The following is a 56,727-nucleotide window of genomic DNA, read 5'->3' as shown; positions in this document are numbered from 1 at the left end:
ACATAGCGTCGTTGACGACTTCACCGTTGCCGTCCAGCACTTGCCCGCTGATTGCCACGCGTTCGCCGAGGGTGGCGGCGGTGGTCAGGTCTTCGCGGTTCAGCCAGGTCAGGCCGATGTGGTAATACGGCCCGACGGTGTGGGACGTGGTCGCGTTGAGTGTCATCTCATTTCTCCATCGGCGTGGCGTCGCGGCCGCGCAGGACGATGTCCCAGCGGTAGCCGAGGGCATAGGAAGGAATGGTTTTTTCCAGGTCGAAACGGGCGATCAAGCGTTCCTTGGCGCGGGTGTCCGGCACGCAGTTGTAGATCGGGTCGTATTCCAGCAGCGGGTCGCCGGGGAAGTACATCTGCGTGACCAGGCGCGTCAGCACGCTGGGACCGAACAGCGAAAAGTGGATATGCGCCGGGCGCCACGCGTTGTGGTGGTTGCCCCACGGGTAGGCGCCGGGCTTGATGGTCTGGAACTGATACCAGCCATCGGCATCGGTGACGGTACGGCCGGTGCCGGTGAAATTCGGGTCCAGCGGCGCGTCATGCAGGTCGCGCTTATGGTTGTAGCGCCCGGCGGCGTTGGCCTGCCAGATTTCCACCAGAATGCCCGGCACAGGCAGGCCGTTTTCGTCGAGCACGCGGCCGTGAATGATGATGCGTTCGCCCTGGGGCTCGCCGTCATGCTGGGCGGTCAGGTCGTTGTCCTTCTCGTTGATCCGCTCGGCGCCGATGGTCGGGCCGGTGATTTCCGACAAGGAATGGGGCAGAAACACCAACGGCTGGGACGGCGAACGGACGTTCGTCGACTGGTAGGCCGGGTGCAGGTAATCAGGTTGAGTGCCCGCTTGCGGGCGCCGGTATCCAGGCTTGTCACTCATGGTGCAGTCCTCTTTTATTAGATGCGTTCAATCGCCAGGGCCAAGCCTTGGCCGACGCCCACGCACATGGTCGCCAGGCCTTTGCGGCCGCCGGTTTTTTCCAATTGATGCAAAGCCGTCAGTACCAGGCGCGCGCCGCTCATGCCCAGGGGATGGCCGAGGGCGATGGCGCCGCCATTCGGGTTGACCTGCGGCGCATCGTCGGCAATGCCCAGTTCACGCAGTACCGCCAAGCCTTGGCTGGCGAAAGCTTCGTTGAGTTCGATGACATCAAAGTCGGTGACCGCCAAACCGAGGCGCGCCACCAACTTGCGTACCGCTGGCACCGGGCCGATCCCCATTACACGCGGCGCGACACCGGCGCTGGCCATGCCCAGGACGCGGGCGCGGGCAGTCAGGCCGTGTTTTTGCACGGCCTCGGCGCTGGCCAGGACCAAGGCGGCGGCACCGTCATTCACACCGGAAGCATTGCCGGCGGTGACGGTTTTGTCCGGGCCGTTCACGGGTTTGAGTTTGGCCAGGGCTTCCAGGGTGGTGTCCCGTGGATGCTCATCGTGTTCTACCAGCGTCTCGCCTTTTTTATGGGCGACCCGTACCGGCACGATTTCTTCGGCGAAGAACCCGGCGGCTTGTGCGGCGGCGGTGCGTTGCTGGCTGCGCAGGGCGAAGGCGTCCTGGTCGGCGCGGGAAACCTGGTAGTCATCGGCAACGTTGTCGGCAGTCTGCGGCATCGCATCCACGCCATACTTGGCCTTCATCAGCGGGTTGATAAAACGCCAGCCGATGGTGGTGTCTTCCAGTTTCATCGTGCGTGAGAACGCCGCGTCGGCCTTGCCCATCACGAACGGCGCCCGGGACATCGACTCGACGCCGCCGGCAATCGCCAGCTCCATTTCGCCACTGGCGATCGCACGGAACGCGGTGCCGATGGCGTCCATGCCCGAGGCGCACAATCGGTTGAGGGTCACGCCGGGAATACTCTCCGGCAGGCCCGCGAGCAACAGCGCCATGCGCGCGACGTTGCGGTTGTCTTCACCGGCCTGGTTGGCGCAGCCGAGAAATACTTCGTCGACGGCATTCCAATCCACCGACGGGTTGCGCTCGATCAGCGCCTTGATCGGCAACGCCGCCAGGTCATCGGCGCGTACCGTGGCCAGGCCACCGCCGAACCGGCCGATGGGCGTGCGGATCGCGTCACAGATAAATACGTCACGCATCAGGCTTCTCCAGGCGCTTGGCCGTGGGCGGCCGCCGTGCGCGCTTCGAGGTCACGCAGGGCGCTCAGTTCCAGGTCGGTCGGTGCGGCGGTGGTGCTGACCTGGTCGGCAAACCGAATTGCCCAACCAGTGGCAGCCACTACTTGCTCGCGGGTCACGCCGGGGTGCAGCGCGGTGACCACAAACTCATGGGTGCCCGCTTCCGGTTCCATGATGCACAGGTCGGTAATAATCCCGACAGGACCGGCGCCCGGCAGGCCCAGACGCTTGCGCGAATCGCCGCCCTCGCCGTGGCCGACCGAGGTGATGAAGTCCAGCTTGTCGACAAACGAACGCGCCGATTGTTTGAGGATGATCAGCACGCTCTTGGCCGAGCCGGCAATTTCCGGTGCGCCACCGGCACCCGGCAGGCGCACTTTGGGCTGGTGGTAGTCACCGACCACGGTGGTGTTGATGTTGCCGAAGCGGTCAACCTGCGCTGCGCCGAGAAAGCCGACGTCGATGCGCCCGCCTTGCAGCCAGTAGCGAAAGATCTCACCCGTGGGCACGACGGTGTCGGCGGTTTCCGCCAGCTCGCCATCACCGATGGACAGCGGCAACACGCTCGGCTTGGCGCCAATCGGGCCGGACTCGTAGATCAGCACCACGTCCGGCGAGGAGGTCAGGCGCGCCAGGTTGGCAGCCTTGGACGGCAAGCCGATGCCGACGAAACACACGGAGCCGTTCTGGAGACGGCGCGCGGCAGCGACGGTCATCATTTCATTGGTCGAGTAAGCCATTACTGGGCCTCCTGCTGTGTGGTCAGCTTGGCCTGGAATTCACTGAAGTCGGCAGTGCCGTGGATGTATTCATCGATCCAGGCGGTAAAGGTCTCGCGGTCACGGGCGATGGGGTCCCACGCCTGGTAGAAACGGTTGTCGCGCTCGTTGTAGCCGTGGGCGTAGGACGGATGCGCGCCACCGGGTACATGGCACACGGCCGTCAGGGCCCAGGTCGGCAATACGCAGCTGTTCATCGGTGCATTCAGGTCATCGACGATTTCTTCCACGGTGACGATGCAGCGCTGGGCCGCCAGGGCCGCCTCCTTCTGCACACCGAGAATGCCCCAGAGCAGCACGTTGCCCTTGCGGTCGGCCTTTTGCGCGTGGATCACGGTCACGTCCGGGCGCACCGACGGCACGGCCGCCAGCACTTCGCCGGTGAACGGGCACGTCACGCTCTTGATCAGCGGGTTGACCTTGGGCAGGTCGGAACCGGCGTAGGCACGCAGCACCGCGAACGGCAGGCCGGAAGCACCGGCGACGTAGGCATTGGCCAGGTCGGCGTGACTGTGTTCTTCGATCTCCAGCGGTTGCGGCCATTGCTTCTCGACCGCGTCGCGCAGGCGGTGCAGGGAACCCACGCCCGGGTTGCCGCCCCAGGAGAAAATCAGCTTGCGGGCGCAACCGGCACCGATCAATTGGTCGTAGACCAAGTCAGGGGTCATACGCACCAGCGTCAGGTCTTTCTTGCCCTGACGAATGATTTCATGACCCGCTGCCGTAGGGATCAGGTGGGTAAAACCTTCGAGTGCAACGGTATCGCCGTCGTTCACGAAGCGCTTTACCGCGTCGGTCAGGGTGAGCATTTCAGCCATGGGTTGGGCTCCCGGTGTGGATCAAAAAAGGCGCGGAGGTGGCGCCGAAGTGCTTTGAAGGTTAAGTCGGGGGAATGCGCCAAACAATCCGATAATCGACTCAGTGTTCGATTATCGAACCGATTGTTGTCTAGCTAATCTTTTCTCCATGCAGGCCTAAAGTGGGCACGGCCCCCTGTGGGAGCGGGCTTGCTCGCGAATGCGGTGTATCAGTCAACTCATGTATTCACTGACCCACCGCATTCGCGAGCGAGCCCGCTCCCACATAAACCCGATCGGCATAGCATCAGCGCCAAGCGCTAGGTCGCATCCGCATGACTGACCATGCCTTTGATCACCACCGCAGCCGTGGCCAGCGCAGCCGGAATCACCAGTGCCGTCAGCACTTGCTCGAAATTCCAGTCCAGCCCCAGCAACGTCGCGCCCATCCACGCGCCGAGGATCGCGCCGAAGCGACCGATGCCGAGCATCCACGACACGCCCGTGGCACGGCCCTGGGTCGGGTAGAAACGTGCGGCCAGCGATGGCATCGCCGATTGCGCACCGTTGACGCACATCCCGGCGATCAACACCAAGGTTGCCAGCAGCGTGATGTTGCCCAGGCTCTGGCCGACCGCGTAGGCAAACACCCCGGCCAACAGGTAGAAAGTGCCGATGACCTTGTGCGGATTGAACCGGTCCATCGCCCACCCCACACCGACCGCACTGAGCACGCCACCAAACTGGAACAGTGCTCCGATAAACGCGGCCTGTTCCATGCTGGCGCCGCTGTCGCGCATCAGGGTCGGCAACCAACTGGTCAGCAGGTACACGATCACCAGGCCCATGAAGTAGGTCAGCCACAACAGCAAGGTGCCGGCGCTGTAGGTGCCGGAGAAGATCACCGCGAAGACGTTGCGCGCCTTGACGGTTTTTTGCTCGGGCACGCTGAACGCAGTGGCTTGGGCGACGATATTCGGTTCGATGGGCGCCAGGGTCTTGCGCACCTTGTCGGTGCCGCGATTGCGCACCACCAGGTAACGCGCCGACTCCGGCAGCCAGAGCATCAGCACCACCACCAGGATCAAGGGCAGAATGCCGCCGATCATCAACAGGGCATGCCAGCCGAACGCCGGGATCAGCTTGGCCGAGATAAACCCGCCACCGGCCATGCCCAGGTTGAAACCGCAGAACATGCTGGTCACCAGCAGCGACTTGTGGCGCTCGGGGGTGTATTCGGAGAGCAGCGTGGTGGCATTCGGCATGCCCGCCCCCAGGCCGAGCCCGGTGAGAAAGCGCAGCACCAGCAACTGGTCGACGTTACTGCTGTAGGCCGACGCCAGGCTGAACGCACCAAACACCAGCACCGCGCCGACCAACACCACTTTGCGCCCGAAGCGGTCGGCCAGCGGGCCCGAGCCGAGGGCGCCGAAGACCATGCCGATCAACGCGGCGCTCATCACCGGGCCGAGGCTGGCGCGGTCGATGCCCCAGTCCTGGGACAAGGCCGGCGCGATAAAGCCCATGGCCGCCGTGTCGAGGCCATCGAGGAAGACAATCAGGAAACACAGGATCACCACACGCCACTGGTAGCGTGACAGCGGCTGGGCGTTGATGAAGGACTGGACGTCCAGGGTAGTACCGACAGAAGGCTGATTCATTATTGTTATTTCCACACCGATGGGCGGGCTGACAACCTTTGGTCGTCATTATTATTGGGGCGCGCCCTAGAGCGCTGCCGCACATTAATAAGCCAGGGGAAACATCGTCAATTGACCGAGCCGGGATCTGTGCGGTCACCGAACACCTTAGGTAAACAGCTGCGCGCTCAGTTCGCGACTGGCGCTGAGCATACTCGGCAGGAAACGCTGCTCCAGCTCGTTGCGGCTGACGCGTCCGGCGTGGGTGCTGACGTTGAGCGCGGCCAACACCTGGCCAGACGCGTCATACACCGGCACGGCGATGGAACGCAGGCCCTGCTCCAGTTCCTGATCGACGATGCACCAGCCTTGCTGACGTACTTGTTGCAGGCAGTCGAGCAAGGCCGTCGGCGTGGTCAGGGTGCGGCTGGTCTTGGTTTGCAGGTCGGCGTGGTCGAGGTAGTCCTGTAAAGAGGCGTCGTCCAGTGCGGCAAGGAGGATGCGGCCCATCGAGGTGCAATACGCCGGCAGGCGCCCGCCTACCGACAGGTCGACCGAGATCAGCCGCTGGGTCGTGGCGGAGCGGGCGATGTAGAGGATGTCATCACCCTCGAGGGTGGCCATGTTGCAGGCTTCGTGGAGTTGCTCGCTCATGCGGTCCAGATAAGGCTGCGCCGACACTGCCAGCGGCGTGGACGATAAGTACGCATGGCCGAGGGTCAGCACTTTGGGCAGCAGCGAATAGGTGCGCCCATCGGTGGTGGCGTAGCCGAGCTTGATCAGCGTGTAGAGGCAACGGCGCACGGCGGCGCGGGGGATTTCGGTGCGGTGGCTGATTTGCGCAATGGTCAGGTGCCGCTTGCGCTCCTGGAACGCCTGCACCACGGCCAGGCCACGGGCCAGGGAGGTCATGAAATCCGGATCGCCGGTAAACGCCTGAATCCGCTTGGCCGGTGAAGCCACGATCGGTGGCGCCACTGATGCGAAAGAGTTGCGCAGTTGATCGTTCATCTCAGGGATCCTTTTTCTTGTTTTCAACCACAAAAGGTTTGGCCTCTATTACAAGCCGCGCGGGTCGCCAGACACAATGTCCGCCCCGTAACGATGGGCGATTATCGAACACATATCCGATTATCGCAATTCACCCCGCCCGGATCATAAAGCTGGGTGGCGCCTCGCAACAGCATGAAGAGGAGATATTTCTTGACGCCAGATTTTCAGCAATTACGCACGCGCTCAAGTAACAGAACGCTCACACAAAGTTGTCGATTTTTAACTTTATGGTGATAGTGTTATTCAAATGCGCCGCTATACTGCAAGCTGTGCAGAGGTCAGCCCGGTTTGATAATCGGGACCAGAGCTCGCCAGGCGGCACACTCAGTGTGTGACGTCGGTCACAAGTACCGGTTTATTGAATGGACTCCAGGCACGACTTTCAAACTTGAAGGGTTCAACTTGGAATTGCCTGAGCACGACTGTCCAATACACCCCTGTACGGCAATTAAACTCAACTCACTTCAATCAGGTATTCAATAAAGTGACAAAAGATGAACTGCGCGCGGAACTTGAGCGCCAGGAACAACGTTACAAGGACGTTTACGGCGGGGAAGTCACCACCTACGCCGCCCAGCCAGAACCTGAACGCAAACCTTGGCGTAAACGCGCCAGCCTGCTTGACCAGGCCTTTGCCCAGGAAATCCAAAAGATTGAACAGGAACTCAAAGCCGAAGAGCCATAAGCACTTCGGCCCGAGCGCCAGGATTTGCCACCTCGGCTGGCTTATTGCCAGCTGAGGGCAGCCACTGCTCTAACAAGCGACCTACAGTCGCAGACGAAATTTCATACAAATGTTTCAGGCATGCCATTTTCATGGCAATTCCCTGCCCTGCAAGCCTTGTGCTTTATAAATCAAAGACTTGTCAAAGCCCCGAAAACCCTGGGATAGGCGCCTTTCCCCCAGGCTTTTTCAATGAAGATTGTTACCGATGAGCAGCTAATGCATCGATTACTGAGGTTTTCTGGCATAATCGCGCCCCCTTACGACCGGGTCAGAAAACCTTCATGATCGATTTATTCAGCGGACTGGATGCTTGGGTTCTAGTGAGCCTGTTGCTCGCCCTGGCCTTTGTCCTCGCCTTCGAGTTCATCAATGGCTTTCATGACACCGCAAACGCGGTGGCCACAGTCATCTATACCAAAGCCATGCCGCCACACCTGGCCGTGTTCTTCTCCGGGGTGTTCAACTTCCTCGGCGTTTTGCTCGGTGGTGTCGGTGTCGCCTACGCCATCGTGCACTTGCTGCCGGTGGAGTTGCTGATCAATGTGAACACCGGCCACGGCTTGGCCATGGTCTTCTCCTTGTTGGCGGCGGCGATCACCTGGAACCTGGGCACCTGGTACTTCGGTATCCCGGCGTCCAGCTCCCACACCCTGATCGGCTCGATCCTCGGTGTCGGCCTGGCCAACGCCCTGATCAACGACATCCCGTTGGCCGATGGTGTGAACTGGCAGAAAGCGATAGATATCGGCGCCTCCCTGGTGTTCTCGCCGATGGCCGGCTTCCTGGTCGCAGCCCTGGTGCTGATCGGCCTGAAGTGGTGGCGCCCGCTGTCGAAGATGCACAAGACGCCGGACCAGCGCCGCAAGCTCGACGACAAAAAGCACCCGCCCTTCTGGAACCGCCTGGTCCTGGTGATCTCCGCCATGGCCGTGAGCTTCGTGCACGGTTCCAACGATGGCCAGAAAGGTATCGGCCTGATCATGCTGGTACTCATCGGTATCGTGCCGGCGCAGTTCGTACTCGACCTGGGCAGCACCACCTACCAGATCGAACGCACCCGCGACGCCACGGTGCATTTGAGCCAGTTCTACCAGCGCAACAGTGCCACCCTTGGCGAGTTCCTGGCCCTGGGCAAAAGCGTGAAGGATGACCTGCCGGGCAAGTTCCAGTGCAACCCGCAGCAGACCGAACCCACTATCAGTGCGCTGATGGAGACATTAAAAGGTGTGTCCGACTACCACTCGTTGACCGCTGATCACCGTATCGAAGTACGTCGCTACCTGCTCTGCCTGGACGATACCGCGAAGAAAGTCGGCAAGCTGCCGGGCCTGGAAGCCCGTGAGAAGGCCGACCTGGACAAGCTGCGCAAAGACCTGACCGCCACCACCGAGTACGCACCGTTCTGGGTGATCCTCGCGGTTGCACTGGCCCTGGGCCTGGGCACCATGGTGGGCTGGAAGCGTGTGGTACTGACCATCGGTGAGAAAATCGGCAAGCAGGGCATGACCTATGCCCAGGGCATGTCGGCACAGATCACCACGGCGAGCATGATTGGCCTGGCCAACATCTTCAGCCTGCCGGTGTCGACCACCCACGTGCTGTCGTCGGGCGTCGCCGGCACCATGGTCGCCAACAAGAGCGGCCTGCAAGGCGGTACGGTCAAGACCATCCTGATGGCGTGGGTATTGACCCTGCCGGCAACCGTGGGCCTGTCGGCCGGGCTGTTCTGGCTGGCGTCCAAGGCGCTGGGCAACTGATAGTCTGCTTGCAATAAAAAAGGTGCGATCCGCGAGGGTCGCACCTTTTTTTATGCCTATAGCCAAGCTCAATAAAAATGTCTTGTTGATTAAATTGCAGGCAAAAAAAAGGGCGACCGAAGTCGCCCAAAATGCCTTGCGTGCTCATGTAACCTGGAAAGCCCTATGGTTTTTTACGCTTGTTCGCGTCTTTCCAGATAAAAATTCCAAACCCTACAAAAAACAACACCATGAGGCTGACGGTCAGCACTCCGGCAAATACCACATTGTCGATAAACATGACCGGCCTCCTGCACTTGCCCTGTTGCGATAGGGCTAAGTTAATCGAGAAGGCGGATTGGAAAATTGACGGGGATCAATGTCGCCCACGACGGGGCGTAAAGAAGGGCAATAACTGACCTGCATCAACAGATGCAGGTTGTTTCAACGCTTTTTCGGTTTGTTCTTTGGTTTTTTCTTAACTTTGCCCAACGGCATCGCTTGTTCGAATGCCTGGCGCACTTCATTCAGGCGTTTGTCATTGAGGTCATGCACACGCTTGGCACGTTCGGCATTCAGGTCAATCAGCTTATCGTCATCACTCATGGCTTGGCTTACGTCGTGGCGGAAATGCCTCAATAATGCGGCCTGCCCCGCCCGACGGCAAATCAGCGGGCGACAAAAGGCAGGTCATCGCCCAAAATCGGCACTTCCCATTAGTACTGGAGCGCACGCGAGTGGCACTGCACAAGGACCTTCCGCCGTTGCTGGCCCTGCGCGCCTTCGAAGCCGTGGCGCGGCACTTGAGCTTTATCAAGGCGGCGCAAGAGCTGTCGGTGACCCAGAGTGCGTTGAGCCATCAAGTACAGAAACTTGAACAGCATCTGGGCAAACCGCTGTTTATCCGACGCACCCGTGCGATCGATCTGACTGCCGACGGCCAACGCTACTACGATGAAATCCGCCCTGCCCTCGATGCAATTGCCACCGCCACCCGCACCCAGCGGGCGACACCCAGCGCCACGGTGTTGCGCATCGGCCTGCTCGCCTCCTTCGCTACCCTGTGGCTGGCGCCGCGCCTGGCCGGGTTTCTCAACCGTTACCCGCATATCCAGGTCGAGCTGCTGCCAGCCATCCAACTGGCCGACGTCGCCGGTGCCGAAGTCGACCTGGCGATCCGCTACGGCAAGGGCGATTGGCCCGACGTGCAGGCCACCCGACTGATGGCGGAAGTGATCTCCCCCGTATGCAGCCCGGCATTCAAGGTCCGTCATGACGGCCCGTTGCTGATGGCTACATCGCACAAACCCTTCGAATGGACGGATTGGTCTGCGCATTACCAGGTCGACCTCAGCCGTCACCCCCGCGTGATGCTGCACGACTACAACATCGTGGTCGAAGCCGCCGTGGCCGGCCAAGGCATCGCCATGGGCCGCCATCGCCTTATCGAGCGTCGGCTCCAAGACGGCAGCCTGGTGCAAGCCTTCGACTGGCCGCCCTACCACAGTGACATCGGCTACTGGCTGATCGCCCCCCAAGGCCGCCTCAGCGCAGCGGCCGAGTGTTTCAGCCAGTGGTTGAAGGAAACCTGCAGCGACGCGTGAGTTATTTCGATACGTCGTGTGAGATCTATCCGTTTGTCGCCAATTCGACCGAGCAACATGATCAGTCCTCCCTAACCCTTGAGGATGGATCATGAGCGACTCCCTGCGCCAACGCGTACACACCCTCGGCCTCACGCTGCCAACGCCCAGCCTGCCGGCGGCCAACTACATCAGCCATGTCATCAGCGGCAACCAGCTGTTGATCTCCGGGCAAATTCCCCTGATCGATGGCCAACCTGCCTATGTCGGCCGCCTCGGGGAATCCCTCAGCGATGAAGAAGGCGCCCACGCCGCAGAACTGGCGGCGTTGAGCCTGCTCGCGCAATTGGGCGATGCACTGGAGGATGACCTGTCACAGCTGGTTCGTACGCTGCGCCTGGGCGTTTACATCGCCAGCAGCGGCGACTTCCAGCGCCAGAGCCTGGTCGCCAACGGCGCGTCGAACCTGTTGGTCAACGCCCTCGGTGAAAAAGGCCGCCATGTGCGCACCGCCGTGGGTGTCTCCAGCCTGCCCGCCGGTGTGGCGGTGGAGATTGACGCCATTTTCGAGCTACGCCCGTGAGCCCGCTCAACATCCAGGCGCTGCGCGACGCCACCCCCGGCTGCCAGTCCGGCATCGCGCACTTCAATCACGCAGGGGCATCGCTACCGAGCCAGGCCACCCTCGATGCCATCATCGAACAACTGCACCGCGAGGCCCGCGACGGGCCGATGGAGGCTGGCGAGTACGGCGCGCAACTGCTGGATAACGCCCGTCACGCCGCCGGGCAATTGCTCAATGCGCCCACCGCATCCATCGCCTTCGCCGGCAGCGGCTCGGCCGCCTGGAACATGGCGTTCCAGGCCCTGGCCCCATGGCAGCCGGGCGACCGTATCCTGGTGGGGCGTCATGAATGGGGCGGCAACCTGGCGAGCATGCAACTGGCAGTGCAAGCCGGTGCCCGCATAGAAGTCATCCCCTGCGACGCAACCGGCGCGGTCTGTCCGCTGGCGCTGGAAGCAATGATCGATGCCAAGGTCAGGCTGATCGACCTCACCTGGCTGCCCGCCAACGGCGGCCTGATCAACCCCGCCCAGGCCATCGGCGAAGTGGCCAGAAGGCACGGTATCCCTTACTTCATCGATGCCGGCCAAGCCGTCGGCCAAGTGCCGGTGGATGTGCAGGCGCTGCACTGCGACGTGCTCAAGTCGGCCGGGCGCAAACACCTGCGCGGGCCACGCGGCACGGCACTGTTGTATGTGCGACCAGACTTTCTCAAGCAACTGAACCCGGCCCAGCGCGATGTATTTTCTGCACCGTGGACAACCGAAGGGTTCGACTTGCGCAACGACGCCCGTCGCTTTGAAACCAGCGAAGCGTCCTACGCCTTATTGGCGGGATTGGGCAATGCGTTGCAGGAGATCAATCAGTTGGGGATTGCGCGGGTATGGGAAACGGTCTCACAGGTCAGCGAGCGAATCCGCGAAGGGCTGCGTCAGATTCCAGGAATTACCCTGCACGACCTGGGCACCTGCCAATCCGGGCTGATCGCCTTCAACCTCGCCGGCTGGGACGCCTTCGAACTCAAGCGGCAATTGGGCCTCAAGCGCATCAATATCGGCGCCAATGACGTGGCGTACACCCCGCTGGACATGCAGGCGCGCGGCCAGGCCAGCATTGCGCGGGTTTCCGTCAGCCCGCTCAATAACACACACGACGTCGAACGGTTGCTGGTAGCCCTGGAGCAATTGCGCGGCTAAACCTCGACGTCCACCCACAAGCCCTGGCGCGGCGCGTCTTCGATCAGCGGCACCACCGGCACGGTGTTGTCGGCGTTGAGCAGGTCGCCCGGAATGGCCAGGTGCTGCTCCGGATCTTCATCGGCTTCGCGGCGGCGTTTTTGCTGCTCTTGCTGGCGGCGTTGTTCTTCGCGCAGCAGAAAGGTCGACTGCTCGGCATCGCCCTTCTTCAGGTCGATGGTGCTTTCGTTGGAGCCCGCCTGAACTGGCACCACGGGCGGAATATCCGGTTTCTGGCGTACCGGATCGAGTTGTGACGTGACCGGCACAACGCTGACGGGCAGCATGGGTGGCAGCATAAGGTTTGTTCTCCTGATCAACAGGCTGTCGGCGCGCCTGCGGGCGACTTGAGCCTACACTCGCCAAGCTGTGACCCAGTCGACACTCCCAAGTGCCCGCCACCCGTCGATCCGACTTCCGGGCAGCCACTCAAACGGAGTAGTTTTTGTCAGGAGTTCTTTGGCTGAGGGCCGTGTTCCGTTAAGATAGTCGGCTTTTTCACGGCGGGAGTCAGGCAGCATGGCGCAGCAGTATCAACCGGGGCAACGCTGGATTAGTGACAGCGAAGCAGAGCTGGGGTTAGGCACCGTTCTGGCACAGGACGGCCGCTTGTTGACCGTGCTCTATCCGGCCACTGGCGACACCCGCCAGTATGCGCTACGGAATGCGCCCCTCACTCGCGTGCGGTTCTCGCCGGGTGACACCATCACCCATTTCGAAGGCTGGAAAATGACCGTGCAGGAAGTCGACGACGTCGACGGCCTGCTGGTGTACCACGGCCTCAATGGGCAGAACGAGCAGGTCACCCTGCCGGAAACCCAACTCTCCAATTTCATCCAGTTCCGCCTGGCCAGCGACCGTCTGTTCGCCGGGCAGATCGACCCGCTGGCCTGGTTCTCGCTGCGCTACCACACCCTGGAACACACCAGCCGCCAATTGCAGTCTTCGCTGTGGGGCCTGGGTGGCGTGCGTGCGCAACCGATTGCCCACCAATTGCACATCGCCCGTGAAGTCGCCGACCGTATCGCGCCGCGGGTATTGCTGGCCGACGAAGTAGGCCTGGGCAAGACCATCGAAGCCGGCCTGGTGATCCATCGCCAACTGCTGTCGGGCCGCGCCAACCGCGTGCTGATCCTGGTCCCGGAAAACCTGCAACACCAATGGCTGGTGGAAATGCGCCGCCGCTTCAACCTGCAGGTTGCGCTGTTTGACGAAGAACGCTTCATTGAAAGCGATGCCGCCAACCCATTCGAAGACACCCAGCTTGCCCTGGTGGCACTGGAATGGCTGGTGGACGATGAGAAGGCCCAGGACGCGCTGTTCGCCGCCGGCTGGGACCTGCTGGTGGTCGACGAAGCTCACCACCTGGTCTGGCACGAAGAAAAGGCCAGCGCCGAATACGCCCTGGTCGAGCAACTGGCCGAAGTGATTCCTGGCGTGCTGCTGCTGACCGCCACCCCGGAACAATTGGGCCAGGACAGCCACTTCGCCCGCCTGCGCCTGCTGGACCCGAACCGCTTCCACGACCTGGCCGCCTTCCGCGCCGAGAGCGAGAACTATCGCCCGGTGGCCGAAGCCGTGCAGGAACTGATGGACAAGGGCCGCCTGTCGCCAGCCGCCCACAAGACCATCCAGGGTTTCCTCGGTGACGAAGGCGAAGCCCTGCTCACCGCCGTCAACGATGGTGACACCGAAGCCAGCGCACGCCTGGTGCGCGAGTTGCTCGACCGCCACGGCACCGGCCGCGTGCTGTTCCGCAACACCCGCGCCGCCGTGCAGGGTTTCCCGGAGCGCAAGCTGCACGCCTACCCGCTGGCGAACCCGGACGAATACCTCGAATTGCCGCTGGGCGAGCACGCCGAGTTGTACCCGGAAGTCAGCTTCCAGGCGCAACCGGACATTGAGGAAGAAAACCGCTGGTGGCGCTTCGACCCACGGGTCGAATGGCTGATCGACCAGCTGAAAATGCTCAAGCGCACCAAGGTCCTGGTGATCTGCGCCCACGCCGAAACCGCCATGGACCTGGAAGACGCCCTGCGCGTGCGCTCCGGCATTCCGGCCACGGTATTCCACGAGGGCATGAACATCCTCGAGCGTGACCGCGCCGCCGCCTACTTCGCCGATGAAGAGTTCGGCGCCCAGGTGCTGATCTGCTCCGAGATCGGCAGCGAAGGCCGCAACTTCCAGTTCTCCCACCACTTGGTGCTGTTCGACCTGCCGTCTCACCCGGACCTGCTGGAACAGCGGATCGGCCGTCTGGACCGGATCGGCCAGAAACACGTGATCGAACTGCACGTGCCGTACCTGGAGACCAGCCCGCAAGAGCGCCTGTTCCAGTGGTACAACGAGGCGCTGAATGCATTCCTCAACACCTGCCCGACCGGCAACGCCTTGCAGCATCAGTTCGGCCCACGCCTGCTGCCGCTGCTGGAAGCAGCCGACGACGGCGAGTGGCAAGCCCTGATCGACGAAGCCCGCACCGAGCGCGAGCGCCTGGAGCAAGAGCTGCACACCGGTCGCGACCGCTTGCTGGAACTCAACTCCGGCGGTGCCGGGGAAGGCGACGCGCTGGTCGAGGACATCCTGGAGCAAGACGATCAGTTCGCCCTGCCGATCTACATGGAAACCCTGTTCGATGCGTTCGGCATCGACAGCGAAGACCATTCGGAAAACGCCCTGATCCTGAAGCCGAGCGAAAAAATGCTCGACGCCAGCTTCCCCCTCGGCGACGACGAAGGCGTGACCATCACCTACGACCGCAACCAGGCACTGTCACGTGAAGACATGCAGTTCATCACCTGGGAACACCCGATGGTGCAGGGCGGCATGGACTTGGTGCTGTCCGGTTCGATGGGCAACACCGCCGTGGCCCTGATCAAGAACAAGGCGCTGAAACCGGGCACCGTGTTGCTGGAACTGCTCTACGTCAGCGAAGTGGTCGCACCGCGCGCCCTGCAACTGGGCCGCTACCTGCCGCCGGCCGCCTTGCGCTGCTTGCTGGATGCCAATGGCAATGACCTGTCGAGCCGTGTGTCGTTCGTGACGCTCAACGACCAGTTGGAAAGCGTGCCACGGGCCAGCGCCAACAAGTTTATCCAGGCCCAGCGCGACCAGCTGACGCCACGGATCAACGCCGGCGAAGAGAAGATCACCCCGCAGCACGCCGAGCGTGTGGCCGAGGCCAAGCGTCGCCTGGCAGCGGACACCGACGAAGAACTGGCACGCCTGACCGCGTTGCAAGCGGTCAACCCAACCGTGCGTGACAGTGAGTTGGTGGCGTTGCGCAATCAGCGCGAGCAAGGTTTGGCGATGCTGGACAAAGCCGCGCTGCGGTTGGAAGCGATTCGAGTCCTGGTCGCAGGCTAGTAATAAAGAAGGCCCGCGCAATGCGGGCCTTCTTTATATGCCTTGAGGGCCTCATCGCGGGCAAACCCGCTCCCACAGTTGACCGAGTTCCAATGTTGGAATGCAGCCAAATGTGGGAGCTGGCTTGCCTGCGATGAAGTCACCTCGGTCTCAAGCTGTAACCGCCGAAGCCGGCACCTCAATAACCCCCAGCCCCTCCTTCATCTTCTTGGCATCACGCACAAAACACCGCGACGCCTGGAACAGAAACAGCATGGTCAGCAACAGCGCCACCGGGATCAGATACATGGCGTCATGCAACCCCACTGCCTTGTACGCCTCGGTCATCTGCTCCGCCCCCGCCGCATACATCGCCGAATGGGCGAAATGATCGGACAAGCCCCCCACCACGATCGGCCCCATGCCGCCGCCCAGCAAGTACAACCCGGCAAAAAACAGCGCCATCGCCGTGGCCCGCAGACGCGGCTCGACCACGTCTTGAATCGCCGTGTACACGCAGGTGTAGAAGTTATAGGCAAACAGCCAGCCCACACTGAACAACGCCACGAACACCCCGATCTCGATACGCCCGGCGTGCAACGCCCAGGCCGTGGTGACGGTGGAAATGATCAGGCTGAACGCCGCGAACAGCAGGCGGCCGTTGGCAACCCGCTGATGAATCTTGTCGGCCACCCAACCGCCCAGGGTCAGGCCCACCAAGCCGGTCAGGCCGACAATCACGCCCGTGGCGACCGCTGCATCCTGCAATGGCATCAGGAAGTAGCGCTGTAGCATCGGCACCAGGAACGAGTTGCAGGCATAGGTAGCGAAGTTGAAACACAGCCCGGCCAGCACCAGCCAAAGGAACGTCGGCACCGCCAGCACGCGACGGATCGGGCGGTCGACGCGCGCCTGGGAGACTTGCACGGTTTCAGCGGCGCCGCGCTTGGGCTCCTTGATATAGAACATGAACACCGCAAGGATCATCCCCGGCACGGCGGCGATAAAGAACGGCGCGCGCCAGCTGTCGAACGCCTTGACCATCCAACCGATAGTGAAGAAGGCCAACAACAGGCCCAGGGGCAAGCCGAGCATGAAAATGCCCATCGCCCGGGCACGGCGATGGGCAGGAAACAGGTCGCCGATCAGCGAGTTGGCCGCCGGGGCGTAGCTGGCTTCGCCGATACCGATGCCCATGCGCACCAGCAAAAAGCTCCAGAAACTGCCGACCAGGCCATTGACCGCCGTCAGCCCACTCCAGGCGAACAGGCCCCAGCCCATCAATTTGCTGCGCGAACCGGTATCGGCCAGGCGCCCGAGGGGCAGGCCGGCGATGGCATAGACGATGGTGAAGGCGGTACCGATGATGCCGAGCTGGAAGTCGCTCAGGTGCCATTCCATGCGGATCGGCTCGATGATGATCGCGGGAATGGTGCGATCGAAGAAGTTGAACAAATTGGCGAGGAACAGCAGGAACAGAATGCGCCAGGCATTCGCCGCTTGGGTCGAGTTCTGCATGGGTCCGTCTCTTTTATTGTTATGAGAGCTGCGATGCCCGATGCATCCTGCCCGGTCCCTGCAACATAGTGGGGCTGGCAGCGCTTGTCTGTAATGATTCGTAAAGCTGATAGGGCATGATTTCCCCCGGTTTCATGGGACTTTCCCTACGAAAATATATATCTGCTCCCCTCTTCCCAACGGCCATGGCGCAGATAGAATGGCAAGCCTTCCTGTAGTCCCCCTCTTACTTTCTTATCGATGACGCCCATGTCCGAAGCCAGTCCGTGCCTGAGTTGCGGTGCCTGCTGTTCACACTTTCGCGTGTCTTTTTTCTGGGGTGAGTGCGCCTCGTCCGGAGGGACGGTACCCGACGATCTGGTGGTACAGATCAACCCGACCCGCGTGGCGATGATCGGCACCGACCAGAAACCCGTACGCTGCTGCAGCCTTGAAGGTGAAGTGGGCAAGGGCACCAGTTGCTCGATCTACACGCAACGCTCGAGTACCTGCCGCGAATTTGAAGCGTCCTGGCACGAGGGCGTGCACAACGCCGATTGCGATGCAGCCCGCGCCGCCTTCGGCCTGCCGCCCCTGGAAGCGCCCTTCGAGCTGGATCTGCCCATCAGCGCTTAGCATCAAACGCTATGGCCGGCATGCCAAAATCATTCAGAGCAAAGTGCCATTATTCATGGCGAATCCTGCGAGGCTTCTATACTCGACTGCATAGGTCATCGCCGTAGGCAGTGACGAGACTCTATGATGGGGCACGCTATGGAATGGCTTGGTCTGAATTTTTTTACCGAGCTTCCAGCGAACGGGCATTTATTACTCAATTGCAGTCATAACCCCTTCCTGGTGCTACTGGCCTACCTGGTCGCCTGTGCGGCCGGTTTCGGTACGCTCGATATGGCCGAGCGCGTCGGCCACGTCGAAGACCCTACTGCACGTCGCCGCTGGCGCTGGCTCGGTGCCGGTTGCCTGGCCGGTGGTATCTGGTCCACACACTTCATCAGCATGCTGGCCTTCCAGGCGCCCATCGCGATTCACCACGAATTGTTCATGACCTTCATTTCGCTGCTGATCGCCATGATCGCCTCGCTGTTCGCCATGCAAACCCTCAGTCATCCCCGGCTGCGCTTGCACCAGTATCTGCTGGCATCGGTATGGATGGGCCTGGGCATCGCCCTGATGCACTACGTCGGCATATCCGCCATGCGCTCCCAGGCCCAGGCGTACTTCGAGTCAGCACTGTTCATGGCCTCGATTGGCATCGCCATCGGTGCCAGCCTTGCGGCGCTGCTGCTGTCGAGCTACCTGCGCAACGGCGCCGGGGTGTTTCACCAACTGCTCAAATACGCGGCCAGCCTGGTGCTGGGCGCCGGCATCCTCAGCATGCACTTCACCGGCATGGCGGCCATGCGCCTGATCGTGCCCACCGGCGCAGACCTCTCACTGCCGCTGAACAACAACCCCATCCAACTCGGCCTGTCGGTCGCCGTCATCACCTTGCTGGTGATCGGCAGCAGCGTCAGCGCGGCGCTGGCGGACAAGAAGCTGCAACACAAGGAGCGCGACCTGCGCCGAGTCAACGCCCTGCTCAGCGAGTTGGACCAGGCCCGTGCCTCGCTGCAGCAAGTAGCGCATTTTGACGCCCTGACCAGCCTGCTCAACCGGCGCGGCTTCAACCAGATCTTTGCGGAAAAAGTCGCTGAAAAAACCGCATCAAACGGCATGTTGGCGGTTATTTTCCTTGATATCGACCATTTCAAGCGCATCAACGACAGCCTCGGCCACGACGCCGGCGACCAATTGCTCAGCGTCCTCGCCGGGCATATCAAAGGGTCGGTGCGCAGCCATGAAGACGTGGTTGCGCGGTTTGGCGGCGACGAGTTCTGCATCCTGATCAACATCCACCACCGTGACGAAGCGCGGCACATGGCCCAGCGCATCATGCAGAAGATGAAAGACCCGATAGAGTTGGCCGGGCGGCGCATGGTGATGACCACCAGCATCGGCATCAGCCTGTTCCCGGACGATGGACAGACCTGCGAAGAGCTGCTGAAAACCGCTGACCTGGCGCTGTACCAATCCAAAGACAGCGGCCGCAATACCCTGAACTTCTTCAGCTCCAACCTGAAAACCCGCGCCTTTCTCGAACTGCAACTGGAAGAAGAGCTGCGTGGCGCACTGCGGGCCAGAAACCAGCTGGTGTTGTTCTACCAACCGATCTTCGACATGAAACTGGGCAAAGTCTCGCGCCTGGAGGCCTTGGTGCGCTGGCAACACCCGACACACGGCCTGTTGGCTCCGGACCGGTTTATCGGGATCGCCGAAAGCAACGGCCTGATTGCCGAACTGGACCACTGGGTGTTGCGCCAGGCCTGTCACGATCTGAGCCTGTTGTCTGACCGGGGCTACTACGAACTGACCATGGCGGTGAACTGCTCGGCCTTGAACATGGCCCGCGACGAACTGGCCGATGAAATCGAAGACGCACTGCGTTTCGCCGGTGTGGCGGCCCACCGCCTGGAACTGGAAGTCACCGAAAACGCGCTGATGGGCAATATCAGCAGCACCCTGGCGTTGCTGCGCCAGATCCGTGCACTGGGTGTTTCACTGGCCATCGATGATTTCGGCACCGGCTATTCCTCCCTCGCCTACCTTAAACGCCTGCCGCTCAATACCTTGAAGATTGATCGTTCGTTTATCCAGGACATCCCCAAATCCACTGCCGACATCGAGATCGTCCAGGCGATTATCGGCATGGCCCACACCCTGCACCTGCAGGTGGTCACCGAAGGCGTGGAAACCCAGGCGCAGTTCGAGTTGCTGCTCAAGCATGGCTGCGATTTCGTCCAGGGCTACCTGCTCAGCCCGGCGGTGTGCGCCGCCGACATCATCGGCGTGATCCAAGGCATTGAAAGGCACAACCCGCTGCATGCGTTGAGCGCGGCGGGCGCGACGGACATTTGCGCCCCCAAGGCGCCCTCCCCCGGCCGTGCCGGTTCCACCTCGGTGGTGCGGCCAATCCGCTGACGTCGAAACTTTGGCATTTCGCCATCATTTGCTTAAAGAAACCCGACCAACGGCCGATTCATCAGAGTCCGGCTACGTTTTCCCTTGAGAACGCAGGGTTAATTTTCACATCCCGGACGAAGACGCGCTGCAAAGTCGCGAACTCCCATTCAGTGATGGCTCCTTGAAATTCTCCAGCCATCCGTCCAGGTACATGGCGCCCAATGACTTCCAAAAATAACTCTGCCACCGTGGTCCCCGACGTGTTGCCGACAGCACCTGTGGAAAAATCCCCAGGTTCAAAGTCATTGAGCAGCGCCCGCCCGCTGGCCACCCAGCAATACCTGTACTTCACCGAAACCAACACCGACCGCATCCTCGACAACCTCGACGGCCTGCGCGACATGGTGTTCCCACGCCTGCCCCAGCAGGAAGGCGACGGCGACCCGCGCAACGAGCAAGAATTTCCTTCGGTCTGCCTGATCGGCCTGGGGCGCTGCGGTTCGAACATCGCGCTGGACGTGGCCGAGCTGGTGTACAACGCGCGCAAGTTCTACCTGAATGAGTTCAGTAACGAAGACAAATCGGCGGACAAGGGCTACAGCCCGGCGCAGTGGATCCGCAACAACCTGCGCCTGGGCGGCGGCAAGGCCAGCAAGCCGGTGTTCCTGGTGGAACCGCTGGTGATGCTCGGCGACCTGGACAAGGACATCGCCGGGCGCATCCGCTTCTCGCGCAAGGGTGAAAAAAGCGGGTTCCTGCGCGACTACAGCAAAATGAAAATCATGGACCTGTCGGAGGTGCATGCCGGTGGCGCGGGTAACGCGCCGATCCTCGGCCAGTACCTGGCCAAGATCATCCTCAACAAAGATACCCAGCGCTTTTCCAGCCCCGACTGGAAAATGATCCACTCGTACCTGATCGACTCCTGCGGCATCAAGGCCAACCAATCGCGCCTGTACTTCTCGATCTTCAGCGCCGGCGGCGGCACAGGTTCAGGCATGGCCTCGGAATTCGGCCTGGCCCAGCAACACTCGTACATGAACAAGACCTTCGACACCAAGCCCGCCGACGAGCACGACAGCAAGAGCGGCCACGCGTTTGTGTTCGAGCCGATCTTCACCAGCGGCATCTGCGTGCTGCCGAACATCTCCGACCACCGCAGCGAAATGTCCGAGGCACTGCATATCAACGCCGGGCGTTTGCTCTGCAAGTATCTGTCGGAAGAATGGGATTTCTCATACAACTTCGCCAATGAAGACAGCAGCGAGGCCAGCGTGAAGGGGCGAATCCGCCCATGGAACGCGATGATGCTGATCTCCAACGACATCATGCGCTACGCCGAAGAGAGCGATGACGGCAACATCCAGAACATTGACGTCAATGCCATGGAAAAACACGCCAACCAGTATATTTCCCAGCAGATCTTCAACATCCTCACCGCCCAGGCGGTGACCACCGACTACGACCAGAACTACTTCCGCCGCGCCGGTATCGACATCGGCGAGACCATCCGCCTGGATGCCAACGACCTGTTTATGAGTCTGGCCGGGCCGGTGGCGATTGCCTACGCCGAGTCGGTGGTGCCGGAAACCCCGGCGCCGTCCAACGACAAGTTCAAGGTGTTCGACAAAGAACCGCAGCGCCTGAACATCGATGACCTGTTCTTCCGCTCCATCGACCTGCCGCACTTCAACAAGGTCACCCAGGCCATCGAAGGCATCAGCTTGCTGCCGATTGAATCCAAGCGCTACAGAGCGTCCCTGGAGCAGTACAAGAACTCCGGCTACGACGCTGCGGCGTTGCACGACCTGCACTTCTTCAAGAACTGCTCGTCGGTGGTGTCGATCGTCTCGCTGCCCAAGGACTACAAACTGTCCTACATGGACCTCAACCGGCTCAAGACCCACCTCAACAGCCTGTTCCCCAATACCACGCTCAAGCGCTATGCCCTGGTGATCGGCGCCTCGGCCAACCTGTCGCTGACCACCTTGATCGCCAAGAGCCCATGCCTGTCGGACGACTTCCTGACCTTGATCGTGGCGTTTATCAAACGCTGCTTTGCGCGCAACCCATACCGCTTCGACGAGACGCTGGACAACTCGATCCTGGACTTCATCATCCACGAGGACTTCGACGAAGACCGCATCGACGAGTTGCTCAACGAGTTTGAAAACCCGGCGAAGATCCTCGATACCAACTGGTACGCGATCAAGCCGATGTATGAGAAGAAGTACCGCGAACTGATCAACGACAAAGAGAAATTCGTGTCGATCAATGACATCCGTCTGTCGCGGGACTGTGTGAAGAAGGCGATCAAGTACCTGCGCGAGATCTACCGTCACCGCATCGGCAAGACCAAGGTTATTTCGTTGAATAACCACACAGGTAAAACGGCCTGAGGCCTTGAGACGGCGCCCATCGGCGCCGTCGTTGTTTCAGAGTGCCATGCGCTGGCGCTGCCAGGCCTATGGCATGGGTTTGACGCGCTCTACCGTGCCGGCTGAAAAAGTACGCCGGCATGGCGTGGAAGAAACGTTTTGCCGCGTAGAAGTGGTGCACGAACTTCCTTGCTTCACCGCTTCACACAGATTTATCTGATAGATACCCGCCGTTTATTCACACCAAGAAACAATTCACCCGCGCTTTTGGCCGCGAGAAAACTGTTCCCATGACGTGCACGTCACCCTGCGCTGTGACCTTTCTCTACGGCAACATGCCATCACGGCGTCAGCGGTTACTCCGCTACACACTTCCTTCGGCGAAAAACACGCACCTTTTTGGTGCCTAGCTTTCTTGTGCTGCCCTTTCCTGGATCAGAATCCACGGCGAAACCACCACCGCCCATAGGCTTGGATCACGTTCCACCAGGTCCAATGCCCGCGTCGCAGACACTTCGCCCAGGCTCCCCGAGGCCAGCCAGGAGGCGACTTTGTCACGGTTATCTTCGGCCATTCCTTCGGCGGCCTCGATCAAATCCAGGCCGGCGTCGACCCACAATAGGGCACCCTTGGCAAAGAACGGTTCAAGCTCCTTCCAGGAAATTTCGGCGGTTTCACCGAGCAGCTTGGCATAGAGGGTGCTAGGTTCTTGCGTCATGGGAATTCACCTGAGTAAAAAATCGGCGCAATCATAACGTCGAGGCTTTCGCATAAAAAGCCAGGCAGAAAAACCCAGTTGCAAATGAGTCATCGATAGAAAGTGTCAGAAAAGCCAAGGATTGCCCGAAACTCTGGCATCAACCCGCCGCGATTCTGTCTTTTTCTTTCATTTAAGCGACATGCCCGGGTTTTGCCCCCAGCAGCCAGCTTTTCAAGCGATCAACCGGCGCTCTACACTGTACCGGTACAGTTGCCAGGCCGCTGCCGGGGGGATGTCCGAGATATCCGATCCGGTTCTGCAGCTCACAAGGCCGCTAGAACTATAAAAAATACAACAGCAAGAGTGGAGCACTATGAATAAGGCTACTAAGCAGATTTCCAAACTGTTTGCCGCTATGGTCCTGGCTGGGGTTGCCGGCCATTCGTTTGCAGCCGACACCATCAAGATCGGCATCGCCGGCCCGAAGACCGGCCCGGTTACGCAATACGGCGACATGCAGTTCGTAGGCGCAAAACAAGCGATCAAAGACATCAATGCCAAGGGCGGCGTCGATGGCAAGATGCTTGAAGCCAAGGAATACGATGACGCTTGCGATCCAAAACAAGCCGTTGCCGTAGCCAACAAAGTGGTCAACGATGGCGTCAAGTTCGTGGTCGGTCACCTCTGCTCCAGCTCCACTCAGCCAGCGTCGGACATCTATGAAGACGAAGGCGTCATCATGATCACCCCGGCCGCTACCAGCCCGGACATCACCGCCCGTGGCTACAAGCTGGTCTTCCGCACCATCGGCCTGGACAGCGCCCAGGGCCCAGCGGCCGGCAACTACATCGCCGACCACGTGAAGCCGAAAGTCGTTGCCGTACTGCACGACAAACAGCAATACGGTGAAGGCATCGCCACCGCCGTCAAACAGACCCTTGAGAAGAAAGGCACCAAGGTTGCCGTCTTCGAAGGCCTGAACGCCGGCGACAAAGACTTCTCCTCGATCATCCAGAAGCTCAAGCAAGCCAACGTCGACTTCGTCTACTACGGCGGCTACCACCCAGAGCTGGGCCTGATCCTGCGCCAAGCCCAGGAAAAAGGCCTGAAAGCCAAGTTCATGGGTCCGGAAGGCGTCGGCAACGACTCCATCTCGCAAATCGCCCAAGGCGCTTCCGAAGGCCTGCTGGTCACCCTGCCGAAATCGTTCGACGCCGAGCCTGAGAACAAAGCCATCGTTGACGCCATCAAGGCTGACGGCAAGGACCCAAGCGGCCCGTTCGTGTTCCCGGCCTACTCCGCCGTTGAGCTGATCGCCGGCGGTATCGCTGCCGCGAAGAGCGAAGACACCGCCAAAGTGGCAGCCGCCATCCACGCGGGCACGTTCAAGACCCCTACCGGCGACCTGAGCTTTGACGCCAAGGGCGACCTGAAGGACTTCAAGTTCGTGGTCTACGAATGGCACTTCGGCAAACCAAAAACCGAAGTTTCCCCTCAGTAAGCCAGGCGTTACTGGTCCAACAAGCCCACTGTGAAAGCAGTGGGCTTTGTTTTACGAGGTTTATGGGCCTGTCACCCGCGATCCGGGCGCTGGCTCACCTGAAAATCTTAAAACCGTCACCAGCGGTTCGCTGGCAAACGCTTCGTGCAAATGTGCTCATAGAACACAGCGCGGGGCCGGAACATGACTCCACCAGTGAAATGCGTATCGGGTTTTTAGGAGCGCTGTAATGCCTGAGATCTATCATTTTTTCCAACAGCTGGTTAATGGCCTGACCATTGGCAGCACCTATGCCTTGATAGCCATTGGCTACACAATGGTTTACGGCATCATTGGAATGATCAACTTCGCCCATGGCGAGGTGTACATGATTGGTTCCTACGTGGCCTTTATCGCCCTTGCCGGGCTGGCCATGATGGGGATCCACTCCCTGCCGCTGTTGATGACCGCCGCGTTTATCGCGTCAATCGTTGTAACCAGTGCCTACGGCTACAGTATCGAGCGTGTTGCCTATCGTCCCTTGCGTGGCAGCAACCGTTTGATCCCGTTGATTTCCGCCATCGGCATGTCGATTTTCCTACAGAACACCGTATTGCTGTCCCAGGATTCCAAGGATAAATCCATCCCCAACCTGATCCCTGGGAGCTTCTCCTTCGGCCCGGGCGGCGCGGAGGAAGTGCTGATTTCCTACATGCAGATCCTGGTCTTCGTCGTCACCCTGGTGGCCATGCTGGGCCTGACCCTGTTCATCTCCCGCTCCCGTCTGGGGCGCGCCTGCCGGGCCTGCGCCGAAGACATCAAGATGGCCAACCTGCTGGGCATCAATACCAACAACATCATCGCCCTGACCTTCGTGATCGGTGCCGCGCTGGCAGCGGTCGCGGCGGTGCTGCTGAGCATGCAGTACGGCGTGATCAACCCCAACGCCGGTTTCCTGGTAGGCCTCAAGGCCTTTACCGCAGCGGTATTGGGCGGCATCGGCAGTATCCCGGGCGCGATGCTCGGTGGCCTGGTGCTGGGTGTGGCCGAAGCCTTTGGCGCCGACATCTTCGGCGACCAGTACAAGGACGTCGTGGCGTTCGGCCTGTTGGTTCTGGTGCTGTTGTTCCGTCCGACCGGCATTCTGGGCCGTCCGGAGGTTGAGAAAGTATGAGCAGATATCTTAAATCGGCGTTCTTCAGCGCCCTGCTGGTGTGGGCCGTGGCCTTTCCGGTACTCGGCCTCAAGCTGAGCATTGTCGGCATCAACCTGGAAGTGCATGGCACCGGTCCCGTGACCCTGACCATCATCGCCTTGTGTTCGGTGCTGATGTTCCTGCGCGTGTTGTTCACCCAACAGGTCGGTGCCTTGTTCAAGGGCAACCGTGGGCCGTTGGTATCGCCCAAGGTCAGCCAATTCCTGACCCTGCCGCGTACCCAGCGCTACATCATCATCGCGTTGATCATCGCCGCATTGATCTGGCCGTTCTTCGGCTCGCGCGGCGCCGTCGACATCGCCACCCTGATCCTGATCTACGTGTTGCTGGGCCTGGGCCTGAACATCGTGGTGGGCCTGGCCGGTCTGCTCGACCTCGGTTATGTGGGTTTCTATGCGGTGGGTGCCTACACCTACGCGCTGCTCTCGCACTACCTGGGCTGGAGCTTCTGGATCTGCCTGCCACTGGCGGGCATGGCGGCGGCGACGTTCGGCTTCCTGCTGGGCTTCCCGGTATTGCGCTTGCGCGGTGACTACCTGGCGATCGTGACCTTGGGCTTCGGGGAAATCATCCGACTGTTCCTGCGTAACCTGACCGACATCACCGGTGGCCCGAACGGCATCAGCAGCATCCCCAAGCCGACCTTCTTCGGGCTGACGTTCGACCGCAGCGCCGCAGAAGGCATGCAGACCTTCCACGAGTATTTCGGGATCGATTACAACCCGGTAAGCAAAGTGGTGTTCCTGTACCTGGTGGCGCTGTTGCTGGCGTTGGCGGCCTTGTTCGTGATCAACCGTTTGCTGCGCATGCCGATCGGCCGTGCGTGGGAAGCGTTGCGCGAAGATGAGATCGCCTGCCGTGCCCTGGGCCTGAACCCGACCATCATCAAGCTCTCCGCCTTCACCCTGGGTGCTGCGTTCGCCGGTTTCGCCGGCAGCTTCTTCGCCGCGCGCCAAGGCCTGGTCACCCCGGAGTCATTCACCTTTATCGAGTCGGCGATCATCCTCGCCATCGTGGTACTGGGTGGCATGGGCTCGCAGTTGGGCGTCATTCTGGCGGCAATCGTGATGATCCTGCTGCCGGAAATGATGCGTGAGTTCAGCGAATACCGCATGTTGATGTTCGGCGCCATGATGGTGCTGATGATGATCTGGCGTCCTCAAGGCCTGCTCCCTATGCAACGTCCACACATGGAGCTGCGCAAATGAGCCGCGAGATCCTGAAGGTTGAAAACTTGAGCATGCGCTTCGGCGGCTTGCTGGCGGTCAACGGCGTGGCCCTGACCGTGAAAGAGAAACAGGTGGTTGCATTGATCGGCCCCAACGGCGCCGGCAAGACCACGGTGTTCAACTGCCTCACCGGTTTCTACAAGCCGAGCGGTGGCAGCATCCTGCTGGACGGCCAGCCGATCCAGGGCCTGGCCGGTCACGAGATCGCCCGCAAGGGCGTGGTGCGGACCTTCCAGAACGTGCGCCTGTTCAAGGACATGACAGCGGTCGAGAACCTGCTGATCGCCCAGCACCGTCACTTGAACACCAACTTCCTGGCGGGCCTGTTCAAGACCCCGGCGTTCCGCAAGAGCGAGCGCGAAGCCATGGAATTTGCCGCGTACTGGCTGGACAAGGTCAACCTGACCGAGTTCGCCAACCGCCCTGCCGGCACCCTGGCCTATGGTCAGCAACGTCGCCTGGAAATCGCCCGTTGCATGATGACCCGCCCGCGCATCCTCATGCTCGACGAACCGGCTGCCGGCCTGAACCCCAAGGAAACCGAAGACCTCAAGGCGCTGATCAGTGTGCTGCGTGAGGAACACAACGTCACCGTGCTGTTGATCGAACACGACATGAAACTGGTCATGAGCATTTCCGATCACATCGTGGTGATCAACCAGGGCACGCCGCTGGCCGACGGGACGCCGGAGCAGATCCGCGACAACCCGGAAGTGATCAAAGCCTATTTGGGGGAAGCGTAAAATGCTGCAATTCGAAAACGTTTCCACTTTCTACGGCAAGATCCAGGCCCTGCACAGCGTCAACGTGGAAGTGCGCCAAGGTGAGATCGTCACGCTGATCGGCGCCAACGGTGCCGGCAAGTCGACCCTGCTGATGACCCTGTGCGGTTCGCCGCAAGCCCACAGCGGCAGCATCCGCTACATGGGTGAGGAACTGGTGGGCCTGCAATCGTCGCAGATCATGCGCAAAAGCATCGCGGTGGTGCCGGAAGGTCGTCGGGTATTTTCCCGCCTGACCGTGGAAGAGAACCTGGCCATGGGCGGGTTCTTTACCGACAAGGGCGACTTCCAGGAACAGATGGACAAGGTGCTGCACCTTTTCCCTCGGCTCAAGGAGCGCTTCAGCCAGCGCGGCGGCACCATGTCCGGCGGCGAGCAGCAAATGCTCGCCATCGGTCGGGCGCTGATGAGCAAGCCCAAGTTGCTGCTGCTCGACGAACCGTCCCTGGGCCTGGCACCGATCATCATCCAGCAGATCTTCGACATCATCGAACAGCTGCGCAAGGACGGTGTAACGGTGTTCCTGGTGGAGCAGAACGCCAACCAGGCCCTGAAAATCGCCGACCGTGCCTATGTGCTGGAGAACGGCCGGGTGGTGATGGAAGGTTCGGGTGAGCAATTGCTGACCGATCCCAAGGTGCGTGAGGCGTACCTGGGCGGTTAACCACCGGTTGCAGCACGAACCGGGTCAAAAAATGTGGGAGCGGGCTTGCTCGCGAATGCGGTGGATCAGCCAAGTATCTGTTGGCTGGCACGCCGCTTTCGCGAGCAAGCCCGCTCCCACATTTGCGTTGTGTGTTTCTTTGAATCCGATGAGACCCGAAATTATTTTGGGTGGGTTTGTAACGGATTACCCCCTCCTGTCTCTAGTGGTGCAAGCAGGCAATCAAGCCCGCCAACTCAACCCACTGCTGGAGATTCACCATGACCACCAAACTGTCCGCTGCCACCCTCGTCCTGGCCCTCGGTTCCGCCCTGAGCCTGTCCGCGCTGACCACCACCGCCCACGCCGCTGACGATATGCAGAAATGTTTCGGCGTCGCTGAAGCCGGTAAAAACGACTGTGCCGCAGGCGCTGGCACGTCCTGCGCTGGCACCTCGAAAACCAAGGACCAGGCCAACGCCTGGAAGCTGGTCCCCGCTGGCACCTGCACCCAAACCCCAAGCTCCACCTCGCCGACCGGTTTCGGCCAGGAAGCGGCCTTCACCGCCAAGTCCTGAAACCCTGGGCCGCCTGAGTACTGATGATGATTCTTTCATCCCTGCACCCCGCCTCCCAGGCTCAGGCGCCCGGCCTTCCGCGCCGGGCCGGGCTGGGGCTCAAGCACGAGCACTTGAGCGAAGTGCTTGAGACCACCCCCGACATCGGTTTTTTTGAAGTGCACGCCGAAAACTACATGGTCGCCGGCGGGCCCTTTCATCACTACCTGGGATTGATCCGCGCGCAGTACCCGCTGTCGTTGCACGGCGTGGGCCTATCCATCGGCGGCGAAGGCCCCCTGGACCCTGCGCACCTGGCACGCCTGGCCACGCTGATCGAGCGCTATCAACCCCAGTCCTTTTCCGAACACCTGGCCTGGTCGAGCCATGGCCCGGTGTTTCTCCATGACCTGCTGCCCCTGGCCTACGACGCCGCCACCCTCAAGCGTGTGTGCGAACATGTTGACCAGGTCCAAAGCGCGCTCAAGCGCCCGATGCTGCTGGAGAATCCGTCGACCTACCTGCAATTCCAGCGCTCGACCCTGGATGAGACCGACTTCATCAGCGAAATCGTCCGCCGCACCGGCTGTGGTTTGTTGCTGGACGTCAACAACGTCTACGTGTCGTGCATCAATCACCAGCGCGAGCCACTGGCCTACATCGACGCGTTACCGCTGCACGCCGTCGGTGAGATTCATCTGGCTGGTTTTGCCGAAGACACTGACAGCCTCGGCGAACGCCTACTGATCGATGATCACGGCGCGCCCATCGATAACGCCGTATGGCAGTTGTACGAAAGTGTACTGACACGCACCGGACCGGTCGCCACATTGATCGAACGCGACAATCAGGTACCGGCCTTCAGCGTGCTGCAAGCCGAAGCCCGGCACGCGGACTGGCACCTGTCGCAGGTCAGCCCATGAGCCTGCACGCCGATTTTGCCGCCGCCTTGCTGGCCCCCGAAGCAACCTGCCCCGACGGCCTGTTCAGCCGTAACGGCGCCGACCCCGCCAGCCGCTTCGCGGTGTATCGCAACAATGTACACAGCGCGTTGATCAACGCGCTGGCCACCGCGTACCCCGTGACCCTGCAACTGGTGGGCGACAGGTTTTTCCGCGCCATGGCCGGCCTCTACCTACAGAGCTGCCCACCCACCAGCCCGTTGATGTGCGAGTACGGCAGTACGCTCGCCGACTTCATCCAGGGTTTCGAACCGGCGGCCAGCGTGCCCTACCTGGCGGATATGGCACGGCTGGAACGCTTGCGGGTCTGCGCGTATCACGCGGCCGACCATGCGCCGCTGGCCCCTCAAGCGCTACTCCAGGCCCTGCAAGACCAAGCCGACCTGGGGGCGCTGCGCGTGCAACTGCATCCGTCCGTGACCACGCTGGCTAGCGCGTATGCGCTGGTGGCGATGTGGGCCGCGCATCAGGCAGAGGGTGGCGTAGGCACCCTGGACCCCTGGCATGCCCAGAGTGCCCTGGTATTGCGCCAAGGCCTGGAGGTCAAGGTGTTCGCCATCGACCCTGGATCGCTGGCCTTTATCGACCGCCTGGGCCACGGCTTGCCTTTGCAGAGGGCCGTGGAGTGCGCCCTGGAGGCCAACGCTGAATTCGACCTGCACCAATGCCTGACGCTGCTGATCAGCCACCAGGCCATCATTCATTTGCATCTGGACCAAAAGGTATCGCCATGAACACCTCCGCACCGTGCCTGGTAAGACGGGTCATTCAACTATTCGAAAAAATCCCCTACAGCCTGATCGCCTTCATCGCACGGTTTTCCATCGCCGCGGTGTTCTGGAAATCCGGGCAAACCAAGGTCGAGGGCTTTGCCGTGGACCTGATCGGCGGCACCTTCGAGCTGGGTGAGCCACGCCTGGCCGCGTCGACCTTGCCGCTGTTTCGCAGCGAATACCACGTGCCGTTGCTGTCGCCGGAGGTGGCCGCACATATGGCGGCGTTTGCCGAGCATTTTTTCCCGGTGCTGATTCTGGTCGGGTTCGCCACGCGATTCTCGGCCCTGGCGCTGATCGGCATGACCCTGGTCATTCAGCTCTTCGTCTACCCGGACGCCTACCCGACCCACGGCACCTGGATCGCCGTGCTGTTGCTGCTGGTGGCCAAGGGACCGGGACGCTTGTCCATCGACCAGTTGATCGCCCGCCGCTACCACTAAAGCCGGTCGAGGGCCTCGCCGCTGCGCTTGAACCAGTCCACCAGGTAATCGGCCAACACTTGAGTGCGACGCGGCAGGCCGCCTTGATAGGGATGCACCAGGTACATCGGCATGCTCCGCGTCTGAAAGTCGCGCAGGAGCAAGCGCAAGCGCCCGTCAGCCAATTCCGCGGGTAAGACGTAGGACGGCAGACGGGCAATACCGGCCCCGACCAGCGCAGCCTTTTTCAACAGGTTGTAATGATTGGAGGCGAAGGTGCCACTGACCCGCACCCGCAATAATTCGTGCTGCTGGTGGTACAGCCACTCTTCGCGGCCGCTGTAGTGACTGTTGAGCAGGCAGGTGTGGCGGGCCAGATCCGCCGGGGTCTGCGGCTCGCCATGCTGCTCCAGGTAAGCCGGGCTGGCGCAGGTCATCTCATGCCAGGCCAGCAATGGCTTGGCCACCAGGCGCGCGTTTTCGATGGCACCGGAACGCACCCCCAAATCGAAGCCATCCCGCGCCAGATCGCGATAGTTGTTGTTCAGCTCCAGCTCGAGCTGAACTTGCGGGTAGTGCTTGGAAAACTCCAGTAACAAGCCATCAAAGAAGGTTTCGCCCAACGACACCGGAACCGTCATACGCACCGGTCCGACAAGATCGTCTTTGAGCCGCGCCAATGCCTGACGGGCGCGGTCGACCTGGACCACCAGCGCCTGGGCTTGGGGCAGCAGCGCCGCGCCGGCCGCGGTGAGGCTGAGCTTGCGCGTGGTGCGATGCAGCAACACGACCGAGTACTGCGTTTCCAACTGGCTGATGCGCTTGGACAGTTGCCCCTTGCTACAGCCCAACTGCTCCGCCGCCACGGTGAAACTGCCGGCTTCGATCAACACGGCAAAGGCCGCCAGGTCATCCATCTCGCTCATGGATTGTTTCCAAAAGAAAACCAAAGGTTGCCTATTAGCACGTTTATCCAGGGAAAAAGCCACTCTAGACTGAACCCTCACTTACCCCCACTGGAGGAACAGCACCATGAAAATCCTATTGATTGGCGCCAGCGGTACCGTCGGCTCGGCAGTCAAGAGCGAACTGGCGCAGCGTCACGAAGTGATCAGCATCGGCCGCACCAGCGGTGACTTTCAGGTGGACATCAGCGACAGCGCCTCAATCCGCAAGCTGTTCGAGCAGACCGGCAAGTTCGACGCGCTGGTCTGCGCCGCCGGCAGCGTGAAGTTCGCGGCACTGGGTGAAATGAGCGACGCCGACTTTGAACTGGGCCTGCGCGACAAACTGATGGGCCAGGTCAACCTGCTGCTGATCGGCCGCGAGTACGCCAACGACGGCGCGTCGTTCACCTTTACCAGCGGCATCCTCAACCGCGACCCGATCCGCACGGGGGCATCGGCGGCGCTGGTCAACGGTGCGCTGGATGCGTTCGTCAAAGCAGCGGCAATCGAATTGCCACGGGGCCTGCGCGTCAATTCTGTAAGTCCTACGGTACTGGTGGAAGCGATGGGCAGCTACGCGCCTTACTTCCGCGGCTTCAAACCGGCGGCGGGAGCAGATGTGGCGTTGGCCTACGCCAAAAGCGTCGAGGGCTTGCAGACCGGTCAGACCTTTATCGTGGGCTGATCTTCACGTCTGTCAGAATCGCCTGAAGCTGGCAGGCGGGCTTGTGATGCGGCGCCAGCCTGCGTAACGTGGCGGCACTTGTCTGGAGACCCTCTATGCGTGCCGCTCGTACCCTTGCCCTGTTTGCCCTGCTCCCCCTGTTCGCCGCCTGCCAGATGTTCGAAGGCGAGCCGGCCAAGCCGTCGACTGTCGGCCTGACCCGCATGCAGGGCGAACTCACGGCGGTCAACGGCAAGCTGCTGTTCCAGCCGTGCAACGACCAACGCAACTACGTGGTCAACGACACCGGCGGCACCAGCGTCCTGCAGGAAGCCGCCTCCCTGGCCGGCCAGCAAGGCACCTTGTTCGCCGACCTGCGTGGCAAGTTCTCCGGCGTGGCCAGCGGCACCCAGGGCAGCGTCGACCTGCAACAGCTCTACCGCGTGGAGCGTTCGACCTCGGCCTGCAACGACCCGGACTTCAAGCGCATGATCCTGCGCGCCAACGGCCACAAGCCGGCCTGGGCGATGAATGTCACGGCCAAGGGCATGGTGCTGGAGCGCGAAGGCCAGCCGCCACTGGCGGTGCCGTATGTGGAAGAACAGATCGGCGATGGCCGTTTCAACCTGATGACCGAAGCCAACAACCAGCACGTCGAACTGTGGGTAGCCCCGCAACGTTGCGTGGACAGCGTCAGCGGCAGCCTGCAACACATGACCGCCGAATTGCGCGTCAACGGCCAGGTGCAACGCGGTTGCGCGGCGTTTGGCGGCTCGCGCGACGACTGACGCCGCCCTGGGCTGTTTTAACATGACGGAAAATGTCCATTGGGGCTTATAATCGCCGGTTTGCAAAACAGCCGGCCTCTTTGCCCGCCGCCTACCGGATCCCGTCATGCTACGAATCACCGAACTCAAGCTGCCCATCGACCATCCCGAAGAAGACCTGCGCCCTGCCATCGTGCAGCGCCTGGGCATCGCCAGTGATGACCTGCTCGATTTCACCCTGTTCAAACGCAGCTACGATGCACGCAAGAAATCATCGGAGCTGTGCTTCATCTACACCATCGACCTGGATGTCAAAGGCGAAGCCGCCCTGCTGCTCAAGTTCGCCGATGACCGCAACGTCAACCAGGCGCCGGACGTCAGCTACAAAGTGGTCGGCCAGGCGCCTGAAGGCCTGACGGAACGCCCGATCGTGGTCGGCTTTGGCCCGTGCGGTATCTTCGCCGGGCTGCTGCTGGCACAAATGGGCTTCAAGCCGATCATTCTTGAGCGCGGTCGCGAAGTGCGCCAGCGCACCAAGGACACCTGGGGCCTGTGGCGTAAGAATGTGCTGAACCCCGAGTCCAACGTGCAGTTCGGCGAAGGCGGCGCCGGGACCTTTTCCGACGGCAAGCTGTACAGCCAGATCAAGGACCCGAAATTCCACGGGCGTAAAGTCCTGCACGAATTCGTCAAGGCCGGTGCGCCGGAAGAGATCCTTTACGTCAGCAAGCCGCACATCGGTACATTCCGCCTGACCGGCGTGGTGGAAAACATGCGCGAGCAGATCATCGCCCTCGGCGGTGAAGTGCGTTTCGAGCAACGCGTCACCGATGTGCTGATCGAAGATGGCCAACTGCACGGCGTCGTCGTCGACGGCGGTGAGCAGATCCTTTCCAGGCACGTGATCCTGGCGCTCGGCCACAGTGCCCGCGACACCTTCCGCATGCTCCACGGCCGCGGTGTGTACATGGAAGCCAAGCCGTTCTCGGTGGGTTTCCGTATCGAACACCCGCAGTCGCTGATCGACGCGGCACGCCTGGGCAAATACGCTGGCCATCCAAAACTCGGCGCTGCGGACTACAAACTGGTGCACCACGCCAAGAACGGCCGCTCGGTCTACAGCTTCTGCATGTGCCCAGGCGGTACGGTGGTCGCTGCCACCTCCGAGCCGGGCCGCGTGGTGACCAACGGCATGAGCCAATACTCGCGTAACGAGCGCAATGCCAACTCCGGCATCGTGGTTGGCATTACGCCTGAGGTGGATTACCCGGGTGGACCGCTGGCGGGTATCGAGTTGCAGGAGCGTCTGGAGTCCCACGCCTACATCCTCGGCGGCAGCAACTATGAGGCCCCGGCGCAACTGGTGGGCGATTTCATCGCGGGTAAGCCATCCACGGCTATCGGTAGCGTGGAACCGTCCTACAAGCCCGGGGTAGCCCTGGGTGACCTGGCCCTGGCCCTGCCGGACTTCGCCATCGAAGCGATCCGCGAAGCACTGCCGGCGTTCGAGAAGCAGATCAAGGGCTACTCGCTGCACGATGCCGTGCTGACCGGGATCGAGACGCGCACGTCGTCGCCGTTGCGGATCACTCGTAATGAGTCGATGCAGAGCTTGAACGTCAAGGGCCTGTTCCCGGCCGGTGAAGGCGCGGGCTATGCCGGTGGGATTCTGTCGGCGGGTGTGGACGGGATTCGGATCGCCGAAGCGTTGGCGCGGGATATGTTGGGCCTCGAAGCCTGATAACTCGCTTATTTATTGAATGTGAGCGGGCTTGTGTGGGAGCGGGCTTGCTCGCGAATGCGGTGGATCAGTTGAACAGTGTGTGACTGACACACCGCATTCGCGAGCAAGCCCGCTCCCACATTGGTTTTTGTGTTGAGTCAGATATTGGCGCGCAAGACGCTGGCCGGCAGCGGCTCGCCCCGCTCCACACTCGCCGCAACAGCCGCAATCAAGCCCTCCAATTGATAACCCTGCGTTTTAAGCCACGCCTGATCATAGTAAGTGGTGGCATACCGCTCTCCCCCGTCACACAAGATCGCCACGATCGACCCCGACTTGCCGGCTGCTTTCATCTGCAGCGCAGCCATCAACGCGCCGATCAAGTTAGTCCCACTGGACCCGCCGACCCGCCGCCCCAAGCGCGCGGCCAGGTAATGCATGGCCGCCAGCGATAATGCGTCTGGCACCTTGACCATCGCATCAATCACCTTGGGCAGAAACGACGCCTCGACCCGCGGCCGGCCAATGCCTTCGATGCGCGAACCACAGTCCAGGCGCAAACTGGCGTCGCCGCTCAAGTAGTAATCAAAAAACACTGAGCGCTCCGCATCGGCACACAGCACGCGGGTGCAATGCTGGCGGTAACGCACGTAACGCCCCAGGGTTGCCGTGGTGCCGCCGGTACCGGGGCTGGAAATCAGCCAGCTCGGCTCTGGGTAATGCTCAAACCGCATCTGCTGGAAGATCGACTCGGCGATGTTGTTGTTCGCGCGCCAATCGGTGGCCCGTTCCGCGTAGGTGAACTGGTCCATGAAGTGACCACCACTTTCCTGCGCCAACCGTTCGGATTCGGCGTAGATCTGCGTCGGATCGTTCACCAGATGGCTCTTGCCACCGTAAAAGGCGATCTGCGCGATCTTTTCCTGGGAGGTGGTGGCCGGCATCACCGCGATAAACGGCAAGCCGAGCAGGCGGGCGAAGTAGGCTTCCGATATCGCCGTCGAACCGCTGGACGCCTCGATCACCGGTGCGCCCGGCTTCAACCAGCCATTGCACAGCGCATACAGGAACAGCGAACGCGCCAGACGATGCTTCAGGCTGCCGGTGGGGTGGCTGGACTCGTCCTTGAAGTACAACTCGACACCCGGCAAGCCGGGCAGCGGCAAGGGGATCAGGTGTGTGTCGGCGCTGCGCTGGAAGTCCGCTTCGATGATACGAATGGCTTCGCGGGCCCAGGGACGGTGATCGCTCATGAGGAGGTTCTCTAAGGATTTCACGCCCAATCTTAGGAGGTTTCCTACACTCCACACAGATACAGTACCGACTCAATTGGACACACAATTGCTAAGCTTTGGCGCACTGCCCTCCCAATCACTCTCTTATAACAAATAAGAATATAACTTTTGTTTTAACAACTAACGGTACGGGTTAGGGTAGCCACCTATTGAACCTGGATTGGAGAGCATCCCTTGCCTCTGCGTAGCACTTTCACCCGTTTCTTCCAGCTGGAGGCCGCCAGTGGCTTGCTGTTGATCGCCGCTGCCGCACTGGCGCTGATCATCAACAACTCGCCGTTGTCGCACCTCTACAACGCCTTTCTCGATGTGCCGGTGGTGGCACAGATCGGCGCACTGAAAATCGCCAAACCTGCACTGCTATGGATCAACGACGGCCTGATGGCGCTGTTCTTCCTGCTGATCGGCCTGGAGGTCAAGCGTGAGTTGCTTGACGGCCATCTGTCCAAGCCGTCCCAGGTGGTGCTGCCCGGCGCAGCCGCGATTGGCGGCATGGTCGTACCGGCGCTGATCTACTGGGCGATCAACAAGGACTACCCCGCCGCGCTGTCGGGCTGGGCGATCCCCATGGCCACCGACATCGCCTTCGCCCTCGGCGTACTGGCCCTGTTGGGCAAACGCGTGCCGGTGTCGCTCAAGCTGTTCCTGATGACCCTGGCGATCATCGACGACCTGGGCGCAATCATCGTGATTGCGGTGTTCTATTCCTCCGACCTGTCGGGCGCCGCACTGGCGGGCGCGGGCGCTTGCCTGATTGCATTGATCACGATGAATCGCCTCGGTGTGATCAAGCTTGGCCCGTACCTGATCATCGGGTTGATCCTGTGGGTCTGCGTGCTGAAAAGTGGTGTGCATGCCACCCTGGCCGGCGTGACATTGGCCTTCTGCATCCCGATGCGCACCAAGAATGCCGAGCCTTCGCCATTGATGACCCTGGAACACGCCCTGCACCCTTGGGTGGCCTACGGCATCCTGCCGCTGTTTGCGTTCGCCAACGCCGGTGTGTCCCTGGCCGGCGTCAGCCTGGAAAGCTTCACCCACCACGTACCGCTGGGCATTGCCGCCGGCCTGCTGATCGGCAAGACCGTCGGCGTGTTCGGCCTGACCTGGCTGGCCATCAAGACCGGCCTGGCCGCACTGCCCAGCGGCGCCAACTGGGGCCAGGTGTTTGGTGTGGCGATCCTGTGCGGCATCGGCTTTACCATGAGCCTGTTTGTCGGTTCCCTGGCGTTTGTGCCGGGTGCCAGTGAATTTGCCGGGGAAGACCGAATGGGGATTCTGACCGGGTCGATTCTGGCTGCGTGCATTGGCTATGCAATAACGGCGATGGCGAGCCGCAAGAAAGCATAACGAATGCAATGACTGTGGCGAGGGAGCTTGCTCCCTCGCCACATTTCCCTCCTGTTCCCATTCCCTCCTCAGATAAGACCTACATCGCCCCTGCTCGGCTTGCCATAACGTCGGCCCTCGTTATGCAGCACGCCAGGAGGGCACGATGGCAAATACCAAGGATACATTCCAAGTCTGGCGGTCCTACGGAACCGGCACCGGCGGTTATCGCATGCTTGAGCCCATGAACGAGGCCGAATTGGCGGCCCGTGCAGCGCGGCAAAAAGCCCACCAAACCCTGCTTGCCCGCCAGGAAGCCTACGAAAACAGCCGCCTGGCTGATCCGCACCCCGCCCCAACGCCCTTGATAGGCTGCGTTTTTACCAAGTCCTGCAACCTGCCGGACAGCATCATCGACTATCACGACCCCACCGGTTATGTGCCGCTTGATCGCCTTGAGGACTATGGCGAGTACGCGTTGCTGGGTGGTCGCGAGACCGACGAGTCTGGTGTGCTACCTCTCAAGAAAATCAGCGGCAGTGCTTTGCCGGCAGGCCTCGGAACGCTGGCGCTGGCCGGCACTGTTACAGGCTCAGTCGCCGCAGCCGGGGCAAGCACTGCCGGGGCAGCCTTCCTGACGGGCCTGGTGGGGCTGATCTGGCCCTCCAGTCTTGGCGACAGCGCGCTCTACACCGAAGAGCAACTGCGCTCCATGGCGAGAGCACGCACGCGGGTTCGCTTGCATGTCGAGCAACGGGAGGACGGCACGCTCAAGGGATACGCGTTCTACACAGGCAAAAATCGCGACTGGGAAATGGTCGATGTGGTGCAGTTTCAGTTGCAAGAGATGCAGTACATCGCCGACCTGGGTGACGGGATTGAACTGATCTGGACGCCTGCTGCAAATCCCGGTGACACCCTCGGCATCCCGGCGTTGCAAGCCGCGCCTTCGACACCGCATATATGGGTGTACCCGGCCAACGAGAAGGCCGCCAACATTATCGTCGACCCGATATATCCGCCGGACTACAAAGATTTCATCCTGGTGTTCCCGGCGGATTCGGGTGTTAGACCGCTGTATATCGTCGTCAGTTGGAAGTACGAGGACGCGCCTTATCACAGTAAAAAGGGGAATTCGGTTAAAAGTAAAAAACCAACCAATGGCTTGGATGCCTTGAACGACTCTGTATTGGTCAAACCTTCAGAGCCTCGACGAATAGGTATTGACCCACACACCAAGGAGTTTGTGGTTATTGATTTCTCAACAGAAGGAACTTTTCACGGACATGTACGACCATGGGGAGCACTTAATCAGCACATGAAAAACGCATTGATAAGAGCTGGGAAAACCAACCGCAAAGGAAAACTTTTAGGAGCCGGTAAATGAATATGCGCTACCACGACCCCGACTTGACCCATGATGAAGCCGTGCACGATCTAGCAACTGGAGACGTCAGCAAAGTCACCACAGCACTGATTTCAGTCGGCCTTAACGAAATGAATGGCACTTGGGCGCAAAACGTTTGCTTGCAACATATGGATAGCGACAACGATGAGATTGCATCCGCTGCAATTGTCGCCATTGGCCACATCGCGCGTCGCTTCGGAACACTGGACATGGAGAAGGTGGGTCCGGCCCTAATTCAAGCAGGGCGCAAATGCCCTGCATTGAGGGGGGTCATTGGAAGCGCAATGGACGACATAGAAATGTTCACCTGAACCCCACCAAAAAGCCGCCTTGACCTGAACCAAGACGGCTCCGCCTCTCAGACCTTAAAGGTCATCAAAGCTGTCGCGCAGGAACTTCCAGACGTGATAAGCACGCAGGCCGTTCACTACGAGGTTCCACGTACGTCGTGCAAACTTGGACATACTCGGCCCTCCGTGAGTTGGGCCTTACCTCCAGCACACTTACCGGAACACGTGGGCCTTTGGATGCAGGTCGATGCATCTTTGAAGCCGCAAGCCCAGCCACTAACCGGGCTTGCAACAAAAACCCCCAACCGGTCACCCGATTGGGGGTTTTTCGTTTCTGCGACTAATTCTTAGCGAGTAACCCGGCTAGTCCCATCAACGGTCATGATGCGCACGCGGTCGCCAATGCGGAAGATTTCATTCTCCTGCACGGCCTGCACGTAGGCGCGCATGCTGCCGTCGTCTTCGCGGACGGTGATTTCCACGCCCTGGGTGCGGGTCAGGCCTTCTTCGGTGGCCGAGCCCAGCAGGCCGCCGGCAACTGCGCCGATCACCGCGGTCACGATACTGCCACGGCCGCCGCCGATGGCGCTGCCGCCAACGCCGCCGATGACTGCGCCGGCAGCACCGCCGATTGGGGTCTTGGTGCCTTCGATTTTCACTGGGCGCAGGGATTCGATGGTGCCCATGCGAACGCTCTGTACACGACGCGCTTCGTCACGGGAGTACGAGTCGCCGGTCAGACTCGAAGCACAGCCACCCAGCAGAAGTGACAGGGTGGTGAAGCAGGCAACTAGTAAAACGGACTTACGCATAGCATCAACTCCAAAGGACAGGTGGTCATTAAACGCGGCAGCCTGGCGCCTGTCACGGCCCACACCGCAAAAAATTGCTTTCATTCAGCCTGAGTACAGACTGCCAGTACCAGAAAACTCGACAAACGGTAGCCCAGCTCTTGTGCCAATAGATGTCACGACTGTTTCAACATTGTAGTCACACAGCCGGACGCGGCCGAAGTCTGTGCAATAGAGACTTCGGCGCAACGGACAATATTCAGGTGAGGTGACGAAAGGTGACGCTCAGGGCGCCAGGCGCTCGCGGGTCCAGTCGGTCCCTTGCAGGCGATAGTTCAGGCGGTCGTGCAGGCGGCTGGCGCGGCCCTGCCAGAACTCGATGCGCTCGGGCAGCAGGCGATAACCGCCCCAGTGCTCGGGGCAGTCGGGCTGGGTATCGCTGAAACGCTGCTCGGTGGCCTTGAGCAAGTCCTGCAGTTCTTCACGGTCACGAATGACCTTGCTCTGCGGCGACGCCCACGCGCCCAAGCGGCTGCCCAATGGGCGGACCTGATAATAAGCGTCCGACTCCTCAGGCGTGACCTTGACCACCCGCCCCTCGATGCGAACCTGGCGCTCCAGGGTTGGCCAGAAGAAAGTCATCGCCGCGAACGGTCGCGCCGCGAGCTGTTCACCCTTGGCGCTCTGATAGTTGGTGAAGAAGGTAAAGCCCTGTGCATCCAGGCCCTTGAGCAGCAGGATGCGACAGTGCGGGCGACCGTCGCTGTCAACCGTGGCCAGAGTCATGGCATTGGCTTCCACCGGCGGTTGCTCGGTTTTCACCGCATCGCCAAACCACTGGTGGAACAACGCAAACGGCTCGCTCGGGGCCTGCGCCTCGCTCAAACCATCCCGTGTGTAGTCACGGCGCATATCGGCCAGTGCCTGGGTCATGCGGCTTTATCCTTCTTTCAACAGATCAGTTTTTCGCCTGGTCGTTAGCCGGTGCAGCTGCCTTGGCTTTGGCCGGAGCCGCTTTCTTGGCAGCGGGTTTGGCCGGGGCTTTCTTGGCGGCGGGCTTGGCAGCGGCTTTCTTCGCGGCAGGCGCCTTTTTCGCCGGGGTCTTGGCGGCCGGAGCAGGTGCTGGAACGTCCTGCACCGCAACCATCTCAGCCACTGGCGGGGTCTTGCCCGAGTTGTACTTGCTCAGCAAGGCCAACATAGTTGTACGCTGAGTGAACATAATTTCCATGCGACGGTTCAGCGCACGGCCCTGGGTGCTGTCGTTGGCGGCACGTGGCATCAGGTCACCCATGCCGCGCAGCATCAGGCGGTCCTGCTTCAGGCCGCTGAGGCTGAAGATCGATGCGATCGACTGTGCACGTTCCTTGCTCAACGCCTGGCTCGCCGGTGCAGTGCCGGTGGCGTCGACGTGGCCCAGGACCAGTACGGCGGTCTTTGGATCGGCTTCAACAGCCTTGGCGACGCGGGTGAACGGGCCCAGGGTGACCGGCAGCAACATCGACGGACGTTTCGGGTTGTAGGAACCGTCCACCGGGGCGATCACGACCAGTACGTTGTCACGACGTTCCAGTTGCAGGTTGCTGTCCTTGATCGCAGCACGCAGGCGCGGCTCATAGTCGTCCAACCAGGCCTGGGTGATTTTCGGGTCAGGCATTGGGATATTGGTCACGTCGACCTTGGCCAGGGGCTTTGGCTTGCTTTCGAACGGCCACCACCAATGGGTTTCGCTCTCTGCCTTGGCGACAGCTGGCGCGGCGGCAGGTGCAGGGGTAGCAGCCTTGAGGTCGGCCTTCAAGTCAGCGGCCTTGGCGTCGGCGGCAGCCTTGGCGTCCGGCTTGGCGTCCGGCTTGGCGTCGACCTTGGTCACTGCGTCCTTGGCAGCCGTTTTATCCGATCCAAATGACCACCAATGCCCACCGTCGGCATCATTTTGTGGAGTTTGTGCACAGCCGGTAATAGTGAGGCAAAGCGCGAGTGCCAAGGACTTGTTCGATAACATGAGGTATCCACAAAATGAGAAAAAACCAGGGGTCTCGAGGACCCGTTAAACAGACGCCAGGATAAGAATAAAGTTACATACTTTCCGTCAGCGTCTTCTTATAGTTGCCTTTGTAACAAAAAAACGTGAAACAGCAAGGGGTTTACAGACAACCGGCCAATATTCCGACCAACTTCTGTGCACGTGGGTCCATAAGTACATAAGGCCCCAATGTATTAGTCACGAAACCAAACGCTACATCATGCTCCGGATCGGCGAAGCCCACCGAACCACCCGCGCCAGGATGCCCGAACGCACGCGGGCCAAGGCCGAAGGTGGCATTCGGCAGTTGCGGTTGATCCAACATGCAGCCCAGGCCAAAACGGGTTTGTGTCAATAATGTTTTATCCGGCCCGATACTGTGTTCACGGGTCAACTCTTCAAGCATGTCGCTTTCGAGCAAACTACCGTCCAACAAACCGCTATAAAAACCCGCCAGGCTGCGCGCATTACCGTGACCATTTGCCGCCGGCTGCTGCATGCGTCGCCATTCAGGTTTATTAGTGCTGGTCAGAATAGACGGAGGATTGGCAAATGCCCGCGTAGTCATTGCAGTCGGTTCACGCATCATTACTTGCAGTAACCGTTGCGCGGCGGCATCGCCCATATTGCCTTTGCTGCGCGCTATATGCGCAACACGATAAAACTCTTCATCCGCCAGGCCTACGTGGAAGTCCAAGCCCAGTGGCCGTGCAACCCGCGCCACGATGGACTCCCCTGGCCCGCGCCCGTCGGCACGCCGCAACAGCTCGCCGACCAGCCAGCCATAGGTGATCGCCTCGTAGCCATGTCCTTGGCCCGGTGTCCACCACGGGGCCTCGGCCGCCAGGGTGTCGACCATTAATTGCCAGTCGTACAACGCCTCGGCGGGTAGCATCTCGCGGATCGCAGGCAACCCGGCCTGATGGCAGAGCAACTGGCGCAAGGTGATGGCTTCTTTGCCCGCCGCCGCAAATTCCGGCCAGTAGTCGGCCACGGGCGCATCCAGCTTCAGCTTGCCCTCGGCCACCAATTGCAGGGCCGTGACGGCGGTGAAGGTCTTGGTGCAGGAGAACAGGTTGACGATGGTGTCGCTGTGCCACGCCTCGGCACCGTCCTTGTCGGCGGTGCCGGCCCACAGGTCGACGACGGTTTCGCCGCCGACCTGGATGCACAGCCCGGCGCCACGCTCCTGGGGGTCATCGAACAACGCGGCGAACGCTTCACGTACCGCTTCGAACTGGAGCTCGTAATGACCCTGAATCTGCACCTAAGCCCCCTCGGAAAACGCCGTAAAAAGTGGCCGACATTGTTCCAGTCATTCCAGGATTTGGGAACCCGTCAACGCTGAATCAATGACCATTTCCAGCATGCCCGCCGGCATGTCCGGCGCCTTTGCCGTCACCGCCCGAGCGACCGCTTGCATGCTCATGCGCCGCGCTGGCCGCCTTGGCTTTTTCCGCCTCCTTGCCCAACTGCTCGACGGCCGCCAGGTTGCTCTTGCGCACGCTGTCGACAAAGCCCTGGAACGGCACATCGGTGATGCCGACCAGCCCGAAGTGGCCGTTTTCAGCGTCCAGCAGACGCCCGGTCACCGGCTGATCCAGATACTGGAACCAGTGCACGCCAATAATCGACGGCTCGGCCATGGCCTGCTTGAGGAAGTTGGCGTACGCCGCGCCGCGATCTTCCTCCCTGGCCAATTGGGTCACGCCGCCCCAGAACGGCCCACGGTCCGCCGAGCCGAAGTTGAATTCGGTGATCAGCACGGGTTTGTCCAACGCGCGCAGAGCCGCGAAGTCATAACCGTCCTGGGGTTTAAGGGTGTACATGTTGAAACTCATCACATCGCAATACTGGGCGCACGACGCCACCGCTTCCGGAGTGCTCACCGCGTAGCGGCCGCCCAGTAGCAACTGGTTCGGCGCGTGCCATTTCAGCGCATCGGAGATGGTCTTGAAGTAGGCGTCGGCGAAGGTCTTCTGGAAATACTTGAAGTCGGCCTCGATTTCCGGGTGCTCGGCATTCGGCATCGGCGCTTCGAAACCCGGGTCTTCCATCAACTCCCAACCCGCCACATGAACGCCCCAGGCTTTCGACAGGCCGTCCTCGTTACGATACTTGTCGCGCAATTGCTTGAGGAACGCGCGTTTGGCCGGCACATCGGTGGTCATGCGCAAAGTGCCGTAGGCCAGGGCGTAACGGGACTTCGGATCATCGCCAGGACCGGCCCAGGCCAATTCATTGTCGGCGAAATAGCCGATCAACCATGGGTCATCACGGTGATCGCGGGCGGCAATGGCCACGGCGCGTTCGGTGGCCATGGCGAAGCGCGGATCAAACGGGTCGGGCATGCCGCCCCACCAGTCGGTGCCGGTGCTGATACTGGCGTAGTCGCCGACAATTGATAGCGGCAAGGTGTACGGCACGCGGTCGGCGCGGGCCAGCGATTCGTCACTCCAGTTGCCCACAGTGTTGAAACCCCAGGCTTGCAGGCGATCGAGGGTGTGGCTGACCCAACGCTTGTGGTCGAACCCCTCACCGCCATAGGTACGTTGCAGGTTGGCGCCGTAGAAGTCGTACCAGCGCCCGGCACCATAGCTGCGCCCTTCGCCGGCCCCATTGCCGGTGCGGTTATCGCCGCTGCCGTAGTAGTTATCCAACGGCTCGCCGGCCTTGGGTAACGCCGCGAACATCCATTCACGACCGGATACGTAGGTCTGGCTGTTATCCGGGGCCACGGTATTGACGCCCAACGAGTAGAACGGATGGCCTTGCGGCGTCACCAGATACCAGCGACCATCGCGCTTCTCGGTGCGGAAAAAACCGCTGGCCTCGAACGCCGGGCCTTTGTTCCAGCCGCCGTACGGGTCCAGTGCGGATTTATCCCGCGAGGCCAACCAGCCCTGGAGCTGTTGCTGCTCCCTGGCGGCAGCGGCCTTGAGTTGTTCGTCGCTGCCAACCTTCTCCGGCCAGCGCGCACGGGTGGACTGACCATACGCATCCACCAGCTCGCTGTAGGCAGCCTTGATCACCGGCTCGCTGTCCTGCACGCCAAAGCGCTCCAACAGGATGCTCTGGGCCGCGCTGGGCTTGAGCATCGACAAGGTCACCGAAACCACCTGGCTGCGGTCGACTTCGCCAAAACTGCCGCCGAGCAACACGCGTTGGCCGTCCACGGTGATCGGCATCGGCGGGCCAGCCTTCATGCCCTGGCTCAACGGTGAGTTGGCTTGCAACGGGATCAGCAAGGTCTGCGCCGGACCCGCCGGCAGGTCGATGCGGCTGCGCAAGATCTTGCCGTCCGCGCTCTGCACTTTGACGTATAGGGTCAGCGCCCAGTCCATCGCACTCTGGATGCGCAGGCTCATGGCGCTGGACTGCGACCAGTCCCAGACGCCGCTCTGCGGGCTGAGCACCAGGCTCGGTTCGGCGGCCGGGTTGAAGGTGATGCGGCGCAACACCTCGCCTTCAGGGGTTTGTTCGGCGTTGTATTGCGGCAGGCTGGCGTCCTGGGTCGCCACCTTGACCACATCGGCAGGCCGGACGAAATTGAACAGGGTCTGTTGCCCGGCAGGCGCGGCCATCAAGGGCGCGGCGAACAACAGGGCAAATAGAGCGGGCAGCGTGCGAATCATACAGACAAGGTTCTCCCAGACGGCCGATGAATGGCCTGATGAAATACAGTGAGATAGACCACGGAGTGGGCGAAATCGCCCACGGCGGCTTAAGAAATTTCGCGCCTGAATGGCGGCAAGGCATTCAGGATAGCCTTGCCATAGCGCTGGGTGACCAAACGGCGGTCGAGCAAGGTGATGGTGCCCCGGTCCTGTTCGGTACGCAGCAAGCGCCCGCAGGCCTGGACCAGCTTCAAGGAAGCGTCCGGCACCGAGATTTCCATGAACGGGTTACCGCCCCGCGCTTCGATCCATTCGGCCAACGCCGCCTCGACCGGATCATCCGGCACCGAGAACGGGATCTTGGCGATCACCACGTGTTCGCAGTAGGCGCCCGGCAAGTCCACGCCTTCGGCAAAGCTGGCCAGGCCGAACAGCACGCTGGAGTCGCCGCCATCCACCCGCGCCTTGTGCTTGTTCAGGGTTTCCTGCTTGGACAGGTTGCCCTGGATAAACACCTGCTTGCGCCAGTCGCGGTCGAGACCGTCGAACACGTCCTGCATCTGTTTGCGTGACGAGAACAGCACCAGGGTGCCGCGCGAACCTTCCACCAGCTCCGGCAGGTCGCGGATGATCGCCGCGGTGTGCGCTGCGGCGTCCCGCGGGTCGGCCTTGAGGTCGGGCACTCGCAGCACACCGGCGTCGGCATGATGGAACGGGCTGGGCACCACGGCGGTGACGGCCTTTTTCGGCAGGCCGGCGCGCATGCGGAAGCGGTCGAAGGTGCCCAGGGCCGTCAGCGTGGCGGAGGTCACCAGGCAGCCGTAGGCCACGTTCCACAGATTGCGACGCAGCATTTCGGCGGCGAGGATCGGGCTGGCGTTGACCTCGATGTCAAACAGCGCACCGCTTTCCGACAGGGTCAGCCAGCGGGCCATGGGCGGGTTGTCTTCCGGGTCTTCGACGGTGAAGGCGGTCCACAATTCCCAGTTGCCTTGGGCGCGGGACAGCAGGCTGCCGAACAGCGGATACCATTCCTCGGCCTGGTTGCTGGCGATGCCGATGTTGACCTCGCCGTCCATGCCTTCCTTGAGCAAATCGGTGAGACGGGTAAACAGGTCGGTCAGGCGCGAAAAGCCCTTCTTCAACTCGATGCCCATTTCGCGCATATGTTCGGGGATCAAGCCGCCGACGAAACGGTGACGTGGGCGCTCACGGCCTTCCACATCTTCGCCGGGCTTGAAGTCGGCGACCTGCTCGCAGGCGCTGAACATGAATTGCTGCTGGGTCTTGATCTCCCGCGCCAGCTCCGGCACTTGTTCGATCAGCTTGCCGAGGTCGCCGGGCAGTGGGTGCTGGGCCAGCAACTTGGTGAGGTTCTTCGCGGTGCTTTCCAGCCAATCGGCGGTGGATCGCAGGCGCGTGTAATGGGCGAAGTGACCGATGGCCTTGTCCGGCAGGTGATGGCCTTCGTCGAAGACGTAGAGCGTGTCACGCGGATCGGGCAATACGGCACCGCCGCCCAGGGCCAGGTCAGCCAGCACCATGTCGTGGTTGGTGACGATCACATCGACCTTGCCCATGCCCTCGCGGGCCTTGTAGAAGGCGCATTGGCCGAAGTTAGGGCAATGGCGGTTGGTGCATTGGCTGTGGTCGGTGGTCAGGCGCGCCCAGTCGGAGTCTTCCAGGGCGGTGGGCCAGCTGTCGCGGTCGCCGTCCCATTTGTTGCCGGCCAGTTTCTCGATCATGCTGGTGAACAGCTTCTGGCTGACCTCATCCACCTCGATCTTGAAGCCTTCTTCTTCGAACAACGACGCGGTGGCGGTTTGCGCGTGGCCTTCCTGCAACAACACGTCGAGCTTGGACAGGCACATGTAGCGGCCACGGCCCTTGGCCAGGGCGAAGGTGAAGTTCAGGCCGCTGTTGCGCATCAGGTCGGGCAGGTCTTTGTAGACGATCTGCTCTTGCAGGGCCACGGTGGCGGTGGCAATCACCAGGCGCTTGCCGGCGGCCTTGGCGGTCGGGATCGCGGCCAGGCTGTAGGCCACGGTCTTGCCCGTACCTGTGCCGGCTTCGACGGCCACGACCGCGGGCTCACCTTCGCGGCGACCTTCGTCGTCGGTGTCGATATCCCCGAGGACCTTGGCCACTTCGGCGATCATCAGGCGTTGGCCGTAGCGCGGTTTCAAGCTCTTGGCTTCGAGAAAACGCGAGTAGGCGCCCTGGATCGTGGTTTTGAGTTCAGTGCTGATCATGGATAGTCGGGCGCAAAAAAACGCTGGATAAATTTTCAGTGGTTCGGATCGGCCGCTATCATACCCCGCTAATGAATCCCGCGCAGAACGGAGTACCGCAATGACCGTGTTTAGCCTCGCCTACACCCTGCATGTATTGGCCGCCCTGATCTGGGTCGGCGGCATGTTTTTCGCCTGGATGATCCTGCGCCCCGCCGCCGGGGCGGCACTTGAGGGCCCTGCCCGGCTCACGCTGTGGGCAAATGTGTTTCAACGTTTTTTTGTGTGGGTATGGCTCGCGGTGGCGATTTTGCCGATCAGCGGCATTGGCTTGCTGCACCTGCGCTTCAGCGGGTTTGAGACTGCGCCGCGTTATGTGCAGGTGATGATGGGCCTGTATCTGGTGATGACGGCGTTGTTTATCCGCATCCAGGCGTTGAAGTTCCCGGAACTGCGCGCAGCGGTGGCGGCGCAGGATTGGCCGGTGGGCGCGGCGGTGCTGGGGCAGATTCGCCGGTTGGTAGGCATCAATTTGATTGTGGGATTGGTAACAGTGGCAATCGCCTCAGCCCGACCAATACTCTGAGCTTGTAGTGAGCGGGCTTGCCCCGCGCTGGGGGGCGAAGCCACCCAAATCCAGACACCTCGGTCTTTCTGAAACACCGCGGCGTACCGGTTGGGGCGGCTTCGCCCCCCAGCGCGGGGCAAGCCCGCTCACTACAAGTTACAGGCGTTGGATGGTGACGGAACCTGCGGGACCCGCTGGTCCTGGTTGGCCTTCCAACCCAGGACGGCCCTTCTCGCCGCCATCGGCCTGATACACCAGGCACCCCTTGGACTGCCCGCCTTTGCCCGGCTTACCCGCCGTGCCCGCCAAACCACCCGCTCCACCGTCGACCCAGACCTTGATCTGCTGCGCCGGGAAGTCCTTTGGCAATTCGACCCGCACTTGCGCACCCGCCGCACCCGGCAAGCCATCACCACCGTTGTCGCCATTGGCGCCACGCCCGGCCGCGCCCCAGGTGCAGCCCGGGTCCACGCCGTTGGCACCGTCCAAACCGGCATAACCTTTGGCACCAGCACCACCACGGGCATCCACCGACAACTCATCGGCCGCCAATGATTGAATGCGCAAGGTCAGGTCACGCCCGGCCTTGGCCGGTTTTTCATGGGTGCCGGGAGCACCGCGCGAGGTGAACTGGCTGCCGTGGTCAAGTTGCGCATGGCGCACCTGCAATTGCAGCGCGGTATTACCCGGGACGATGGCGATACGCGCGTCACGCCCCAAGTGCAATTCATCCACCGTGACCTGGCTGATACTGGCCGGAATCAGCAACGTGCCGTAGTCCGCCACATCCAGGCGCTCCAATTGCAGCACGCTGGTGCTGTTGGGCAGGCGCATCAACGAGTTGGTTTCAACACTGACGCTCTGGGCCAGGGCAATGGGGCTGACCAACAGGGCCAACAGTAAAACCTTACGCATCTTGGGGCTCCCGAGTTTGTTCTAGTTTTTTCTTTGGACGCACAGTAACGACTTCTACCGGCGATTTGCCAGTGAAGGTTCAAAAAAGTTGGGAAAGGTCGGTTTCGGTAAAGATTGCCGGCAATGCCCCTGTGGCTCCCACAGGGGCAAGGGCTGTCAGCGGTTGATCTGGATTTCCACGCGGCGGTTCAACGCACGGCCTTCAGCGGTTTTGTTGTCGGCGACCGGATGGCTTTCGCCAGCCCCCGTTACCGAAACAAAACTGCTGCGCGGCACACCCGATTGGATGAGGTACTCGGTGACCGAATGCGCACGTTTTTCCGAGAGTTTCTGGTTGTAGGCGTCTTTGCCGACGCTGTCCGTATGACCACTGACCCGCAGTTGCGCGCCCGGTGCTTCTTTTTTCAGGCGGGTGGCGATGGTATCGAGCTTGGCTTTATCCGCCGCCGTCAACTTGGCCGAATCGAACTGGAACAACACATCGCGGATCACGATGGTTTCTTCCTTGACCACGACCACTTCCTCAACCACTGCCGCGACCGGCACCGGCGGGCAACCGTTGGCATCTACATGCACGCCCTTCGGCGTGCCCGGGCACTTGTCGCGGCTGTCCGGTACGCCATCGCCGTCCTCGTCGCCATCGCCATGCACCCAGCAATAGGCGCCGGCCATGCCGCCGACCAACAGCGCGCCATAGCCCGCGTAGGCCGAGCTTTCCGTTGCACCGATCGCCGCGCCGGTCACACCGCCAACGGCGGCGCAGGTGGGCCAATCGGTTTTTTGCAAGCCTGCGCAACCTGTCAATACGCCGGTTAGCAGAATCAAGGGCAGAGCTGTCCGCATGATGCTCATCTGATTTCTCCTGAGGGGATCGGCGGGGGCCGATGGGTGGAGTAAAGACCGCTCTTTTCATCTGCGCCAGTAGGCCGCACCCCCGGTTTCATTGAGGATCGCCGCCAGTGCCTGGCTTTTCGCAATCACCCGCTCTAGGCCAGCACGCTCAGCCGCGCTAGTCTCTATGGTCCTGATGTGAGGATCTGTGATGACCGCTGGTATTTCCGCTCGTACACCCCAACAAGCCTTGGCTGCCCTGCTCGACCTGCACCAGCCCAAGCGCCTGTTGCTGTTGGGGGCCAGCCAGTTCCCGGCGCTGGAGGCTTTTGAAGCCGAACACCCGGACACCCAAGTGTCCATCGCCCCACCCGGCCCCCTGCCCGCCGAACTGGCCGCGCAGCGTTTTGACCTGGCGCTGGTGGTCGACTGCCTGGAACACCTGTCAAAGGCACAAGGCCTGACCCTGCTCGGCGGCATCCGCAACCTCAATGCCAGCCGCATTGCGGTGCTGGTGGACCTCGGCGCGTGCCAATGGCAAGACACCGACTTCTTCTCCCTGGCCTTGCAGGCCGGCGAGCGTTTCCAGCGCGATGAGCAGGTTCTGACGCTGTTTACCTACGATCTGCTTGACTATAAACAGGTGCCGGACTGGCTCAACGCCCGGTTCTGGGCCAACCCGGAAAACTTCGGAAAGTATTGGTGGTAACCCGATGAGTACATCCATTTGCCCCTGCGGCAGTGGCAACCTGCTGGATGCCTGCTGCGGCCATTATCACGCCGGCCACCCGGCGCCCTGCGCCAGCGCGCTGATGCGTTCGCGCTACAGCGCCTATGTGCTGGGCCTGGTGGACTATCTGGTGGCAACCACCCTGCCCGCGCAACAGGCCGGCCTGGACCGTGACGCCATCGGCGCGTGGAGCGCCCAAAGCACCTGGCTGGGCCTGGAGGTGGAAAGCTCCGAGGTGTTCGGCGGCCAGCCGGAGCACGCGTTCGTGACCTTCACCGCCCGCTGGCATGACAGCACTGGCGAACACAGCCACCGCGAACAGTCTTCTTTCGTACAGAATGACGGGCGCTGGTACTTCATCGATCCGACCGTGGAGGTGAAGACCGGGCGCAACGATGCCTGTCTGTGTGGCAGCGGGCAGAAATTCAAGAAGTGTTGTTCCAGTTATCTCTAACCAACACAGGACAAACGCCATGCTTCGGATCTACAGCTTGATGCTGGCGTTAACCCTCGGCCTGAGCGGCTGCGCGTCGTGGTTCGAAGACGACGCGCCACCGCCCCACGTGTCCCTGGTGAAAGTCGAAGTGGTGCGGGCCAAGCTGTTGGAGCAGAAGTTCAAGCTGTACTTTCGCGTGGACAACCGCGACGACGCCGACCTGACCGTACGCGGCCTGGTCTACAAGGTCAGCCTGGACAACTTTGTGCTGACCGAAGGTGAATCCAACGAGTGGCTCACCGTGCCGCCCAGAGGCCATGCTTTTTTCAAGGTTTCGGTACGCACCAACCTCTGGCCACAGATCCGCGATGTGGTGCAGATGCTGAAAAACCCGAGCAAGCCAGTGCCCTATCGCCTTGAAGGCGAGCTGAAAACCGGATTATTCATCGGTTATGACGTGCAGGTGGCCCACAATGGCGAGATAATCCCCGGCGATTTTATTCCGGAGCGACATCAATGACTCAGCAACCCCATGTCCATGGTCCTGACTGCAACCACGATCACGATCACCATGATCACGACCACGGCCATGTCCACGGCCCGAACTGCGGCCACGCTCACCAGGAGCCGGTGCGCAACGCCTTGAAGGACGTGGGTCGCAACGATCCGTGCCCGTGCGGCAGCGCAAAAAAATTCAAGAAGTGCCACGGGGCGTAATACGCCACTTGAATCTGTAAGCGGGCTTGTGTGGGAGCGGGCTTGCTCGCGAAGGCGGTGTGTCAGTCACAGGTATTTCAACTGACCCACCGCCTTCGCCCCCCCCCCCCCCCCCCCGCTCCCACATTGGATTGCATCTCAAATCAGGATTTGAGCTGAAACAACAGCTCAACCTCTAGCCCGCCACCGTCTCGATTCCTCAAGCTCAACCGCCCTTCATGCGCCCAGGCTTAGCCCAGCACATCACGGGAGTTGATCACCGTGGCGTATTCGCCGTGCAGGTTGCCCAGGGACATGGCGTGCACCAACTCGGCGGGGTGCGGCGCACCGAAAAAGTCCGGTTTGTCGAAGGTGTAGCACGCGTCCTCAATCACCCAGGTATCAAACCCGAGGTTGCCGCCAGTGCGGGCGGTGGCTTCCACCGAGTTGTGGGTGGCCACGCCCACCAGCACCAATTGCACGATGCCGGCCGCGCGCAACTGCGCTTGCAGCGGCGTACCGCTGAAGGCATCCGGTACGCGTTTTTGAATCAATTGCTCGCCGGGCGCAGGCACGCAATTGTCCTGGAACTCGACGCCGGACTGCCCAGGCCAGAACACCGAGTCCGGCAGATGGGACAAATGCTGCACATGGATCACCGGGCGCCCGGTACTGCGCCAATGCCGCAACAGCGCCTGGATGCGTTCTTCGGCCTGTGGGTTATTACGCCGCCCCAGCTTGGGGTGATGAATGCCTTTTTGCTGATCAATCACGATCAGCGCCGCGTCCTGTCGAAATGCCATAACGATAGACCTAAATGTTTCATTGAATTTTCGCGCTCCCAGCATCACCTATTCCTACAGCCATTCGCGCACTTGGAGAGCGTCATGATCGACTTGTACTACTGGACTACCCCCAACGGTCACAAAGTATCACTGTTCCTGGAAGAAGCCGGCCTGCCTTATGAGGTGCATCCGATCAATATCGGCCAGGGCGACCAGTTCAAGCCGGACTTCCTGAAGATCGCTCCCAACAACCGCATTCCGGCCATCGTCGATCATCAACCGAGCGATGGTGGCGCGCCGATTTCGTTGTTCGAATCCGGCGCCATCCTGCTGTACCTCGCGGAAAAAACCGGCCAGTTCATTGCCAAGGACCTACGCGGTCGTCAGGAAACCCTGCAATGGCTGTTCTGGCAGATGGGTGGATTGGGGCCGATGGCCGGCCAGAACCATCACTTCAGCCAGTTCGCACCGGAAAAGATTCCCTACGCGATCAAGCGTTACGTGGATGAAACCGCGCGCCTGTACGGCGTATTGGACCGGCGCCTGGCAGACCGCGCGTTCGTCGCAGGCGAGGACTACAGCATTGCCGACATGGCCATCTATCCGTGGATCGTTTCCCACAAGTGGCAGAGCCAGCGGTTGGAAGATTTCCCCCATGTGCAGCGTTGGTTCAACAGCATCAAGGAGCGGCCGGCGACAGTGCGGGCCTACGAACTGGTGCAGAAAGTGAATCCGCCCAAGGCCTGACCCCAAAGCATTTGATTTGAGCCCGTCTCAAGATCTGATGCTTTCCCCAAACTCCTGCTTGCGTCGTTTCACCGCGCTCACTAACGTAGCGCCTTTACTGACGCTACCCCCCGCAGGAGCTTTGCCATGGCCTCGCCAGCCCTCTCACATTTTCTTCCCCGGTTCGGCGTTGCCGCGGCAGTGGCCAGTGCATTAAGCCTGGCCGGCTGCCAACTCCAGAGCATCCAGGACACCCTGCCGCCGGTCGCCGGCGTGCAACCGATCAAAGGCCTGGCACAGAATGTGTCGGTGCGTCGCAATGCCCAGGGCATGCCGTTAATCGAAAGCAACACCTTCCATGACGCGCTGTTCAGCCTCGGTTATGTACATGCCAGTGACCGCATCACCCAGATGGTCACGTTGCGCCTGCTGGCCCAGGGCCGTCTGGCGGAGATGTCCGGTCCCGATGTGCTGGATGCCGACCGGTTCATGCGTGCGGTCAACCTGAAAAAAAGCGCCGGCGAGCTGTATAACGCCTCCTCGCCACGCCTCAAGCGGTTCTTCGAGGTGTACGCACGCGGCGTCAACGCCTACCTGTTCCGCTACCGCGACAAGCTGCCGCCGGACCTCGCCCAGACCGGCTACAAGCCCGAGTACTGGAAACCGGAAGATTCGGCGCTGTTGTTCTGCCTGTTGAATTTCAGCGAGTCGGCCAACCTGCAGGAAGAAATCGCTTCCCTGGTGCTGGCGCAGAAAGTCGGCGTCGACAAACTCGCCTGGCTCACCCCGAGCGCGCCGGATGAAGCGATCCCGCTGGCCGAAGCCGAAAAACTCAAAGGGGTCAACCTGGGCCAGATCACCGGCCTCGCCGGGCTGGACACGGTCAGCCAGCAACTGAACCGCCTCAACGCCCTGGCCGTGACCACCTCGAGCAACTGGGCGATTGGCCCGCAACGCAGCCGCAGCGGCAAAAGCCTGCTGGCCAACGACCTTGCCGCCCAGCCGCAAGCGCCGTCGCCGTGGAGCTACGTGCAGATCCGCGCGCCGAAATACCAGGCGGTCGGTGCCTCGATTGCCGGTCTGCCGACCCTGTTGTCCGGCTTCAACGGCAAAGTCGCGTGGAGCATGAGCACGGTCAAGGGCGACACCCAGGACCTGTTCCTGGAGAAGGTCAAACGCCAAGGCAGCGCGTTGTACTACGAGAACAACGGCAAATGGCTACCGGCCGCTGTGCGTAACGAAACCTTCTTCGTCAAAGGCCAACGCTCGATTCGCGAAGTGGTGTACGAAACCCGCCATGGTGCCCTGCTCAACAGCAGCCAGGCACTGACCAGCGGCCTGGGTCTGGCCTTGCAAACCGCCGACTTCAAGGACGACAAGAGTCTGGACGCGTTCTTCGACCTGTCCCGCGCACAAAACGCCGGCAAGGCCTCGGACGCGACCCGCGAGATTCGCGCCATCGCGTTGAACATGGTGTTTGCCGACGCCAGCAACATCGGCTGGCAAGTCACCGGCCGCTTCCCCAACCGCCGCGAAGGTGAAGGCCTGCTGCCCTCGCCGGGCTGGGACACGCGCTTTGACTGGGACGGTTACGCCGACGCAATGCTGCACCCTTACGACCAGGACCCGGCCCAAGGCTGGATCGGCACCGCCAACCAGCGCACCGCACCGCGCGGTTATGGCATGCAGCTGTCCAACTCCTGGGACGCGCCCGAGCGCAGCGAGCGCCTGGCGCAACTGGCCAATGCGGGCAAGCATGACACCCGCAGCATGATCGCCATGCAGTACGACCAGACCACCACCTTCGCCGCCAAGCTCAAGAGCATGTTCCAGGCGCCAGGCATGGCCCAGCCGCTGAAACAGGCAATTGACGCCCTGCCGGCAGCCGAGCAGGCCAAGGCCCGCGAGGCGTTGAGCCGCTTGATGGGGTTCGATGGGCGCCTGGTGTCCACCTCCGCCGACGCGGCGCTCTACGAACTGTTCCTGCAAGAAAGCACCAAGCAGATCTTCCTCGATGAACTCGGCCCGGAAAACAGCGCCAGCTGGAAGGCGTTTGTCAGCAACGCCAGCCTGTCCTACGCCGCCCAGGCCGACCACCTGTTGGGCCGTGAAGACAGCCCGTTCTGGGACGACATCCGGACCCCGCAGAAAGAAGACAAACCGGCAATCCTCGCCCGTAGTCTGGCCGCGGCGATCAGCGCCGGCGACAGCCAACTGGGCAGCGATCACAAGGCCTGGCAGTGGGGCAAGTTGCACAGCACCACCTGGAAAAACGCCGGGGGCCAGGTGATTCGAGGCCCATTGGCATCCGGTGGCGACCACAACACCCTGAACCCGGCACCGTACAAGTGGGGGCAGGACTTCACTACCACCCAGGTGCCGGCGCTGCGCATGATCGTCGACTTCGGCCAAGTGGAACCGATGACAGGCCAGGGTGGCATCGGCCAATCCGGCAACCCCGCCAGCCCGAACTATGCCAACGGCATCGACCCATCGCTCAAGGCGCAATACCTGAGCTTCCCGATGCAGCCGCAGAACTTTGACAAGGTGTACGGGAAGACGCGGCTAACCCTGACCCCAGGCAAATAACCCCGCCCCCCTACGAAGGGCAGCCCCGCTGTAGTGAGCGGGCTTGCCCCGCGCTGGGTGGCGAAGCCGCCCCAAACGGTCCGCCGCGGTGTTTCAGGAAAACCGAGGCGCCTGGATT

General features: G+C 61.2%; 54 protein-coding genes (1 of these 54 only partly in view). 31 read left to right on the top strand and 23 right to left on the bottom strand.

The genetic code is table 11. From position 1 onward, the window contains the following. The 7 genes from pcaG to pcaR form a co-directional block, all read right to left on the bottom strand. Positions 1-166: the 5' portion of a protocatechuate 3,4-dioxygenase subunit alpha gene (pcaG, locus tag OPU96_RS14200; RefSeq protein ID WP_192299282.1), read on the bottom strand. 401 nt of this gene lie to the left of the window's left edge; 166 of the gene's 567 nt are visible here — the first part of the coding sequence; its start codon is at positions 164-166; its stop codon lies off the left edge, out of view. Between the two features lies 1 nt (position 167). Beyond that, the gene (pcaH, locus tag OPU96_RS14195) at positions 168-872 is read right to left on the bottom strand and encodes a protocatechuate 3,4-dioxygenase subunit beta (protein ID WP_498559262.1); all 705 of its coding nucleotides are present in this window, start codon (positions 870-872) and stop codon (positions 168-170) included. A 17-nt stretch (positions 873-889) separates the two neighbouring features. After that, the gene (pcaF, locus tag OPU96_RS14190) at positions 890-2,092 is read right to left on the bottom strand and encodes a 3-oxoadipyl-CoA thiolase (protein WP_498559280.1); all 1,203 of its coding nucleotides are present in this window, start codon (positions 2,090-2,092) and stop codon (positions 890-892) included. Then, positions 2,089-2,868 (bottom strand): CoA-transferase subunit beta, encoded by a 780-nt coding sequence (locus OPU96_RS14185; protein ID WP_192299284.1) that lies wholly within the window; start codon positions 2,866-2,868, stop codon positions 2,089-2,091. Before OPU96_RS14185 ends, pcaF begins: the two co-directional genes overlap by 4 nt. After that, positions 2,868-3,725 carry a CoA transferase subunit A gene (locus OPU96_RS14180; protein WP_226455225.1) on the bottom strand — a complete coding sequence of 286 codons (858 nt, stop codon included), beginning with the start codon at positions 3,723-3,725 and terminating at the stop codon, positions 2,868-2,870. Before OPU96_RS14180 ends, OPU96_RS14185 begins: the two co-directional genes overlap by 1 nt. Positions 3,726-4,024: 299 nt before the next feature. After that, positions 4,025-5,365, bottom strand: a complete 1,341-nt coding sequence (gene pcaK, locus OPU96_RS14175) for a 4-hydroxybenzoate transporter PcaK (protein WP_498559261.1) — start codon at positions 5,363-5,365, stop codon at positions 4,025-4,027. 147 nt (positions 5,366-5,512) lie between these two features. Next, complete coding sequence (gene pcaR, locus OPU96_RS14170; RefSeq protein ID WP_192299287.1) at positions 5,513-6,355, bottom strand: pca regulon transcriptional regulator PcaR; 843 nt, start codon at positions 6,353-6,355, stop codon at positions 5,513-5,515. A 526-nt stretch (positions 6,356-6,881) separates the two neighbouring features. On the opposite strand from pcaR, the gene OPU96_RS14165 reads away from it, so the two are divergent. Both OPU96_RS14165 and OPU96_RS14160 read left to right on the top strand, forming a co-directional pair. Then, positions 6,882-7,082, top strand: a complete 201-nt coding sequence (locus OPU96_RS14165; RefSeq protein WP_003172389.1) for a hypothetical protein — start codon at positions 6,882-6,884, stop codon at positions 7,080-7,082. A 323-nt stretch (positions 7,083-7,405) separates the two neighbouring features. Then, on the top strand, positions 7,406-8,881 hold the full coding sequence (locus OPU96_RS14160; RefSeq protein ID WP_192299288.1) for an inorganic phosphate transporter: 1,476 nt from the start codon (positions 7,406-7,408) through the stop codon (positions 8,879-8,881). Positions 8,882-9,044: 163 nt separating this feature from the next. On the opposite strand, the gene ccoM is transcribed toward OPU96_RS14160, so the two are convergent. Both ccoM and OPU96_RS14150 read right to left on the bottom strand, forming a co-directional pair. Further along, positions 9,045-9,161, bottom strand: coding sequence for a cytochrome c oxidase subunit CcoM (gene ccoM, locus OPU96_RS14155; protein WP_003172387.1), 117 nt, complete (start codon positions 9,159-9,161; stop codon positions 9,045-9,047). Between the two features lie 143 nt (positions 9,162-9,304). Then, the gene (locus OPU96_RS14150; protein WP_017844811.1) at positions 9,305-9,466 is read right to left on the bottom strand and encodes a hypothetical protein; all 162 of its coding nucleotides are present in this window, start codon (positions 9,464-9,466) and stop codon (positions 9,305-9,307) included. A 131-nt stretch (positions 9,467-9,597) separates the two neighbouring features. Here OPU96_RS14150 and OPU96_RS14145 point away from each other — a divergent pair, with 131 nt between their 5' ends. The 3 genes from OPU96_RS14145 (at position 9,598) to OPU96_RS14135 (ending at position 12,204) form a co-directional block, all read left to right on the top strand. Further along, the gene (locus OPU96_RS14145) at positions 9,598-10,464 is read left to right on the top strand and encodes a LysR substrate-binding domain-containing protein (protein WP_498559260.1); all 867 of its coding nucleotides are present in this window, start codon (positions 9,598-9,600) and stop codon (positions 10,462-10,464) included. 91 nt (positions 10,465-10,555) lie between these two features. Continuing rightward, complete coding sequence (locus tag OPU96_RS14140; RefSeq protein WP_226457707.1) at positions 10,556-11,026, top strand: RidA family protein; 471 nt, start codon at positions 10,556-10,558, stop codon at positions 11,024-11,026. Beyond that, the gene (locus OPU96_RS14135; protein ID WP_498559259.1) at positions 11,023-12,204 is read left to right on the top strand and encodes an aminotransferase class V-fold PLP-dependent enzyme; all 1,182 of its coding nucleotides are present in this window, start codon (positions 11,023-11,025) and stop codon (positions 12,202-12,204) included. The genes OPU96_RS14140 and OPU96_RS14135 overlap by 4 nt, the downstream gene beginning before the upstream one ends. On the opposite strand, the gene OPU96_RS14130 is transcribed toward OPU96_RS14135, so the two are convergent. Next, the gene (locus OPU96_RS14130; protein WP_025855310.1) at positions 12,201-12,542 is read right to left on the bottom strand and encodes a hypothetical protein; all 342 of its coding nucleotides are present in this window, start codon (positions 12,540-12,542) and stop codon (positions 12,201-12,203) included. The two genes, OPU96_RS14135 and OPU96_RS14130, sit on opposite strands and share 4 nt — an antisense overlap. 220 nt (positions 12,543-12,762) lie before the next feature. Here OPU96_RS14130 and rapA point away from each other — a divergent pair, with 220 nt between their 5' ends. Further along, positions 12,763-15,609 (top strand): RNA polymerase-associated protein RapA, encoded by a 2,847-nt coding sequence (rapA, locus tag OPU96_RS14125; protein ID WP_192299292.1) that lies wholly within the window; start codon positions 12,763-12,765, stop codon positions 15,607-15,609. Between the two features lie 150 nt (positions 15,610-15,759). Here the strand turns inward: rapA and OPU96_RS14120 are convergent, their stop codons facing one another. Further along, complete coding sequence (locus tag OPU96_RS14120; protein ID WP_226457704.1) at positions 15,760-17,106, bottom strand: spinster family MFS transporter; 1,347 nt, start codon at positions 17,104-17,106, stop codon at positions 15,760-15,762. A gap of 249 nt (positions 17,107-17,355) precedes the next feature. Between OPU96_RS14120 and OPU96_RS14115 the strand changes: the two genes are divergently transcribed. From OPU96_RS14115 to OPU96_RS14105, 3 genes are all read left to right on the top strand, one after another. Continuing rightward, entirely contained in the window at positions 17,356-17,721 is a 366-nt protein-coding gene (locus OPU96_RS14115; protein WP_192299294.1) for a YkgJ family cysteine cluster protein, read from the top strand. Between the two features lie 138 nt (positions 17,722-17,859). Next, the gene (locus OPU96_RS14110; RefSeq protein ID WP_226457702.1) at positions 17,860-20,124 is read left to right on the top strand and encodes a putative bifunctional diguanylate cyclase/phosphodiesterase; all 2,265 of its coding nucleotides are present in this window, start codon (positions 17,860-17,862) and stop codon (positions 20,122-20,124) included. A gap of 203 nt (positions 20,125-20,327) precedes the next feature. After that, positions 20,328-22,505, top strand: a complete 2,178-nt coding sequence (locus OPU96_RS14105) for a hypothetical protein (RefSeq protein ID WP_192299296.1) — start codon at positions 20,328-20,330, stop codon at positions 22,503-22,505. 385 nt (positions 22,506-22,890) lie between these two features. On the opposite strand, the gene OPU96_RS14100 is transcribed toward OPU96_RS14105, so the two are convergent. Further along, positions 22,891-23,202: a DUF2288 domain-containing protein gene (locus OPU96_RS14100; protein WP_192299297.1), complete on the bottom strand. Its 312-nt coding sequence runs from the start codon at positions 23,200-23,202 to the stop codon at positions 22,891-22,893. Between the two features lie 355 nt (positions 23,203-23,557). On the opposite strand from OPU96_RS14100, the gene OPU96_RS14095 reads away from it, so the two are divergent. The 9 genes from OPU96_RS14095 to OPU96_RS14055 all read left to right on the top strand — a co-directional run bounded on the left by OPU96_RS14095 (position 23,558) and on the right by OPU96_RS14055 (position 31,269). Next, positions 23,558-24,685, top strand: a complete 1,128-nt coding sequence (locus tag OPU96_RS14095) for a branched-chain amino acid ABC transporter substrate-binding protein (RefSeq protein ID WP_226457699.1) — start codon at positions 23,558-23,560, stop codon at positions 24,683-24,685. A 229-nt stretch (positions 24,686-24,914) separates the two neighbouring features. Beyond that, positions 24,915-25,838: a high-affinity branched-chain amino acid ABC transporter permease LivH gene (gene livH / locus OPU96_RS14090; protein WP_060753800.1), complete on the top strand. Its 924-nt coding sequence runs from the start codon at positions 24,915-24,917 to the stop codon at positions 25,836-25,838. Further along, complete coding sequence (locus OPU96_RS14085) at positions 25,835-27,088, top strand: high-affinity branched-chain amino acid ABC transporter permease LivM (RefSeq protein WP_305392208.1); 1,254 nt, start codon at positions 25,835-25,837, stop codon at positions 27,086-27,088. The genes livH and OPU96_RS14085 overlap by 4 nt, the downstream gene beginning before the upstream one ends. Continuing rightward, positions 27,085-27,852: a high-affinity branched-chain amino acid ABC transporter ATP-binding protein LivG gene (gene livG, locus OPU96_RS14080; protein ID WP_017735934.1), complete on the top strand. Its 768-nt coding sequence runs from the start codon at positions 27,085-27,087 to the stop codon at positions 27,850-27,852. Before OPU96_RS14085 ends, livG begins: the two co-directional genes overlap by 4 nt. A gap of 1 nt (position 27,853) precedes the next feature. Beyond that, on the top strand, positions 27,854-28,555 hold the full coding sequence (locus OPU96_RS14075) for an ABC transporter ATP-binding protein (RefSeq protein ID WP_017735935.1): 702 nt from the start codon (positions 27,854-27,856) through the stop codon (positions 28,553-28,555). A gap of 260 nt (positions 28,556-28,815) precedes the next feature. Beyond that, entirely contained in the window at positions 28,816-29,112 is a 297-nt protein-coding gene (locus OPU96_RS14070) for a BufA1 family periplasmic bufferin-type metallophore (protein WP_024073886.1), read from the top strand. Positions 29,113-29,135: 23 nt separating this feature from the next. Beyond that, positions 29,136-30,014 carry an MNIO family bufferin maturase gene (bufB, locus tag OPU96_RS14065; protein ID WP_192299301.1) on the top strand — a complete coding sequence of 293 codons (879 nt, stop codon included), beginning with the start codon at positions 29,136-29,138 and terminating at the stop codon, positions 30,012-30,014. Next, complete coding sequence (locus OPU96_RS14060; RefSeq protein ID WP_498559258.1) at positions 30,011-30,787, top strand: HvfC/BufC N-terminal domain-containing protein; 777 nt, start codon at positions 30,011-30,013, stop codon at positions 30,785-30,787. The genes bufB and OPU96_RS14060 overlap by 4 nt, the downstream gene beginning before the upstream one ends. Beyond that, a complete protein-coding gene (locus OPU96_RS14055; protein ID WP_226457697.1) occupies positions 30,784-31,269 on the top strand; it encodes a DoxX family protein in 486 nt (161 codons plus the stop codon). Before OPU96_RS14060 ends, OPU96_RS14055 begins: the two co-directional genes overlap by 4 nt. Here OPU96_RS14055 and OPU96_RS14050 read toward each other — a convergent pair. Continuing rightward, on the bottom strand, positions 31,266-32,174 hold the full coding sequence (locus OPU96_RS14050) for a LysR family transcriptional regulator (RefSeq protein WP_226457696.1): 909 nt from the start codon (positions 32,172-32,174) through the stop codon (positions 31,266-31,268). The two genes, OPU96_RS14055 and OPU96_RS14050, sit on opposite strands and share 4 nt — an antisense overlap. 106 nt (positions 32,175-32,280) lie before the next feature. Between OPU96_RS14050 and OPU96_RS14045 the strand changes: the two genes are divergently transcribed. From OPU96_RS14045 to OPU96_RS14035, 3 genes are all read left to right on the top strand, one after another. Continuing rightward, the gene (locus OPU96_RS14045; protein ID WP_226457695.1) at positions 32,281-32,880 is read left to right on the top strand and encodes a short chain dehydrogenase; all 600 of its coding nucleotides are present in this window, start codon (positions 32,281-32,283) and stop codon (positions 32,878-32,880) included. A gap of 95 nt (positions 32,881-32,975) precedes the next feature. After that, complete coding sequence (locus tag OPU96_RS14040; protein ID WP_498559257.1) at positions 32,976-33,647, top strand: COG3650 family protein; 672 nt, start codon at positions 32,976-32,978, stop codon at positions 33,645-33,647. A gap of 106 nt (positions 33,648-33,753) precedes the next feature. Then, positions 33,754-35,367: an NAD(P)/FAD-dependent oxidoreductase gene (locus OPU96_RS14035; RefSeq protein ID WP_226457693.1), complete on the top strand. Its 1,614-nt coding sequence runs from the start codon at positions 33,754-33,756 to the stop codon at positions 35,365-35,367. 140 nt (positions 35,368-35,507) lie between these two features. Here OPU96_RS14035 and OPU96_RS14030 read toward each other — a convergent pair whose 3' ends face one another. Further along, complete coding sequence (locus OPU96_RS14030; protein WP_226457692.1) at positions 35,508-36,602, bottom strand: PLP-dependent cysteine synthase family protein; 1,095 nt, start codon at positions 36,600-36,602, stop codon at positions 35,508-35,510. A 216-nt stretch (positions 36,603-36,818) separates the two neighbouring features. On the opposite strand from OPU96_RS14030, the gene nhaA reads away from it, so the two are divergent. The 3 genes from nhaA (at position 36,819) to OPU96_RS14015 (ending at position 39,692) form a co-directional block, all read left to right on the top strand. Next, on the top strand, positions 36,819-37,994 hold the full coding sequence (gene nhaA / locus OPU96_RS14025) for a Na+/H+ antiporter NhaA (protein WP_226457691.1): 1,176 nt from the start codon (positions 36,819-36,821) through the stop codon (positions 37,992-37,994). Positions 37,995-38,139: 145 nt separating this feature from the next. Further along, positions 38,140-39,360, top strand: coding sequence for an S-type pyocin domain-containing protein (locus tag OPU96_RS14020; RefSeq protein WP_498559256.1), 1,221 nt, complete (start codon positions 38,140-38,142; stop codon positions 39,358-39,360). Then, complete coding sequence (locus tag OPU96_RS14015) at positions 39,357-39,692, top strand: hypothetical protein (protein ID WP_192299311.1); 336 nt, start codon at positions 39,357-39,359, stop codon at positions 39,690-39,692. The genes OPU96_RS14020 and OPU96_RS14015 overlap by 4 nt, the downstream gene beginning before the upstream one ends. Positions 39,693-40,018: 326 nt before the next feature. Here the strand turns inward: OPU96_RS14015 and OPU96_RS14010 are convergent, their stop codons facing one another. The 6 genes from OPU96_RS14010 to dinG all read right to left on the bottom strand — a co-directional run bounded on the left by OPU96_RS14010 (position 40,019) and on the right by dinG (position 48,354). Beyond that, positions 40,019-40,483 (bottom strand): outer membrane lipoprotein, encoded by a 465-nt coding sequence (locus OPU96_RS14010; protein ID WP_026136695.1) that lies wholly within the window; start codon positions 40,481-40,483, stop codon positions 40,019-40,021. Positions 40,484-40,747: 264 nt separating this feature from the next. Further along, positions 40,748-41,395 carry a pyridoxamine 5'-phosphate oxidase gene (pdxH, locus tag OPU96_RS14005; RefSeq protein WP_192299312.1) on the bottom strand — a complete coding sequence of 216 codons (648 nt, stop codon included), beginning with the start codon at positions 41,393-41,395 and terminating at the stop codon, positions 40,748-40,750. A gap of 25 nt (positions 41,396-41,420) precedes the next feature. After that, positions 41,421-42,464, bottom strand: a complete 1,044-nt coding sequence (locus OPU96_RS14000) for an OmpA family protein (protein WP_498559255.1) — start codon at positions 42,462-42,464, stop codon at positions 41,421-41,423. A 142-nt stretch (positions 42,465-42,606) separates the two neighbouring features. Then, positions 42,607-43,752 (bottom strand): serine hydrolase domain-containing protein, encoded by a 1,146-nt coding sequence (locus tag OPU96_RS13995; protein WP_305392204.1) that lies wholly within the window; start codon positions 43,750-43,752, stop codon positions 42,607-42,609. A gap of 82 nt (positions 43,753-43,834) precedes the next feature. Beyond that, on the bottom strand, positions 43,835-46,120 hold the full coding sequence (locus OPU96_RS13990) for a beta-galactosidase (RefSeq protein WP_498559254.1): 2,286 nt from the start codon (positions 46,118-46,120) through the stop codon (positions 43,835-43,837). An 89-nt stretch (positions 46,121-46,209) separates the two neighbouring features. After that, positions 46,210-48,354, bottom strand: coding sequence for an ATP-dependent DNA helicase DinG (gene dinG, locus OPU96_RS13985; protein ID WP_135288038.1), 2,145 nt, complete (start codon positions 48,352-48,354; stop codon positions 46,210-46,212). Between the two features lie 100 nt (positions 48,355-48,454). Between dinG and OPU96_RS13980 the strand changes: the two genes are divergently transcribed. Then, positions 48,455-48,919 carry a CopD family protein gene (locus OPU96_RS13980; protein WP_498559253.1) on the top strand — a complete coding sequence of 155 codons (465 nt, stop codon included), beginning with the start codon at positions 48,455-48,457 and terminating at the stop codon, positions 48,917-48,919. Between the two features lie 138 nt (positions 48,920-49,057). Here the strand turns inward: OPU96_RS13980 and OPU96_RS13975 are convergent, their stop codons facing one another. Next, a complete protein-coding gene (locus OPU96_RS13975; protein WP_192299317.1) occupies positions 49,058-49,816 on the bottom strand; it encodes a collagen-like protein in 759 nt (252 codons plus the stop codon). Between the two features lie 156 nt (positions 49,817-49,972). Then, on the bottom strand, positions 49,973-50,668 hold the full coding sequence (locus tag OPU96_RS13970) for a PA1041 family peptidoglycan-binding anchor lipoprotein (RefSeq protein ID WP_305392200.1): 696 nt from the start codon (positions 50,666-50,668) through the stop codon (positions 49,973-49,975). 190 nt (positions 50,669-50,858) lie between these two features. Here OPU96_RS13970 and OPU96_RS13965 point away from each other — a divergent pair, with 190 nt between their 5' ends. Genes OPU96_RS13965 through OPU96_RS13950 form a run of 4 tightly spaced genes read left to right on the top strand, consistent with a single transcriptional unit; the run spans position 50,859 to position 52,530 of the window. Continuing rightward, positions 50,859-51,356 (top strand): DUF6231 family protein, encoded by a 498-nt coding sequence (locus tag OPU96_RS13965; protein ID WP_305392199.1) that lies wholly within the window; start codon positions 50,859-50,861, stop codon positions 51,354-51,356. A gap of 4 nt (positions 51,357-51,360) precedes the next feature. Then, the gene (locus tag OPU96_RS13960) at positions 51,361-51,831 is read left to right on the top strand and encodes a YchJ family protein (protein WP_192299320.1); all 471 of its coding nucleotides are present in this window, start codon (positions 51,361-51,363) and stop codon (positions 51,829-51,831) included. 19 nt (positions 51,832-51,850) lie between these two features. After that, positions 51,851-52,333, top strand: a complete 483-nt coding sequence (locus OPU96_RS13955) for an LEA/WHy family protein (RefSeq protein WP_192299321.1) — start codon at positions 51,851-51,853, stop codon at positions 52,331-52,333. Further along, positions 52,330-52,530 (top strand): SEC-C metal-binding domain-containing protein, encoded by a 201-nt coding sequence (locus OPU96_RS13950; protein ID WP_026136698.1) that lies wholly within the window; start codon positions 52,330-52,332, stop codon positions 52,528-52,530. The genes OPU96_RS13955 and OPU96_RS13950 overlap by 4 nt, the downstream gene beginning before the upstream one ends. A 230-nt stretch (positions 52,531-52,760) precedes the next feature. Here the strand turns inward: OPU96_RS13950 and OPU96_RS13945 are convergent, their stop codons facing one another. Continuing rightward, a complete protein-coding gene (locus tag OPU96_RS13945) occupies positions 52,761-53,312 on the bottom strand; it encodes a cysteine hydrolase family protein (RefSeq protein ID WP_192299322.1) in 552 nt (183 codons plus the stop codon). 84 nt (positions 53,313-53,396) lie between these two features. On the opposite strand from OPU96_RS13945, the gene OPU96_RS13940 reads away from it, so the two are divergent. Together OPU96_RS13940 and OPU96_RS13935 are read left to right on the top strand one after the other, a co-directional pair. Further along, positions 53,397-54,041 (top strand): glutathione S-transferase N-terminal domain-containing protein, encoded by a 645-nt coding sequence (locus OPU96_RS13940; protein ID WP_192299323.1) that lies wholly within the window; start codon positions 53,397-53,399, stop codon positions 54,039-54,041. A gap of 126 nt (positions 54,042-54,167) precedes the next feature. Then, positions 54,168-56,609 (top strand): penicillin acylase family protein, encoded by a 2,442-nt coding sequence (locus OPU96_RS13935; protein WP_498559252.1) that lies wholly within the window; start codon positions 54,168-54,170, stop codon positions 56,607-56,609. Positions 56,610-56,727: the final 118 nt, after the last annotated feature.

This window comes from Pseudomonas sp. RP-B7, assembly GCF_059803535.1.
This window is presented reverse-complemented; position numbering and strand designations above follow the sequence as displayed.

Coding starts and splice junctions, on each gene's coding strand:
- OPU96_RS14185 (WP_192299284.1), bottom strand. CDS start 2,868: ATGGCTTACTCGACCAATGAAATGATGACCGTCGCTGCCGCGCGCCGT.
- ccoM (WP_003172387.1), bottom strand. CDS start 9,161: ATGTTTATCGACAATGTGGTATTTGCCGGAGTGCTGACCGTCAGCCTC.
- OPU96_RS13970 (WP_305392200.1), bottom strand. CDS start 50,668: ATGAGCATCATGCGGACAGCTCTGCCCTTGATTCTGCTAACCGGCGTA.
- OPU96_RS13950 (WP_026136698.1), top strand. CDS start 52,330: ATGACTCAGCAACCCCATGTCCATGGTCCTGACTGCAACCACGATCAC.
- OPU96_RS14070 (WP_024073886.1), top strand. CDS start 28,816: ATGACCACCAAACTGTCCGCTGCCACCCTCGTCCTGGCCCTCGGTTCC.
- OPU96_RS13990 (WP_498559254.1), bottom strand. CDS start 46,120: ATGATTCGCACGCTGCCCGCTCTATTTGCCCTGTTGTTCGCCGCGCCC.
- OPU96_RS14180 (WP_226455225.1), bottom strand. CDS start 3,725: ATGGCTGAAATGCTCACCCTGACCGACGCGGTAAAGCGCTTCGTGAAC.
- OPU96_RS14015 (WP_192299311.1), top strand. CDS start 39,357: ATGAATATGCGCTACCACGACCCCGACTTGACCCATGATGAAGCCGTG.
- OPU96_RS13935 (WP_498559252.1), top strand. CDS start 54,168: ATGGCCTCGCCAGCCCTCTCACATTTTCTTCCCCGGTTCGGCGTTGCC.
- pcaH (WP_498559262.1), bottom strand. CDS start 872: ATGAGTGACAAGCCTGGATACCGGCGCCCGCAAGCGGGCACTCAACCT.
- rapA (WP_192299292.1), top strand. CDS start 12,763: ATGGCGCAGCAGTATCAACCGGGGCAACGCTGGATTAGTGACAGCGAA.
- OPU96_RS14085 (WP_305392208.1), top strand. CDS start 25,835: ATGAGCAGATATCTTAAATCGGCGTTCTTCAGCGCCCTGCTGGTGTGG.
- dinG (WP_135288038.1), bottom strand. CDS start 48,354: ATGATCAGCACTGAACTCAAAACCACGATCCAGGGCGCCTACTCGCGT.
- OPU96_RS14030 (WP_226457692.1), bottom strand. CDS start 36,602: ATGAGCGATCACCGTCCCTGGGCCCGCGAAGCCATTCGTATCATCGAA.
- OPU96_RS14020 (WP_498559256.1), top strand. CDS start 38,140: ATGGCAAATACCAAGGATACATTCCAAGTCTGGCGGTCCTACGGAACC.
- livG (WP_017735934.1), top strand. CDS start 27,085: ATGAGCCGCGAGATCCTGAAGGTTGAAAACTTGAGCATGCGCTTCGGC.
- OPU96_RS14105 (WP_192299296.1), top strand. CDS start 20,328: ATGACTTCCAAAAATAACTCTGCCACCGTGGTCCCCGACGTGTTGCCG.
- OPU96_RS14060 (WP_498559258.1), top strand. CDS start 30,011: ATGAGCCTGCACGCCGATTTTGCCGCCGCCTTGCTGGCCCCCGAAGCA.
- OPU96_RS13960 (WP_192299320.1), top strand. CDS start 51,361: ATGAGTACATCCATTTGCCCCTGCGGCAGTGGCAACCTGCTGGATGCC.
- OPU96_RS14000 (WP_498559255.1), bottom strand. CDS start 42,464: ATGTTATCGAACAAGTCCTTGGCACTCGCGCTTTGCCTCACTATTACC.
- OPU96_RS14035 (WP_226457693.1), top strand. CDS start 33,754: ATGCTACGAATCACCGAACTCAAGCTGCCCATCGACCATCCCGAAGAA.
- pdxH (WP_192299312.1), bottom strand. CDS start 41,395: ATGACCCAGGCACTGGCCGATATGCGCCGTGACTACACACGGGATGGT.
- OPU96_RS13965 (WP_305392199.1), top strand. CDS start 50,859: ATGACCGCTGGTATTTCCGCTCGTACACCCCAACAAGCCTTGGCTGCC.
- OPU96_RS14050 (WP_226457696.1), bottom strand. CDS start 32,174: ATGAGCGAGATGGATGACCTGGCGGCCTTTGCCGTGTTGATCGAAGCC.
- OPU96_RS14075 (WP_017735935.1), top strand. CDS start 27,854: ATGCTGCAATTCGAAAACGTTTCCACTTTCTACGGCAAGATCCAGGCC.
- OPU96_RS14010 (WP_026136695.1), bottom strand. CDS start 40,483: ATGCGTAAGTCCGTTTTACTAGTTGCCTGCTTCACCACCCTGTCACTT.
- OPU96_RS13975 (WP_192299317.1), bottom strand. CDS start 49,816: ATGCGTAAGGTTTTACTGTTGGCCCTGTTGGTCAGCCCCATTGCCCTG.
- bufB (WP_192299301.1), top strand. CDS start 29,136: ATGATGATTCTTTCATCCCTGCACCCCGCCTCCCAGGCTCAGGCGCCC.
- OPU96_RS13940 (WP_192299323.1), top strand. CDS start 53,397: ATGATCGACTTGTACTACTGGACTACCCCCAACGGTCACAAAGTATCA.
- pcaK (WP_498559261.1), bottom strand. CDS start 5,365: ATGAATCAGCCTTCTGTCGGTACTACCCTGGACGTCCAGTCCTTCATC.
- OPU96_RS13955 (WP_192299321.1), top strand. CDS start 51,851: ATGCTTCGGATCTACAGCTTGATGCTGGCGTTAACCCTCGGCCTGAGC.
- OPU96_RS14160 (WP_192299288.1), top strand. CDS start 7,406: ATGATCGATTTATTCAGCGGACTGGATGCTTGGGTTCTAGTGAGCCTG.
- OPU96_RS14095 (WP_226457699.1), top strand. CDS start 23,558: ATGAATAAGGCTACTAAGCAGATTTCCAAACTGTTTGCCGCTATGGTC.
- OPU96_RS14045 (WP_226457695.1), top strand. CDS start 32,281: ATGAAAATCCTATTGATTGGCGCCAGCGGTACCGTCGGCTCGGCAGTC.
- OPU96_RS14120 (WP_226457704.1), bottom strand. CDS start 17,106: ATGCAGAACTCGACCCAAGCGGCGAATGCCTGGCGCATTCTGTTCCTG.
- OPU96_RS14115 (WP_192299294.1), top strand. CDS start 17,356: ATGTCCGAAGCCAGTCCGTGCCTGAGTTGCGGTGCCTGCTGTTCACAC.
- OPU96_RS14140 (WP_226457707.1), top strand. CDS start 10,556: ATGAGCGACTCCCTGCGCCAACGCGTACACACCCTCGGCCTCACGCTG.
- OPU96_RS14100 (WP_192299297.1), bottom strand. CDS start 23,202: ATGACGCAAGAACCTAGCACCCTCTATGCCAAGCTGCTCGGTGAAACC.
- OPU96_RS14040 (WP_498559257.1), top strand. CDS start 32,976: ATGCGTGCCGCTCGTACCCTTGCCCTGTTTGCCCTGCTCCCCCTGTTC.
- OPU96_RS14055 (WP_226457697.1), top strand. CDS start 30,784: ATGAACACCTCCGCACCGTGCCTGGTAAGACGGGTCATTCAACTATTC.
- OPU96_RS14110 (WP_226457702.1), top strand. CDS start 17,860: ATGGAATGGCTTGGTCTGAATTTTTTTACCGAGCTTCCAGCGAACGGG.
- OPU96_RS14150 (WP_017844811.1), bottom strand. CDS start 9,466: ATGAGTGATGACGATAAGCTGATTGACCTGAATGCCGAACGTGCCAAG.
- OPU96_RS14130 (WP_025855310.1), bottom strand. CDS start 12,542: ATGCTGCCACCCATGCTGCCCGTCAGCGTTGTGCCGGTCACGTCACAA.
- pcaR (WP_192299287.1), bottom strand. CDS start 6,355: ATGAACGATCAACTGCGCAACTCTTTCGCATCAGTGGCGCCACCGATC.
- OPU96_RS13945 (WP_192299322.1), bottom strand. CDS start 53,312: ATGGCATTTCGACAGGACGCGGCGCTGATCGTGATTGATCAGCAAAAA.
- OPU96_RS13980 (WP_498559253.1), top strand. CDS start 48,455: ATGACCGTGTTTAGCCTCGCCTACACCCTGCATGTATTGGCCGCCCTG.
- livH (WP_060753800.1), top strand. CDS start 24,915: ATGCCTGAGATCTATCATTTTTTCCAACAGCTGGTTAATGGCCTGACC.